Raw genomic sequence first — 56,013 nt, 5'->3', positions numbered from 1 at the left:
GGTTCGCCGCTGCCGCCGAGAAGCTGCGTGACAGCGACCGCGCCGAGTGGGCCACCACCCTGCAGCGCCTGGCCGAGCAGCGTGCCGGCTTCCGCCGCGAGATCGTCGGGATGGGCCACGAGTACGGCGACGACGTCGACGAGAGCGGCTCGGTCGCAGCGTCCCTGCACCGCGGGTGGATCTCGCTCAAGGACGCCCTGACCGGTGACGACGCGGGAAGCGTCCTCGGCGCTGCCGTGACGGGCGAGGACCACGCGGTCTCGGAGTACGAGAAGGCTGAGAAGCACGACCTCAGTGCCGGGTTCCGGGACGTCGTGAGCCGTCAGCGCGTGGCCGTAGTGGCCGCACGCGACGAGGTCAAGGCCCTCCAGCTCGCTGACTGACCAGCACCACGGTCTGTCATGACCCCGCCCAGGGACCACATCCCTCGGCGGGGTCATCCCGTGGCGGTTAGTGTGGCGGCGAAGGCCTGACCCAGGAGGTTTCCATGTCGTACGTCGTCGACTTCGCGGACGTGTCGACCGAGGGGCTCGAGTCGTCGCCGGTCGCAGCGGCGCTGGCGGGCCTGAGGGCCAACGAGGCCCGCTACTTCAGGAACAAGTACTCCCACGTCTTCACCGTCGAGCCCGCCAGTGAGGCGACCGAGGCCGTCGACTGGGTGCACCGCATCCTCAAGGAGGAGCGAGACCTCGTCATCGAGTCCCGACCCCTGGAGGCGACCGCCTTCGAGGTCGAGGGGATCAAGATGGCGTATGTCTTCTACGAGTCCGGCCTGTCGATCAACGTGATGTATGCCCTCGAAGCCGCGGGGAAGCGCGCCGTCGGGTTCAAGCTCTCCGACGGCATGGAGGTCCCCGAGGAGCTCGCGACGCAGTTCAAGTTCGCCCGGCAGAAGTCGAAGCTGGCCGGCACGATCCGCGGTTCCTACTTCGTCATCAAGGGCACCTACTGAGCCCGGCCGCTCGCAGCGGCGGGCAGGCGCACAGTGACGCGGAGCCCGCCGGCGGGCCTCGGCGTCAGGGTGAGGCTCCCGTCGTGCGCTCGGGTGATGCTGTCGACGATGGCCAGGCCGAGACCCACGCCTGCGTCGTGGGTGCGGGTGCGTCCGGCGCCCCGCAGGAAGGGCTCGGTGAGCGTGGCGACGAAGGGTGCGCTGAGGCGCTCGCCGGTGTTCTCGACGGTGAGCTGCACGCCGGCCGGGCCGGCGGTGGTCCTGACCCACACGGTGCCGCCCTCGGGCAGGTTGTGGACGATGGCGTTGTGCACGAGGTTCGTCGTGAGCTGCTGCAGGAGCGTCGCCGAGCCGAGGGTCGGGGCGGCATCGCCTGACGCCTCGATGGTGACCCCGCGCTCCTCCGCCAGGGGAAGGAGCGTCTCGGCGGCATCCTCCGCGCACAGCGACAGGTCGATGCGTTCGGGCGTGAACGAGCGCTGGTCGGCACGGCTCAGCAGGAGCAGGGCCTCGGTCACCCCGATCGCCCGGGAGTTGACGTCGTACAGGCGGGCGACGAGCTCTGCCTGGTCCCGGTCCGGGTCCTGACGCGCCACGTCGAGCAGGGTCTGGGTGATCGCGAGAGGGGTGCGCAGCTCGTGTGAGGCATTCGCTGCGAACCTCCGCTGCTCGGTGACGTGCGCCTCGAGACGCGCGAGCATCGCGTCGAACGCGTCGGCGAGCTCGCGGAACTCGTCGCTGCGGCCCTCGAGCTGGATCCGGTGCGAGAGCGAGCCGGCCGCGGCGGCGCGGGTGGCCTCGGTGATCCTCGAGAGCGGTGCGAGCATCCGTCCGGCGAGCAGCCATCCGCCGACGAGACCGACGGCGAGCAGGATCACCAGGGTCTGGAAGGCTCGGGGCGCGAAGGCGTCGAGGAGGTCGGAGCGGGTGGGGCTGAAAGGGCCGGGCAGCCCCGGCCCGACGCGGGTCCGGTCGGGCACGTAGCGCAGCAGGAACACCCACACGGTGGCGAGGAGCAGAGTGCCCGCGACCATGAGGAAGCTCGCGTAGCTGAGGGTGAGCTTGAGACGGACGCTCAGGCCCGGCTTCCTAGCCACCCTCGCCACCCCCGCCGCCGTCGCCGGCGTTGCCCGCGTCGCCGCCCTGACCGTCACCGGGCCCTGCGTCGATGCGGTAGCCGACGCCGGGGACGGTCGCGATGACCCACGGTTCGCCCAGTCGCTTGCGCAGGGCCGAGACCGTGATGCGGACGGCGTTGGTGAAGGGGTCGGCGTTCTCGTCCCACGCGCGGTGGAGGAGCTCCTCGGCGCTGACCACGCCCCCTTCGGCGGCGACGAGCACCTCGAGCACGGCGAACTGCTTGCGGGTCAGTGCGACGTACCTTCCGTCGCGGAAGACCTCGCGGCGGAACGGGTCGAGCCTCAGCCCCGCTATCTCGCGCACCGGGGGCCTGTTGTGGCCGCGCCTGCGGTCGAGCGCCCTGAGGCGCAGCACGAGCTCCCGCAGCTCGAAGGGCTTCGTGAGGTAGTCGTCGGCGCCGAGCTCGAACCCCGACGTCTTGTCCTCGATGCGGTCGGCGGCGGTCAGCATGAGGATCGGCATGCCCGAACCGGACGCCACGATCTGGCTGGCGATCTCGTCGCCGGAGGGCCCCGGGATGTCGCGGTCGAGGACGGCGATGTCGTACGCGTTGAGGCCCAACAGCTCCAGCGCGGTCTCGCCGTCTCCCGCGGTGTCGGCCGCGATCGCCTCCAGCCGCAGGCCGTCCCGGATGGCGCCCGCGAGCAGGGGCTCGTCCTCGACGACCAACACACGCATGAGCCAAGGATAGGGAGCGGACCCATATCGTCCGTGTAAGGAAAACGGCATACGTGCTCGCAACGCCGCCCTGTCTTGACTGGGCGACATGTTCTCTCGGCACCACCCACCGACCCGCCCGCACACCCGAGCGACCCCCGTGGCCGTGCTGGGTACCGTCATCGCGCTCATGGCCGTCCTCAGCGGCTGTTCGCCGGAGGAGGCCTCAGCAGGTGCACCACCGAGCGTCGCGAAGCCTCTCGCGCGCGCCTCGTCCGAGCGCACCCCTGACGCCGCTTCCATCCACCCGCCCGGCGAGCGCCCTGGTCGGCTTCCCGACGAACCTCCGGGCCCGGCGCACGGTGCGTCGGGCGTCGCCGACGGTCAGCTCCCCGACGGCGTCGAGCCCTTCGACGACACCTACCCCGCCGTGACGAGGCTCGACCCCGCACTGCTCAGCGCCCTGCGCGAGGCGGCCCGGGCCGCCGAGCGCGACGACGTCACCCTCTACGTCAACAGCGGCTGGCGCTCGTCGACCTACCAACAGCAGCTGCTCGACGAGGCCGACACGACGCACGGGACGAGCCACGAGGCTGCCCGCTGGGTCGCCAGCGTCGACGCGTCCCCCCACGTGTCGGGGGACGCGGTCGACGTCGGGGACGCGGACGCCACGACCTGGCTGTCGGAGCACGGGGCGGGCTACGGCCTGTGCCAGGTCTACGCCAACGAGCCCTGGCACTACGAGCTGCGCCCCCACGCGTCAGCGCGCGGCTGCCCGGCCATGTACGCCGACCCGTCGCGGGACCCGAGGATGCAGCAGTGACCCGCCCGCTCGCACGCGCGCGGCTCGCGCGGCCCGCGCGGCCCTTGGTCGCGCTGTTCGCGATCTACCTCGTGCTCCTCGTCTGGACGGTGCTGTGGAAGCTCGACGTCCCCTGGGTCGGCGGAGACACGATGGTCAAGCTCGTGCCGTTCGTGCGCACGGCCGAGGCCGGCCCCAGCGCACCCGTCGAGGTCGTCGTGAACCTCGCGCTCTTCGTCCCCTTCGGCGTCTACGTCGGTCTCGTCGCGCCGGCCCGTCCGTGGTGGCAGGCCGGGCTCGTGATGGCCGGGGCAAGCCTCGCCCTCGAGGTCGCCCAGTACGTCCTGGCCGTCGGGAGGTCGGACACCACCGACGTCATCGCCAACACGGCTGGAGGCCTGCTCGGCCTCGGCCTGTTGGCCCTCGCCCGGCACGGGCTCGCGGCCAGGACGGCCACGGTCATGCTCCGGGTCTGTGCGGTCGTGACGGCGCTCGCCCTGCTCGGCGGAGGGCTGTATGCCGTGTCGCCGTGGCAGCCCGTGCACGTGCGCGACGTCGGGCCGCTGTCCCGGGCCGACCCGCCCGGTGGCCTCTCGGACACCACCCTCCCCAGGGTTCAGCGCCGGTGACGGTCGCGGTTCACGCGAGCGGAAGCTCGACCCGGGAGCCGTCGCCGAGGAGGCAGGCACGCCCGAGCCGGGCGACGTAGAGGCGCGGCACCGCCGACCCGGCGTAGGAGTCGGGCTTGGCGCCCCCGGACGCCTGAACGCGGTGGATCCCCGGCGGCTGGCGCCAGCAGTCCACCGCGTTCCGTCGGTCGGGCCGGCCCCGACCGGTTGTCAGGCGTAGAAGTCGGGCTTGGCGATCATCTCGACCTTGACGACGCCCTCGTCGGTGAGCGCACGGACTCCGGCGTCACAGACGCACGCGGCGGCATACCCGTCCCACGACGTCGACCCCGTGTGCTCGCCGCGGGCCACCGCGCTGATCCACTCCTGCACCTCGGTGACGAACGCACCCCAGAAGCGGTCGTTGTGGTCGCGGGCGATCGCGTTGCGCACCCCGACGCCGTCGCGCACGACGATCGCGTTCTGGTCGCCGAGGCTCACCGTCCCCTTCTCGGCCACGGCCTCGCAGCGGATGTCGTAGCCGAACTGGCAGTTGACGAAGATCTCGTCGTCGACGCGCACGCCCGACTCGGTCTCGAGGACGAGCACGAGCGGGTCCTGCAGGTGCTCGAAGCGCAGCGACGTCTTCTTCGGCTTGTCGACGCGCGCCGAGACGAACTCCTCGCCGAGCAGCCAGCGCATCGTGTCGACCTCGTGGATCGCCGTGTCGTTGATGGCCATGTCCCACGTGTAGTGCTCGGGCACGGTCGGGTTGCGGTGGGCGCAGTGGACCATGAGCGTCTCGCCGAGCTCGCCCGAGTCGAGCAGTGCCTTCATCTCGCGGTAGCTCCGGTCGAAGCGCCGCATGAATCCCACTGTCACCAAACGCCGCCCACCCGCCTGCTCGGCCTCCATGATCCGCAGTGCAGCCTCCGCCGTCGGCGTCAGCGGCTTCTCGCAGAAGACGGGCTTCCCCGCCGCGATCGCGGCGAGCACGTCGACCTCGTGCGCCGGCCCGTAGCTGCAGATCATCACGGCGTCGACCTCGTCGGCGGCGATGAGCTCGGCCGACGACGCGTATGCCGTCCCGTCGATCCGCGACGCCACCTCGGCCGCGCGCGCCGGGTCGACGTCGGAGACGGCGACGACTCGCCCGTCCGCGATGACGGTGTGGATGCGGTCGATGTGCGCCTGGCCCATCCCGCCGGGGCCGATCATGCCGATGCGTACGGTCATTGGTGACTCCTTCGTCAACGAGTGCAGGGGCTCAGCGGAGGCCGAGGCCGATGGAGGCGAGGTACTCGCGGGTCTGGATGGCGTTGGGCAGCGGCACGGACGGTCGCACGGGTACATGTCCTGCTCGCACACGACATAGAGCTCCTTGTCGAGGTCGGCCAGGGCCTCGACGAAGGCCGGCATGTCCGGCGCCCCGGCGGGCGGCGCGACCGAGCAGCCCTTGGCGACGGCCAGCCCGAAGGGCCAGTCCTCGTCGTGGGCCTGCTTGACCAGACCCTCGTCCATCGCCTTGATGTGGACGTAGGAGATGCGCTCGGGGTACGTGCGGCACAGCTCCATCGGGTCTCCGCCGCCGTAGACGATGTGACCGGTGTCGAGGCAGAAGCCGACGTAGTCGGGGTCGGTCGCCTGGAAGACGCGGTCGATGTCGTCCGGGGTCTCGATGTGGCTGTCGCCGTGCGGGTGCAGCACCATCTGGAGCCCGTAGTCCTCCTTCATGATGCGACCGAGCTTGTCCGCGTTGGAGATGTAGGCGTTCCACGCCTCTGTCGACAGCACGCGGTCGTCCGTGTAGTCCCACGTCTTCTCGTCGCGGAACATCGGAGGCAGGTGCACGATGTACGTCGCCCCGACCGCAGCGTGGGTCTCGGCGATCTCGCGGAAGGTCTTCTCCGTGTCGGCCCAGGCCTCGGGCTTGTGCAGGATGCCCCAGCCGGTGCCGGCGACGACCGTGAATCCGCGCTTGTCCATCTCCTCCTGGAGCCGCTTCGGGTCCTTGGGGAAGTATCCGAACGGCCCGGTCTCCATCACGGAGAAGCCGGCCTCGGCCATCTCGTCGAGCGCGGTCTCCCAGTGGATCTGCTTCTCGTCCTCGGGGAACCAGACGCCCCACTGGTCAGGACAGACACCGATCGTCAGCTTGCTGTAGCGGTCGTCGGTGTTGCGGGCCTTGGACTCGGCCATGGTCAGTCGTTCCTCTCGAAAAGTGTTGCGGGTCAGTCGTTCTGGGGGAAGCCCAGGTTGAGGCCGCCGTGGCTCGGGTCGAGCCAGCGCGAGGTGACGACCTTGCCGCGGGTGAAGAAGTGGACGCCCTCCATGCCGTGGGCGTGGGTGTCGCCGAAGAGCGAGTTCTTCCACCCGCCGAAGGAGTAGTACGACACCGGCACCGGGATCGGCACGTTGACGCCGACCATGCCGACCTCGACGTTGCGCTGGAACTTGCGGGCCGCCCCGCCGTCGTTGGTGAAGATGGCCGTCCCGTTGCCGTAGGGGTTGCTGTTGATGAGCTTCAGGCCCTCGTCGTAGGACCCGACGCGCACGACCGACAGCACGGGGCCGAAGATCTCGTCGTCGTAGAGCGACATGCCGGGCTTGACGTGGTCGAAGAGGGTCGGCGCGAGGAAGTAGCCCTCGCCGTCGGAGTCGTAGGAGTCCTGCCGTCCGTCGACGACGAGCGTCGCGCCCTCCGACACCCCGGCGTCGAGGTAGGACGTCACCTTGTCGCGGTGCTGCGACGTGACGAGCGGACCCATGTCGCAGCCGCGCGTGCCGTCACCCGTGACGAGCTTGCCCATGCGGTCCTTGATCTTCGAGATCAGCTCGTCCGCGATGGGTTCGACCGCGACGAGCGCCGAGATCGCCATGCACCGCTCCCCCGCCGAGCCGAAGCCGGCGTTGACCGCGGCGTCCGCGGCGAGGTCGAGGTCTGCGTCCGGCAGCACGAGCATGTGGTTCTTGGCGCCGCCGAGGGCCTGGACGCGCTTGCCGTGCGCGGTGCCCGTCTCGTAGACGTACTTGGCGATCGGCGTCGAGCCGACGAACGACACCGACTTGACGTCGGGGTGGGTCAGCAGCGCGTCGACGGCCTCCTTGTCCCCGTTGACGACCTGCATGACGCCGTCGGGCAGCCCGGCCTCCTTCCAGAGCGCCGCGACCGCGATCGCGGCCGACGGGTCCTTCTCGGACGGCTTGAGGATGACGGCGTTGCCGCACGCGATGGCGATGGGGATGAACCACATCGGCACCATCGCCGGGAAGTTGAACGGCGAGATGACCGCGACGACCCCGAGCGGCTGGCGGATCGAGTAGACGTCGACGTTCGTCGAGGCGTTCTCCGAGAAGCCACCGCGCAGCAGGTGCGGGATGCCACAGGCGAACTCGGCGACCTCGAGGCCGCGCGTCACCTCGCCGAGGGCGTCGGAGAGCACCTTGCCGTGCTCGGCCGTGATGAGCGCCGCGACGTCCTCCTTGCGCTCGTTGAGCAGCTCGCGGAAGGCGAAGAGCACGCCCGATCGCTTGGCGAGCGAGGCGTCGGCCCACTCCTCCCAGGCGGACGCGGCGGACTTGACGACCTCGTCGACGAGTGAGGCAGAGGCCAGGTCGAGCACGCCCGACTGCTCTCCCGTCGCGGGGTTGAAGACGGGCGAGGTGCGCTCGGCGGTGCCGGTCCACGACTGGCCGTCGACGAGGTGGGTGATGCGGGTGGGCGTGCTCATGGCGGTGTCCTTCGGGTTCGGAGCAAGAGGCTGAGGGGGTGTATGCGTGTGGTCGGCTCGAGTGGGAACGGCTGGGATCCGCTGGGATCCGCTGGGATCCGCAGGGATCCGCTGGGCTCAGGGCGAGACGAGCGTGGGCGGCGTCGACCACTTGTCGAGGTAGGAGCGGATGGTGTCGCGCATGTAGGTGCTCGACTCGCGGGCGCGGTCCTCCCAGGCGAAGACGCACGAGGTGACGATGCCGTCGAAGCCGATGCGTTCGAGCCCGCTGAAGAACTGGCCGAAGTCGACCTCGCCCTGACCGATGTCGAGGTGCTGGTGCACCGTGACCTGCGAGCCGGGCGGGTTGACGATGTAGCGCAGCCCCGACGACGCGGTGTGGTCGTAGGCGTCGGCGACGTGGACCATCGTCAGCAGGTCACCCGCCTTGTCCATGATCCCGTCGCAGTCGTTGCCCTGGTGGAAGGTGTGCGGCGCGCAGTAGAGGAACGACACGTTCGGGCTGTTGATGCCGCGGATGACGTCGAGGGCGCGCTTGCCGTCCTCCTCCCAGTCGTCGGGGTGCGGCTCGAGCACGAGCCGGATCCCCTCCTGCTCGAAGACGGGCAGCAGCTCCTCCATCGACTGCCAGAACATCCGCTCGCAGACGGCCGCCTCGCGGGGGTTGCCGTTGAGCTCGGAGTTCATCGTGTCGACGCCGAGGTCGCTCGCGATCTGGATCGACCGCTTCCAGTAGCGCACCGCCGCCTGCCGATCCTCCTCGTCGGGTCCGCTCCACCTGAAGAGCGGCAGGAGCGACGAGACGCCGACCCCGGCCGAGGCCAGCGCCGTGCGGAAGGCAGCGAGCCCGGCGTCGTCGACGCGGGGATGGTTGAAGAACGGGATGAAGTCGTCGCGCGGCGAGAGCTCGATCCACTCGTAGCCGAGGTCGGCCACGAGAGAGGGCAGCTCGAGCAGCGGCGTCTCACGGAACATGTAGGGGTCGAGGGCGAGCTTCATGACGCGGACTCCGGGTCAGAGGGGTGGGTCGGGGTGATGAGCGGACGCTGGGTGGCCTTGTGGTCGACGTACTCGCCGTGGGCCCGCTGCGTCGAGTCGAGGTCGCTGACCGCGGAGACCGGCACGTCCCACCACGACGCGCTGTCGGGTGCGTGGACGAGCGGGTCGGTCTCGACGTGGATGACGACCGGGCCGCCGTCCGCGGGAGCGGCCTTGGCCTCCTTGATCGCCTGGTGCAGCTCGCCCAGCGAGTGCACCTCGATGACGTGCGCGCCGAGCGATCGTGCGTTGGCGGCGAGGTCGACGGGCAGCACGTCGCCGTCGAGCCGGCCCGACGACTCCCCGCGGAAGCGGTAGCTCGTGCCGAAGCGCTGTGAGCCGAGCGACTCCGACAGCGAGCCGATCGAGTGGAAGCCGTGGTTCTGGACGAGCACGACGATGACCTTGATGCGCTCCTGCACGGCCGTGACGAGCTCGGTCGGCATCATGAGGTAACCACCGTCGCCGACCATGGCGAAGACGTCACGCGACGCGTCGGCCAGACGGATGCCGAGCGATGCCGGCACCTCGTAGCCCATGCAGGAGTAGCCGTACTCGACGTGGTAGGCCTTGCGGTCGCGCACCCGCCACAGCTTGTGGATGTCGCCCGGCATGGAGCCGGCCGCGCAGAGCACGACGTCGCGGGGGTCGGTCAGCTCGTTGACGGCGCCGAGGACCTGGCCCTGGGTCAGCAGCCCGTCGGCGAGCCGGTCGGTGACCTCGGGGCCCGGGTGGAAGGCCGACTCGACCGAGGCGTCCCACTCGGACCACAGCGCGGCCTGGCGCGAGCGGTACGCGTCGTCGACGGCATACCCGTCCAGTGCCTCCGTCAGCGCGACGAGGGCCTCCCGGGCATCGGCCACGACGGACAGACCCGAGTGCTTGCCGGCGTCGAAGCGCGCGACGTTGATGTTGACGAAGCGGACTCCCTTGTCCTGGAAGGCCGTCCGCGAGGCGGTGGTGAAGTCGCTCCAGCGGGTGCCGATGCCGATGACGACGTCTGCCTCGGCGGCAAGCGCGTTGGCAGCGGTCGTCCCCGTCGAGCCGACGGCGCCCATCTCCTGCGGGTGGCCGTGCGGCAGCGAGCCCTTGCCGGCCTGCGACTCCCCGACCGGGATGCCCGTGGCCTCGCAGAACGCCTGCAACGCGGACTCGGCGCCGCTGTAGTGCACGCCGCCACCGGCGACGACGAGCGGCCGCTCCGCCGAGCGGATGACCGCGGCTGCGTCGGCGACGTCGACGGCCTCGGGCAGCGGGCGGGCCACTCGCCACACGCGCGTCGCGAAGAGCTCGACCGGCCAGTCGTGCGCCTCGGCCTGCACGTCCTGCGGCAGCGAGATCGTCACGGCGCCCGTCTCGACAGGGTCGGTGAGCACCCGCATCGCGCCGAGCAGGGCCGACGGCAGCTGCTCGGGACGGCTGACCCGGTCGAAGAACTTCGACAGCGGGCGGAAGGCGTCGTTGACCGTCACGTCGGCGGCATACGGCAGCTCGAGCTCCTGGAGCACCGGGGAGGACACGCGCGTCGCGAAGGTGCCGGACGGCAGCAGCAGCACGGGGATCCGGTTGATCGTCGCCAGCGCGGCACCGGTCAGCATGTTCGTCGATCCGGGCCCGACGGACGCCGTGCAGACCCATGTCTGGAGGCGGTCCTTCTGGCGCGCGTAGGCGACGGACGTGTGGACCATCGCCTGCTCGTTGCGGGCCAGCACGTAGGGAAGGTGCTCCTCGCCGTCCGCGAGCTCGTTCTGCAGCAGCGCCTGCCCCATGCCGGCGACGTTGCCGTGGCCGAAGATGCCGAAGCAGCCGGCGAAGAGCTTCTGCCGCTCGCCGTCGCGCTCGCTCCACTGGTTGGCGAGGAAGCGCACCACGGCCTGGGCCACGGTGAGGCGCACGGTGGTGCCGCCCACCACGGTCTGGGTGTCGCTCGTCATCGAGGGCCTCCAAGCGGGAGTCGGGGGTCGACCGGCTGGTCGGACCACGTGTCGCGGACCCAGCCGTGTGCGGGGTCGTCGCAGATGAGCCAGGCCCGCTCGGCGCCGGGGCCGGCCATGACGTTGAGGTAGTAGAGGTCGTAGCCGGGCGCGGCCATCGCGGGGCCGTGCCAGCCGTGCGGCACGAGGACGACATCACCCGAGCCGACCTCGGCGAGCACGTCGATGGGACGGTCGTCGGTGCCGTAGACCCGCTGGTAGCCGACGGGGCTCGCGCCCGCGGCCTCGGGCGCGCCGGCGGAGGGAGCGACCTCGAAGTAGTAGATCTCCTCGAGCTCGGTCTCGACGCCCGGGCGCTCCTGATCGTGCTTGTGCGGCGGGTAGGAGCTCCAGTTGCCGCCCGGCGTGACGACCTCGCACGCGATGATCGAGTCGGCGTCGAGCACGCCGGGGATCCCGAAGTTGCGGACCTCCCGCGACGCGACGCCGGCGCCGCGCAGCTCGACCGGCACGGCCGCGACGTCCACGTGGCGGAACGGCGGCGCGTGCTGCTCCGCCGCGCGGGCGCCGCACACCGCGACGCGGGCCGGGCCGCCCTCGGCGGTCACCGTGAGCTCGCAGTCGCGCGAGGCGTAGGCCACGTCGGTCGGGCCCGCGAAGACGGACTCCCGTCCCGCCAGGTGCGCCTCGTGCGTCCCGCCGTCGGCGTCGACCGCCGTCACGGTGACCGAGCCGGCCAGCGGCACGACGACGTGCTCCCACTCGTCCGCCGCGACGGTGCGGCTCTGACCCGGGACGAGGTCGGCGGCATACAGCCGGGTGTGTGACCACCCGTCGACGGCGTCGTCGATCGCGACCGACCACTCCGTCGTGCGGGCGCTCCCGAGGGGGCGCACCCAGCGCTCGTTGTCGCTCACGCCGAGACCCCGCTCCCGTGGACGAGCCCCGCGGCGATGTCGACGGCGGCCGCGACGTCGCCGTCGGGCGGGAAGAGCAGGGCGCGTCCGACGACGAGACCGCGCACGGCGGGCAGGTCGAGCGCGTGGCCCCATGACGCATACGTGTCCTGCGGGTCGCCCTGGGGGTCGCCGCCGAGCAGCAGCGTCGGCAGGGTCGTCGCGTCCATGACGCGGTCGAGCTCGTCGACGACGGGCAGCTTGAGCCACGTGTAGGCGCTCGAGGCACCGAGGCCCGCGGCGATGTGGATCGACTTGATCGTCGAGTCGGGGTCGAGCTGGTTGACGACCCGGCCCCCCTCACGGGTCGAGAGGAACGGCTCGACCATCGCCATGACGCGGTGCTCGGCGAGCGCGGTGACGGCGTCGGCGCTCGCCTCGAGCGTCGCGACGGTGCCGGGGTCGTCGAGGCAGATGCGCGTGAGCATCTTGCCGCCGTCGATGCCGCGCGCGGCGATCTCGTCCGCCGTGTAGGCGGTGAAGCGGTCGTCGAGCTCGAAGCTGGCGCCCTGGAGGCCGCCGCGGTTCATCGAGCCGATCGCGACCTTGTCGTCGAGGGCGCCGAGCAGGAGCAGGTCGTCGAGGACGTCGGGCGTGCCGAGCACGCCGTCGACGCCGGGTCGCTGGAGGGCGGTGACGAGGCGCTCGAGCAGGTCGCTGCGGCTCGCCATCGCGGCACCGGCGCCGCGGACGCCGAGGGCGCCGCGTGCCGGGTGGTCGGCGGCGACGAGGAGCATCCGGCCGTCCTCGCGGACGAGCGGGCGGCGGCGGCGCGCGGCCCACGCGGCGGCGATGCGCCCGGGCTCGCGCACCCGGATCTCGGTCAGGTCGGCGACGCGAACGGACGCGGTGGACGCGGTGGACGCGGTGGGCGCGGCGGGCTCGTGCTGGGTGGTGGTCATCGTGCCTCCTCGGCGACGGTGGCGAACGGTGCGGCGGGCCGGTCGAAGGAGGACAGGCGCTCCTCGACCTCGGCGGAGGTCGGCATCGCGGTGGAGCACTCGAGCTTGCTCGCGACGATCGCACCGGCGACGTTGGCGAACTCGAGGACGCGCCGCAGGTCCCAGCCCTCGAGCAGGCCGTGGCAGAGCGCGCCGCCGAAGGCGTCGCCCGCCCCGAGGCCGTTGACGACGTCGACGGGGTAGGGCGGCACCTCGACGCGCTCGTCGCGGGTCGCGGCGAGCACCCCCTTCGGGCCCTGCTTGACGACGGCGAGCTCGACGCCGCGCTCGAGCAGCGCGTCGGCCGCCCGCTGGGGGTCGGTCTCGCCGACGGCGACCTCGCACTCCTCGCGGTTGCCGACGGCCACGGTCACGTGGGCCAGGGCGCGGCCGACCTGCTCGCTCGCCTCGGCCGGGTCGGCCCAGAACATGGGGCGGTAGTCGAGGTCGAGCACGGTGTGGGTGCGGCGGCCGCGTGCCTGCCAGGCCCGGAAGTGGGCGGCCCGGCTCGGCTCCTGGGACAGCCCGGTGACGGTGGCCCAGTAGACGCCCGCGTCGCGGATCGCGTCGAGCGGCAGCTCGTCGGCCTCGATCAAGAGGTCGGGCGCGATCGGGTAGCGGTAGAAGTAGAGCGGGAAGTCGTCGGGCGGGAAGACCTCGCAGAAGGTGACCGGCGTCGGCGGACCGGGGACGGCGGAGACGAAGGCGTCGTCGACGCCGAAGTCGCGCAGCGCCTCGTGGATGTAGCGGCCGAACGCGTCCTGACCCGTCCGCGTCACGAGCGCGGTCCGGTGCCCGTGGCGGGAGGCCGCGACGGCGACGTTGGTCGCGCTGCCGCCGAGGAACTTCTCGAACGTCCGCACCTTCTCGAGCCCGACCCCGTGCTGGAGCGGGTAGATGTCGACGCCGGTGCGCCCGATCGCGACGACGTCGTATGCCGTGTCGCCGGCTGCGGGGGTCGTGGTGCCCATCGCGTCCACGTCCTTCACAGGCTCGGGATCTCGTCGAGCGTGACGACGCGGCCCTCGCGGCGGGAGAGCTCGCAGGCGTCGGCGACCCGGAAGGCCTGGAGGGCGTCGTCGACGGTGCACGGCGAGGCGAGCGACCCGCGGGCGACGGCGGCGAAGGCCGTCAGCTCGGCGCGGTAGGCGGGCAGGAAGCGCTCCATGAACGACCAGTGGCGCGGCCCGGACGGGTAGGTGGCACCGGGCTCGGCCGAGGTGACGGCGAGCGAGTCGTCGTAGCCGACACCGATCGTCCCGTCGCTGCCGAGGACCTCCATGCGCACATCGTGGCCCGCGCCGTTGTAGCGCGTCGCGGAGAGGTTGACGAGCGTGCCGTCGTCGAGCGTCAGGACGGCGGCGGCCGTGTCGACGTCGCCGGCCTCGGAGAAGAACGCGGCACCCTTGTTGGCGCCGGTCGCGTAGACGGACGCGACCTCGCGGCCGGTGACGAAGCGGATGATGTCGAAGTCGTGGATCGAGCAGTCGCGGAAGAGGCCGCCGCTCGTCGGGATGTAGGCGGCATGGGGCGGCGCCTGGTCGTGCGTCTGCGCCCGGATGCTGTGGAGGAAACCGAGCTCGCCGCCGGCCACGGCCTGCTGCGCCCGCTGGTAGCCGCGGTCGAAGCGTCGCTGGAAGCCGACGTGGACCGGCGTGCTCGTCGTCCGGACGAGCCGGGCGAGGTACAGCGTCTCGTCGAGCGTGGCGGCCACGGGCTTCTCGCAGAAGGTCGGCACGCCGGCCTCGAGGCCGAGGCGGATGAGGGGCGCATGGCCCGGCGTCGCGGTGGCGATGACGAAGCCGTCGACGCCCTGGGCGAGCAGCTCGGCCGGCGACGGGGCGAAGCCGACGTCGAGCTTGTCGGCGACGGCACGAGCGGCGTCGGCATCCAGGTCGGCGACGACGACCTCGTCGACGTCTGACAGGTCGCGGAGGGTCTCGGCGTGGAACGCCCCGATGCGGCCGACTCCGGCCAGTCCGATGCGCATGGACACACTCCCTTGGGTTCGCGGTGGGCGGCGAGCCGTGGGGTGGTCGCCGCGGGGTCCGGTCGGCGAGCCTCTCGACGTCGTCGTCCCTTCGAGAACGATGGTCGTGCCGTGGGCCTCGTCGTGTCAAGCAAATGTAAGGACATTCTGATGTTTGATCAATCTCTTGACAGCACTGCAGGAAGAGGAGCATCCTCCAATCGCTGGCACCGACGCCGGGACCGGCAGACATCGACCACGATGTCCGCCCGCGACGGAGGAGCCAGTGCGAGCACGGTGACCCACGACGTCGCCGGAGCCCGCCGAGACCCCCGCACACCTTCCGGGCGACGACCTCGCCCCACACCGTCCGCACCGGACGCGACGCAGCCAGACCGCTCAGCCCACGCGCACCACACGCGCACCGCCCGGGTCGACCTCGACCCGACACCCCTCCAGCCCGCACCTCACGTGCCAGGCGGCACACGGCACACGGGCTCCACCCTGATCGACGGATCCACCGTCACAGAACGTCGCGCCACTCCGGCGACCGGGCCACCGCGACGCAACGAAAGGAATCAACGATGACTCCGACTCGGACTCGCAAGAGCCTGACCGTCGCAGCCGGCATGGCCACGGCCGCCGCCCTCGCCCTCGCGGCGTGCAGCAGCGGCGGCGCCCCCGCCAGCACCGCGGACGCCGGGAGCGGCAGCGGCGCCGGCGACAACTCCGGCTACACGTTCGCCATGGTCACCCACGAGACCCCCGGAGACACCTTCTGGGACAAGATCAAGGCCGGTGCCACCCAGGCCGCCAAGAACAGCGGCATCACGCTCAAGTACTCCAACGACCCCGACCCGGCCAAGCAGGCGACCCTGATCCAGAATGCCGTCGACTCGAAGGTCGACGGCATCGCCACGACACTCGCCACGCCCGACGCCCTCGCCGGTGCGGTCAAGTCGGCCAACGACGCCGGCATCCCCGTCGTCGCCTTCAACTCCGGCATCGACCAGTACCAGGAGGTCGGCGCCAAGATGTACTTCGGCTCGGACGAGAACCTCGCCGGTGAGGCGACCGGCAAGCGCATCGCCGCCGCCGGTGGCAAGAAGGTCCTCTGCGTCATCCAGGCCGCCGGCTCGGTGGCCCTCGAGGCCCGGTGCGCCGGGGTCAAGAAGGGCATCCCGGCCACGGAGAACATCCAGGTCAACGGCGCCGACGACCCGTCGGTCGTCTCGGCCCTGCAGGCCAAGCTCGCGCAGGACAGCTCGATCGACTGGATCGTCACGCTCGGCGCCCCGATCGCCCTCGACGCCCTCAAGGCGATGGACGCGGCCAGCAGCACGGCCAAGCTCGCCACCTTCGACCTCAACGTCGACGCAGCGCAGGCGATCCAGGACGGCAAGATCCAGTTCTCGGTCGACCAGCAGCCCTACGTGCAGGGCTACCTCGCCATCCAGTCGCTCTACCTCAACAAGAAGAACGGCAACGACATCGGCGGCGGCCTCGCCGTCCTGACCGGACCGTCGTTCGTCGACTCGAAGAACATCGGCGTCATCCTCCCGTTCGCCAAGAACAACACGCGCTGACCCACCGGGGCGGCCGGCCCGGGCAACCAGGGGCCGGCCGCCTTCTCGCACTTCACTCCTCGCACGTCAAAACGGATCGGAGAGGTCCATGAGTCAAACCACCAAGACTCCACCCTCGGCGCCAGCCGAGGCGTCGAACCGGGTCACGCTCGGCTGGTCGAACCGCCTGCTCGCCCGCCCCGAGGTCGGGGCGCTCGTCGCGGCGATCGTCATCTTCGTCTTCTTCCTCATCGTCGCCCCGGCCTTCCGGTCACCCGCGTCGTTCTTCACCGTGCTCTACCAGTCCTCCACCATCGGCATCGTCGCGGTCGCCGTGGGAATGCTCATGATCGGCGGCGAGTTCGACCTCTCCGCCGGCGTCATCGTCACCACGGCGGGGCTCGTCAACGCGATGTTCTGCTACCAGCTCGGCATCAACCTCATCGTCGGCGCCGTGCTCTCGCTCGTCTTCTGCCTCGCCATCGGCTTCCTCAACGGCTACCTGGTGGTGAGGACCGGCATACCGAGCTTCCTCATCACCCTGGGCACGTTCTTCGTGCTGCAGGGCGCCAACCTCGGGGTCACGAAGCTCGTCACCGGCTCGGTCTCGACGCCCAACATCAACCAGATGGACGGCTACAAGATCCTCGACGCGATCTTCGCCTCGAGCTTCAAGATCGGCAGCGTCACCGTCGAGATCACCGTCCTCTGGTGGTTCCTCTTCGTCGCCCTGTCGGCCTTCATCCTCCAGCGCACCAAGATCGGGAACTGGATCTACGCCGTCGGCGGCAACGCCGACTCCGCCCGTGCCGTGGGCGTCCCGGTCAAGGCCGTCAAGATCGGCCTGTTCATGAGCGTGTCGTTCCTCGGCTGGTTCGTCGGCATGCACACGCTCTACAAGTTCGACACGCTCCAGGCCGGCAACGGCATCGGCAACGAGTTCCTCTACATCATCGCCGCGGTCGTGGGCGGCACGCTGCTCACCGGCGGCTACGGCAACGCCATCGGCGTCGCCATCGGCGCGTTCATCTTCGGCATGACGAGCCTCTGCATCGTCTACGCCGGCTGGGACCCCAACTGGTTCCGCGCCTTCCTCGGCGTCATGCTCCTGCTCGCCGTGATGGTCAACCTCTACGTCAAGAAGCTCTCGACCGCCCGAAAGGTGGGCTGACATGACTGACACCCTGTCCGAGCACGCGGACCCGGAGCTCCACTCGGGTGAGCCGCTCATCGAGATGAAGGACGTCGGCAAGACCTACGGCGCCATCCGCGCCCTCAAGGGCATCAACCTCACGGTGCGTGCCGGCGAGGTGACGTGCGTCCTCGGCGACAACGGCGCCGGCAAGTCGACCCTGATCAAGATCATGGCCGGCCTCCACCCGCACAACGAGGGCACGATGAAGGTCGACGGCAAGGAGGTCAGCTTCTCCTCGCCGCGCGAGTCCCTCGACCACGGCATCGCGACGGTCTACCAGGACCTCGCCGTCGTCTCGCTCATGGAGGTGTGGCGCAACTTCTTCCTCGGCTCCGAGCTGACGAGCGGGCGGGGCCCGTTCGCCACCCTGCGGATCGCCGACATGAAGCGCATCGCCGACGAGGAGCTGCGCAAGATGGGCGTCGTCGTCAAGGACATCAACCAGCCCATCGGCACCCTCTCGGGTGGCCAGCGCCAGTGCGTCGCGATCGCCCGAGCCGTCTACTTCGGCGCCCGGGTGCTCATCCTCGACGAGCCGACCGCGGCCCTCGGCGTCAAGCAGTCCGGCGTCGTGCTGAAGTACACGGCTGCGGCCCGCGACGCCGGCCTCGGCGTCGTCTTCATCACCCACAACCCGCACCACGCGTACCTCGTCGGCAACCACTTCGTCATCCTCAAGCTCGGCCAGGCCGTGCTCGACAAGAAGCGCGCCGACGTGGGTCTCGACGAGCTGACCCGCCAGATGGCCGGCGGCGACGAGCTCACCGAGCTCTCGCACGAGCTGCAGAAGTGAGCGGGGTGGCGTCATGAGCGTCGCCGTCGCCCACCACACCCGCAGCTCGAGCGCGCTCGCGCTCCAGGAGGGAGCCCGCGAGGCGGCATACCGCGGGACCCACCTCCTCGTCATCCACGTCGTCGAGTCGCTCGACAACGACATCGCGGAGGCCAACAAGGCGGGCATCTCCGATGCCGTCGAGAACGCCCTCGAGGCCGCGTGCCTGCCCGATCTCCAGTGGGACGTGCGCCTCGTCCCCGGCGGCCAGGACATCGCGGACGTGTCGGAGGCGATCCTCGCCACCGTGCGCGAGCTCGGTCCCGACCTGCTCGTCATCGGGGCCCGGCGCCGCTCGCCCATGGGCAAGGCCTTCCTCGGCAGCGTGGCCCAGAACATCATCCTCGACGCGGACGTGCCGATCCTCGTCGTCAAGAGTCCGAGGTGATGACACGAGGGTGTGCTGACATGAACACATCGCGGCATGACCGTTCCGTCTCGTTAGTCTGCGGCCATGCCCAAGCCCGTTGACGTCCGCATCGACCGCGAGACGCCGGTCCCGCTCTACCACCAGCTGGCCGAGCAGCTGAGCGCGGCGATCGCGAACGGTGAGCTCCAGCCGGGTGACCCGTTCGAGAACGAGGTCGCCATGGCCGACCGGCTCGGCCTCTCGCGGCCGACGGTGCGACGGGCGATCCAGGAGCTCGTCGGGCAGGGCCTCCTGCTCCGGCGGCGTGGTCTCGGCACGACGGTCGCGGGCCGCCAGATCCACCGGCGGGCCGAGCTGACGAGCCTGTACGACGACCTGCGGCGCGAGGGCTCGGGGGACCCTCGCACCGAGGTGCTGACGCACGAGATCACGACCGACGAGGTCGCGGCGACGGCGCTGGGCCTTCCGGCCGAGACGCCGTTGCTGCGCCTCGTCCGGCTCCGGCTCGACGGCGACCGGCCGCTCGCGATCCTGCGCAACTGGCTGCCGCCGGCCTACTCCGACATCAGCCGCGAGGACCTCGAGCGCGACGGGCTCTACGCCCTGCTCCGCGCGCGCGGCGGCAAGCCGGTCGTCGCGCACCAGCGCATCGGCGCCCGACAGCCCTCGACGGCCGAGCGCAAGCACCTGGGCCTGACGCCCTCCCAGCCGGTCCTGACGATGTCGCGCACCGCGTTCGACGCCGTCGGCGGCCCGGTCGAGTACGGCGACCACTGCTACCGCGCCCAGGACTACTCCATCGAGGTCATGCTCGACGAGCGCTGACCGCGCTGTCGCTCCGGCGGCGCCCCACCACCGAGAAGGTATGCCGTGTCGTCCCCTTCGCTGCCCGCCGCCCTCCCGGAGCCGCGCCGGCCGTTGCCCGAGAGCGTGCCGAGCCTGCGCTGGGGGGTGCTCGGCACCGGCTGGATCGCGTTGCGTTTCGTCGCGTCACTGCAGGCCTCGACGACGCAGCGGGTCGTGGCCGTCGGATCCCGGTCGCAGACCTCGGCCGACGCGTTCGCGGCCGCGGCGGGGATCGGTCGAGGCCACGGCTCGGCCGAGGCGCTCGTCGCCGACCCGGACGTCGACGTCGTCTACGTCGCGACACCGCACCACCTGCACCGCGCGGGCGCCCTGCTCGCGGTCGGCGCGGGCAAGCACGTGCTCGTCGAGAAGCCGCTGGGCCTGGATGCCGTTGAAGCGCAAGAGATCTCGGACGCGGCTGTCCGCGCTGGCGTCTTCTGCATGGAGGCGATGTGGTCGCTCTTCCTGCCGCGCCTCGACGTCGTGCGGCAGGTGCTCGACGCCGGCCTTCTCGGCGACGTGCGCACCGTGATCGCCGACCACGGCGAGCACTTCGACCCGCCGCACCGCATCCTCGACCCGGCGATGGCGGGTGGCTCGCTGCTCGACCTCGGCACCTACGTCACGACGCTGGCGACGTGGGTCCTCGGGCCGGCCCGTCGGGTCCTGGCCACCGGCGAGATGACAGCGTCCGGCGTCAACGGCCAGGCCGCGATGCTCTTGACCCACGCCGGCGACGCGACGAGCGTGCTGCACTCGACGCTGCTCACGCGTACGCCCACGTCGGCGACCATCGCCGGCACGGCGGCCACGCTGAGCCTGCCCGGGCCGTTCTTCATGCCCGGCGACGTCGTCGTGACGTCGGCCGACAGCTCACGCTCGGTGACGTGGACCGATCCCGAGCCGATCGGCCACGGCGCCCTCTTCCACTCGGCACTCGAGGTGGCCCGCTGCATCGGCGAGGGCCTGCTCGAGTCTCCCCTCCACCCGGCGACGTCGGTCCGAGCCAACATGGCCGCGCTCGACGAGGTCACCCGCCAGCTCGGCGTCACCTACGCGACGGTTTGAGGTGTGCGCGCGCACGTTTCCGCGGCGCGCATACCTCAAACCCGGGAGGTGAGCTGCTGGGGCTCAGCTCGACAGACGCACCCACGTACCGCAGTCGGCGCTGTCGAACCCGACGAAGCCAGACTCGATCTGGACGTACTGCGCGCCGCCGAACGAGATGTCGTTGTCGATGATCTCGTCCAGCGTCCCGCCGAAACCGGACAGCGTGGCCCAGTAGCAGCCGTCGCCACCAGGAGCCTTGTAGAGGCCCGGCTGGATGTGGATGTTCACGCGCTGTGCCCCCTGACCGAAGCTCGTGGACGGTGTGCCGAGCTTGGCCAGTCGAGTCCACGAACCGCAGTCCTCGGTCACGAAGTACGCGTCGCTGGAGCTGATCGTCACGATGCGCCGTCCACCGAACGACAGGTCGTTGGCGATGATGCCGTCGAGGTCAGAGCCCGCATAGCTGCGCCGCTCCCAGTAGCAGCCGTCGCCGCCGGGCGCGACGTAGGTGCCGGCCCCGAGCGAGACACCGACGCGGTACATGCCATCGCCACTGAGCGTCGCCGCCGGCCCGAGGATCGTCGCCGAGGCGGCACTGGTCCTCGTCACCGGCGTGTAGCCCGTGCGTCGAGCCGTGATGGTGACCGTGACGCGCTTGCCGTAGTCGGCCTCGACCATGCGGTAGGTGCTGCTCGTCGCGCCGGTGATGATCGCTCCGTTGCGCTTCCACTGATAGCCGAACGACGGCGCCGGGTACCAGTAGCCGGGCTTGGCGGTGAGGGTGGAGAAGACACGGGTGGTGCCGGAGATCGTCGGGGTGGCGATCGTCGTGAACGGCTTGGTGACCGGGATCGTCGCTGCGCTCGTGCGCACGCCGTTGGTGTAGCCAGGACGCTTGGCCGTCACGGTGACCGTGATCCGCTTGGCGAAGTCGGCGGAGACCGGCTTGTACGTGCTGGCCGTGGCGCCCTTGATGACGACCCCGTTGGCCTTCCACTGGTAGCTGAGCGATGCCCAGGGTGCCCAGGTGCCCGCGGTGGCCGTGAGGGTCCAGCCGATCTGCGGGTACCCCGTGATGCGCGGAGTCGGGGCCGTCGTGAAGACGCCGTACGCCACCGTCGCAGTTGCCGCAGAGGTGCGTGTCGCGGTCGTGAACCCGTCACGTCGGGCCGTGACGGTCACGGTGATGCGCTTGGCGCGCTGGGCGGCCTGCACCGTGAACCACGAGTTCGTTGCGCCGGTGACCGCCGCGCCGTCGGCTCGCCACTGGTAGCTCAGGGTGGCTCCCGGGGACCAGGCGCCGGGAACCGCCTTGAGCGTCACCCCGACCCGCGCCGTGCCGCTGATGGTGGGGGTGGGAGCCGCAGTGAAGACGCCGTACGCGACCGCAGCCGTCTGCGCCGAGGTCCGGGCGGTCGTCGGGTAGCCCGAGAGGGTGCTCGTGACGCTGACCGAGAGGCGCTTGCCCCGATGCGCTGCCTGTGGCGTGAACCACGAGTTCGTCGCCCCGGTGACGGCCACGCCATCGGCGTACCACTGGTACGAGAAGGCCGGGGTCGGGGCCCAGGGGCCCGTGGCCGCTGTCAGCGTGGTGCCCACACGAGCGGTCCCGCTGATGGTGGGAACCGGGGTGGAGCTGTAGGCGCCGGCGCCGATGACGACCGGCGCGGTGGTCGCACCACGCGATTCGTAGCCTGCCAGCGTCCCGGCGACCTCGAACGTCACGGCCTTGCCCTGGTGCGCGGACTGGGGCACGAAGGTCGTCCCGGTCGCGTCCGAGATCGGCGTGCCATCGACGAACCACTGGTAGGTGAAGCCGGGGACCGGAGACCACGTGCCCGTCTGCCCGACAAGGGTCTGGCCGACGCGGGCCGTCCCCGTGATCGTCGGAACACCCTCGACCAGGTCTCCGAGCGCGACGGCGGACGTCGGGGTGCTGCTCTTCGTCACGGACGCGTAGCCGGTCAGCGCGCCGGTCACCTCGACCGTGATCGTCGATCCACGGTGCGCGGCGTGCGGCGTGAACGTGGACGCGGTCGCGTCCGGGATCGGCGAGGCGTCTGCGAGCCACTGATAGCTGACGGTGACACCCTGGTCCCAGGTGCCGGTCTCGGCCACCAGCGGACTGCCCACCTGGGCCACTCCGGTGACGGTCGGGACCGGCGTGCTGCCGAGCGTGCCGGCAGCAACCGTGACCGGGTCCGAGTCCTTGCTGGCCGGCGCGTAGCCGTCGGCCGAGCCGGTGACGCGGACCGTGAGCGCCCTGCCGAGCAGGTCGGGCGCGAGCGCGAGCTCCGGCTCCGTCTGCCCGTCGACGGGCACATCGTCCGCGAACCAGGTGTAGGCGAGGGTCACGCCGTCGGGGCCCCAGGTCCCCGGCTCGGCCGTGACGGTCTGACCGACACTGGCGTCACCGGAGATGGAGACGGTGGCGGCCGGGACCACTGGCGGCAGCTCGTCCGCGAGCGCCGGGCTGGCACCGAGGAAGAGTGAGGCGACGAGAGCGACGAGGAGGGCGACGACGACGGATGACTGTCGCCGCCCCGCGGCGGGACGTGACACCCCCGCCGGCGGTCGCAGGGCAGGCTTTGATGACACGGGCAGTCCCCTGTGGTCATGGCGCGTGGGCAGCCCGGAGCGGCCGGCGCCGAAGGTGGTTGGGTGGCTGGTCGGCGGGTGCTTGGTCATCACCTGCAGCCGACAGCCGGGCGAACGCTAGCACGGCCTCAGACAGCTCACAGCACAACGCCGAACAACCCCGTTGACCTGCGTAGATGCCACGGCCACGCGCAACAGAGCCCCGGTTTGAGGTGATCTGCGTGCGAAAGGTCGCAGCGGATCACCTCACACGGGCCGGAGGACCTCGAGTCCGAGGAAGGGGCGCAGGGCCTCGGGGACGCGGACCGAGCCGTCGGGCTGCTGGTGGTTCTCGAGGATCGCGACGAGCCAGCGCGTCGTGCCGAGGGTGCCGTTGAGGGTTGCGACGGCTCGGGTGCCCGAGCCGTTCGGGTCGCGCTCACGCGTGTTCAGCCGGCGCGCCTGGAACGTCGTGCAGTTCGACGTCGACGTCAGCTCGCGGTACTTGCCCTGCGTCGGGACCCAGGCCTCGCAGTCGAACTTGCGCGCCGCGGGGCCACCGAGGTCACCGGCCGCCGTGTCGATGATGCGGTAGGGCACCTCGATCTTGGCGAGCATCTCGCGCTCCCAGGCGAGCAGGCGCTGGTGCTCGGCCTCGGCGTCCTCGGGACGGCAGTAGCTGAACATCTCGACCTTGTGGAACTGGTGCACGCGGATGATGCCGCGGGTGTCCTTGCCGTGCGACCCGGCCTCGCGGCGGTAGCAGGCCGACCACCCGGCATACCTCTTCGGGCCGTTCGTCAGGTCGATGATCTCGTCGGAGTGGTAGCCGGCGAGGGCGACCTCGGAGGTGCCGGTGAGGTAGAGGTCGTCGGCCTCGAGGCGGTAGACCTCCTCGGCGTGCGCATCCATGAAGCCGGCGCCGACCATGACCTCGGGGCGCGCGAGCGTCGGCGTGATCATCGGCGTGAAGCCGGCCGCGGTCGCCTGCGCCATCGCCATGTTGAGCAGCGCCAGCTCGAGGAGCGCACCGACGCCGGTGAGGTAGTAGAAACGAGCGCCGCCGACCTTGGCGCCGCGCTCCATGTCGATGGCGCCGAGCTTCTCGCCGAGCGCCAGGTGGTCGAGCGGCTCGAAGCCCTCGGCCGCGAAGTTCCTGGGCGCACCGACGGTCTCGAGCACGACGTAGTCGTCCTCGCCGCCGACGGGGACACCGTCGATGATGACGTTGCCGACCCGGCGGAGCAGGCGCTCGAGGTCGGCCCCGGCCTCGTCGGCGTCACTCTCGAGCGACTTGACCTGCTCGCTCAGCGTGCCGGCGTGCGCCCGCGCCTCGTGTGCCACCTTCTCGAGGTGGTCGGCGTCGCCGGCGCCCGACTTCTTCGCCTTCTGGAAGGCGCCCATGGCAGCGCCCACCGACTTGCTGACGGTCTTCTGCTCGGCGCGGAGCTTCTCGAAGTCACCGAGGGACGATCGACGACGCTCGTCGGCGGCGAGGATCGCGTCCACGATCCCCGGGTCCTCTCCACGGGCCTGTTGCGAGGCGCGGACCCGGTCGGGTTCGTCGCGCACGAGCTTGATGTCGATCACGCGGGCCAGCCTATCCGCGCGCCACGCGGCCCCACGACCGAGATCCCGTGGGCACCCCCACCCGCAGCCCCGCGGTCCCCCACCCTCCCCCAGCTCGAGTGGGCGGGGCGATGGCTCGACTACTCGGGGCGGATGAGGGCGTATGCCGTCACGGCGTCCGCGGGGAGGCCGCGGACGTCGATCTGGACCCGTCCGGCCGGCAGGCCGAGGTGCACGGTGCGCTGGACCGCGCCGTCGCAGACGAACGGCCGGGAGTACAGCGGCTCACCGTGGCCCCACGTGCCGGGCGCGGCGTCGTAGACCGCATAGCTCGACCCTTCCGTCGCCCGACCGGCGGCACACGCCACCTCGACCGTGTAGGTGCGGCCCTCGGCCACCGGCTCGCCGGGCACGTTGCGGAACGCCTTGCCCGAGCCCTGCCTCGTCACGACGACCCGCGCCACCTCGCCCGACACCGGCGGCGGCACCGTCACCACGGGCGGCGGCCCGGGGTCGACCGGCGTCAACGACACCTCGGGCGTCGTGCGCCCCACCGAGACCTCACCCGTCGGCGACCCGCGTGCCACTCCGCCGGTCGTGCACCCGGCCGCCAGCACCACCGAGGCCACCCCGAGCAGCACCGGCGCTGCCTCGACGACACGGCTCAGCCTCATGTCCCGACTCTAGGACCGCCGGTGCCGACTGGGTATGGCCCCTGTACAGACGTCGAAGGAGCAGACATGAGTGAGAGCACGAAGTCCCGCGAGTCCATCGAGACGGCACCGAGCGACGAGGCGCGACTCGGGTCGCACACCGACAACGGAGCGCCGGCGCCGAGCGACCGCAACTCGCTCACGGTCGGCCCGGACGGCCCGATCCTGCTGCACGACCACCACTTCCTCAACCAGATGGCGCACTTCAACCGTGAGCGCATCCCGGAGCGCAACGTGCACGCCAAGGGCTCCGGCGCCTTCGGCACGTTCGAGACGACCGAGGACGTGTCGGCCTACACGAAGGCCGCCCTCTTCCAGCCGGGCGTGACGACCGAGATGCTCGCGCGCTTCTCGACGGTCGCCGGCGAGCAGGGCAGCCCGGACACGTGGCGCGACCCCCGCGGCTTCGCGCTGAAGTTCTACACGACCGAGGGCAACTACGACCTCGTCGGCAACAACACCCCGGTCTTCTTCATCCGCGACACGATGAAGTTCCCGCACTTCATCCGCAGCCAGAAGCGTCGCGGCGGCTCGGGCCTGCGCGACAACCACATGCAGTGGGACTTCTGGAGCCTCAACCCCGAGTCGGCCCACCAGGTCACCTACCTCATGGGTGACCGCGGCATCCCGAAGACGTTCCGCCACATGAACGGCTACGGCAGCCACACCTTCCTCTGGGTCAACGAGGCCGGCGAGAAGCACTGGGTCAAGTACCACTTCCACAGCAACCAGGGCGTGGAGGGACTCACCGGCGCCGAGGCGGAGCGCATCGCCGGGCAGGACGCCGACCACCACCGCCGCGACCTCCACGACGCGATCGAGGCCGGCGACTTCCCGAGCTGGACGCTGTCGATCCAGGCGATGCCCTACGAGGACGCGAAGACCTACCACCTCAACCCGTTCGACCTGACGAAGGTGTGGCCGCACGGCGACTACCCGCTCATCACGGTCGGCACGATGACCCTGAACCGCAACCCCGACAACTTCTTCGCACAGATCGAGCAGGCGGCGTTCGAGCCGTCGGCGGTCGTGCCCGGCATCGGTTTCTCGCCGGACAAGATGCTGCTCGGCCGCGTCTTCGCCTACGGCGACACCCACCGCTACCGGATCGGCCCGAACTACCTCCAGCTGCCGGTCAACCGGCCCCGTGTCGACGACCTCAACACCTACCAGCAGGACGGACCGATGGCCTACGACCACCACGGCGACGCCCCGGTCTACGCGCCGAACAGCGAGGGTCGCGGCTACGCCGACCACGTCGGCGAGGTCGAGGAGGGCTGGGAGACCGACGGCGCCATGGTGCGCCAGGCCTACACGCTGCGCGAGGACGACGACGACTTCGGCCAGCCGGGCATGCTCGTCCGCGAGGTGTGGGACGACGCCCAGCGCGAGGCGTTCACCGAGACGGTGGCCGGCCACCTCCTCGGCGGCGTGAGGTCACCGGTGCTCGAGCGCGCCTTCGACTACTGGAAGAGCGTCGACGCCGAGACCGGCAAGCAGATCGAGGAGCTCGTCCGGGCCGGGCTCGGTGGCGCGAACCCGGGCGGCGACGCCGACGACGCCAAGGTCGTCGACGACCCGATCGTCGAGACGAAGACGAACGCCGCCCACTGACAGCGCGTTTCACCCCAGCTACAGGCAGAGGTATGCCGTGTGCCCCCGTCAGGCACACGGCATACCTCTTGTTCGTGGTGAGGTGCTACTTCACCTCGGCGCGGGTCAGGCGCCAGATGCCGACGGCGAGGGGCGCAACGACCCAGACGGCGACCGAGGTGGCGAGGTGGGCCCACTGGGCGCTCGTCAGCGATCCCTCGAAGAGCGGCTGCATCGTCTGGTTCATGTCGAGCCACGTCGCGGCATCGCCGAGCCACGACACCATCGAGCCGAGGATCGACCACGCGGTCGGCAGGACGAAGAAGACGACGACGGCGGCCGGCGTGTTCTTGAAGAGCATGCCGAAGCCGACGCCCTGGGCGATGCCGAGCAGCACGTAGCCGCCGGCGCCGAGGAGCACGAGGGCGTCCATCGACCAGTCGCCGGTGATGCCGCGGAAGGTGATGGCGGCCTGGTGCGCGAGCGCGGCGAGCACCAGCGACAGCGCGAAGGCGCACACGCCGACGAGGAGCGCCGACAGGAGCTTGGCCCAGGCGATGCGGATGCGGCGCGGCTCGAGGCCGAAGGTGACGAGGCCTGTGCGCTGGCTCCACTCGGACGTCACGGCGAGGATGCCGACGACCGGGAGGATGAGAGCCATCGGCATCGTCGTGGCCTGGAGGTACTCGCCGAAGGCGTGCTGGCCGCCCTCGTTGAAGAACATGATCGTCAGGGCGACCGCGATGATCGCGCCGATGCCGATGAGGAGCCAGCGGCCGGCACGGGTGTCGAGCATCTTGCGCAGCTCGACGTGGACGAGGCGGCCGAACGGGACCCCGGTCGTCGGCCGCGGACCGGCGATGCGGCTCGGGATCGTGGCGTGCGTCGGCAGCGCCGACTCGGCGTTCTTGGAGACGGGAGCCGCGGTGGGCGTCGTCGTGGTCGTGCTCGTGGTCGCGGTCATGCCGCCACCTCCTCTCGGGCGGCGTCGGCCGTGAGGTCGAGGAACATCTCCTCGAGACCCCGGCTGTCGGCGCCGCGCAGCTCGGTCAGGACGATCTGGTGGGCGACGGCGACGCGGCCGACGGCGATCGGCTCGGCCTCGACCTGCAGGCCACCCGTCGGGGTGCGCTCTGCGACGATCGAGGCCTCGGCGAGCGCGGCCATGAGGGCGTCGTCGTCGGTGGAGCGGGTGTAGGTGCCGGCACCGGCGAGCAGCTCGTCCTTGGTGCCCTGGGCGACGATCTTGCCGTGGCCGATGACGATGATCTCGTCGGCGACGCGCTCGATCTCGTTGAGCAGGTGCGAGCTGAGCAGCACCGTGCCGCCCTCGTTGGCGTAGCCGCGGAGCAGGTCGCGCATCCAGCGGATGCCGGCGGGGTCGAGACCGTTGGCCGGCTCGTCGAGGATGAGCACCTCGGGGTCGCCGAGCAGGGCGTGCGCGATGCCGAGGCGCTGGCGCATGCCGAGGGAGTAGTTGCGGACCCGGCGGTTCGCCTCCTTCTCGGTGAGGCCCACGAGCTCGACCATCTCGTCGACGCGGTCCTTGCCGACGCCCATGAGGATCGCACCGAGGGTCAGCACCTCACGGCCGGTGCGGCCGGCGTGCTGGGCGGAGGCGTCGAGCAGGAGGCCGACGTGGCGGCCCGGGTTGGGCAGGGCGGCATACGGCTTGCCGAGCACCGTGGCCCGCCCCGAGGTGGCAGGGGTCAGGCCGGCCATGACGCGCATCGCGGTCGTCTTGCCGGCACCGTTGGGGCCGAGGAAGCCGGTGACGAGGCCCGGCTTGACGTCGAACGAGACGTCGTCGACGGCCGTGAACGGGCCGTAGCGCTTGGTGAGTCGTTCCACTGTGATCATGGGCTCCACCCTCCCGAACGAGGAGGGGGTCGCACATCCGTCACAAGCCTGATTCCGACCCCTACCAAGGTCGCATCCGACCCTGACCGGAGTCAGGGTCGGCGCTCAGGGTCGGGGCCCGTCGGCGGTCGCGGACGAGACCTTGGTCGGATGCCGTCGTGCCCGCTCCGCGCCTACGCTGGCCGGGTGCCGCTGCCCCGGATCGCCCGCACCCGACGCGGCCACGTGTGGGGTGAGACGTGGCGGCTCGGGGTCGCCTTCCTCTTCGGGCTCGCGATCTGGGGCGCCGTCCAGGCCCAGCTCGACTCCCGGCACGCCGAGCCGACGTTCGGCAAGGACTGGCTCCTCGTCGACCTCGCGATCGGGCTCGGCGCGACGGTGCTGCTGCTGTGGCGGCGCCGGTGGCCGCTGGGCGTCGCCCTCGTGACGGCCGTGCTCTCCGGCGTCTCCTCGGTCGCGGTCGGGGCGTCGGTCGTGGCGCTCGTGTCCCTCTCGACCCGGCGGCGGTGGCGCGAGATCGCGGTCGTCCTCGTGCCGTGGATGGTGGCGGGTTGGTCGCACTCCCTGATCTACCCGACCGAGGACCAGGTCGTCACGCTGCCGAACGTCATCATCGGCCTGCTGAGCTATGCCGTCAGCGTCGCCATCGGGTGGGCCGTGGGCGAGCGCCGGGCGTTCGTCGCGTCGCTCCACGAACGGGCCCTCACGGCCGAGCGCGAGCAGGCGATGCGGGTGGTCCAGGCACAGGTGGCCGAGCGCGCGCGGATCGCCCGCGAGATGCACGACGTCCTCGCCCACCGGATCTCCTTGGTCGCCATGCACTCCGGGGCGCTCGCCTACCGCACCGACCTGACGCCCGAGCAGGTCTCCGAGACGGCCGAGGTCGTCCGCGAGAGCGCCAACCGGGCCCTGACCGAGCTGCGGGCGGTGCTCGGGGTGCTCCGCGACGTACCCGGCTCGGGAGCGCCGGCCGACGGCTCGCCGCAGCCGCCGCAGCCGACCCTCGGCGACCTCGACGCCCTCGTCACCGAGGCCCGGTCGGGTGGGGCGACGGTGCTGCTCGACCGCTCCGGCGTCCTCGAGGATGTGCCCGAGCAGGTGTCGCGCGGCGCCTACCGGATCGTCCAGGAGGCCCTGACGAACGCCCGCAAGCACGCCCCCGGCTCGGCGGTCCGCGTCACCGTGTCGACGGCCCCCGAGCGCGGCCTCGACGACGAGGCGGTCCGGGTGACGGTGCGCAACACCGTCCCCCGCACGGCAACGCCCGCAACACGGGGCCCAGGCGCTGACGCGCCGGACGGCATACGCAAGGACGTCACCGTGGGGGCCGGGCTGGGACTGCTCGGGCTCACCGAGCGCGCCGTCCTCGCCGGGGGCGAGCTGACCTACGGCCCCGACCGGGCGGGCGACTTCGTCCTCACCGCCCGGCTACCGTGGTCCCGATGACCGGGGACCAGGGGCGTACGCGTGTCGTGATCGTCGACGACGACGCGCTCGTGCGCGCGGGGCTGAGGATGATCCTCGGGGGCGCGCCCGACCTCGACGTCGTGGCCGAGGCCGGCGACGGGCTCGAGGCCGAGACCGTCGTCGAGCAGCACCGCCCCGACGTCGTGCTCATGGACATCCGGATGCCGCGTCGCGACGGGCTCGAGACGACGAGGACGCTTCTCTCCGAACCGGCGCGGGCGGCGCGGGCCGCTCGGGGCGACGACCTCAAGGTCATCGTGCTGACGACGTTCGACGCCGACGACATGGTCGTGCAGGCGCTCCGCGCCGGCGCGCACGGCTTCCTGCTCAAGGACACCGAGCCGCGACGGCTCGTCGAGGCCGTGCACCTCGTCGCCGCGGGCGAGCCGATCCTCTCCCCCAGCGTCACGGCGACCCTCATTGCGCACGTCGCGACCGGCGGTGGCACCGACACGGGTGACCGCCGACGCTCGGACGCGGAGGCCCGCCTGGCGACGCTCACCGACCGCGAGCGCGAGGTGGCGCTCGCCATCGGCCGCGGGCTGTCCAACGCCGACATCTCGCGCGAGCTCTACCTGTCGGTGCCGACCGTCAAGGCGCACGTGTCCCGGGTGCTCGACAAGCTCGGCGCCGACAACCGCGTCCAGATCGCCATCGTCGTCCACGACGCCGCCCTCCCCTGACCCGAGCCCCACCGAACGCAGCGCTCGGTGCCGAACTCACGGTTGGAACACCGCTTTCGAGCCCGAACGCGGCGTTCGGTGGGGAAGGAGGGTCGAAATGAGGTGGACGGGCGCCGCTGGCGGCCCGTATCTTCCTTCCCGTGTGGATCTCCTGATGCCTCGAGCCCGCCCGCCGCTGACCTGTCGACGACCGTCCGACGTCACCCGCGGGGCCCTGCCGACCATCAAGGACCCCCCATGTCTTCCACCCTCACCATCTCCGGACTCGACGTCGCCTTCGGGGCGCGCACCCTCTTCTCCGGTCTCGACCTGACGCTCGCCGACGGCGACGTGACCGCCGTCGTCGGCCCCAACGGGTCGGGCAAGTCGACGCTCATGCGCACCGTCGTCGGCGAGCTGCCGATCGAGGCCGGCTCGATCCGCCTCGCCCCGCGCGACGCGACGATCGGCTGGCTCCCGCAGGTCGTGCCGGACCCGTCGGAGACGCTGCTGACGTATGCCCGTCGGCGCACCGGCGTCACCGCCGCGGACACCGAGCTCGAGATGGCGGCCGCCGCCATCGCGGCCGGCGACGAGGGCAGCGAGGACCGCTACGCGGTCGCGCTCGAACGGTGGCTCGCTCTCGGTGCCGCCGACCTCGACGAGCGGCTGCCGGAGGCCGCCGCCCGGGTCGGGCTCGACGTCGCGTCGGACCGCCCGCTCGGCACCCTCTCGGGCGGTCAGGCCGCTCGCGCGTGCCTCGTCGCCGTGCTGCTCAGCCAGTACGACGTGCTCCTGCTCGACGAGCCGACCAACGACCTCGACGCCCGCGGCCTGGCCCTGATGGCCGACTTCGTGCGCAGCCACACGGGGCCGATCCTCGTGGCGAGCCACGACCGCACCTTCCTCGACGCGGTGACGACGAGCGTCGTCGAGCTCGACGTGAAGCAGCAGCGCATCGGGCACTTCACCGGCAGCTGGAGCGACTACGTGGCCCAGCGCGAGCTGGCCCGCGCGCACGCCTGGTCCGCCTACGAGGGGTATGCCGCTGAGCGGGACTCGCTGCTCGCGCAGTCCCGGCAGCGCCAGGACTGGGCCGAGAAGGGGCGCCGCAACGTGGCCACGGGCAAGGAGCCCGACAAGCACATCCGCGAGAAGCACAAGGCCCGTGCCGACCGGCAGGGTGCCAAGGGTGCCCGCCTCGAGCGGGCGGCCGAGCGCCTCGACGCGGTGGAGCAGCCGCGCAAGGAGTGGCAGCTGCGCTACGCCATCACCGAGGGGCGGCCGTCGGCCGACGTCGTGGCGACCCTCGCCGACGCCGTCGTCGAGCGGCACGGCTTCCGGCTCGGCCCGGTCAACCTCGTCGTGGGCCGCGGTGACCGCATCGCCGTCGTCGGCGACAACGGCTCGGGCAAGACGACCCTGCTCGGCGCCCTCCTCGGCGACCTGCCGCTCGCCTCAGGCCGCCAGTCCCTCGGCACGCGTGTCGCCGTCGGGGTCATCGACCAGCGCCGGCAGCTGCTCGACGACGACGCCACGGTCCTCGACGTGGTGCGCCGGGAGCTCGGGACCCACCCGAGGTCGGGGAGCGAGTGGCCAATCGCCGAGGTCCGGACCCTGCTCGCGAAGTTCGGCCTCGGCTCCGAGCACGTGTCACGCCCGGCGCGGAGCCTGTCGATGGGTGAGCGGACGCGGGTCCTCATGGCGCTCTTCCAGGGCCGCGAGGTCAACGTCCTCGTGCTCGACGAGCCGACCAACCACCTCGACGTCGACGCGATCGAGCAGCTCGAGGCCGCCGTGGCGGCCTTCGGGGGGACCGTGCTCGTCGTCAGTCACGACGAGAGCCTCCTCGAGGGCATACGCCTGACCCACCGGTGGGTCGTGACGCGAGGGCGCGTCCGCGTCGAGACGCTGTGAGGGGGCGGTTCAGCGGGTGACGCTGCGGGTGCGGCTCCAGCGCCACACGGCCGTGACGACGACGGCACCGACGATCGAGCCGATGATGCCGCTGGGCCGCAGGGCGAGGCCGTCGCCTGCGACGAGGCTCGCGAGGAGACCACCGACGAACGAGCCGACGAGGCCCGCGACGATGGCCATCGTCCAGTCGATGCTCTTGCCCTCGCGGCCCAGGATGAGCTGGGCGGCGGCGCCGACGAGCATGCCGAAGAGGATCATGCCGATGATGAGCATGGGCCGAGCATAGGGGCACGGACCCGCCTCAGGCCGTGGTGTCGCCCGAATCCTGTGATTTCTCGCTGCCTCGTTCGGCGACCCGACGGATGGCCGGCTCCATCGACATGTCGAACGACGCCTCGAAGTCGGTGTCGAAGGTCGGGTCCTGGTGGCGCAGCCACACCCGGTTGAGGATGGCGCAGACCACGATGAGCTGCCCGGCGACGAGCAGCCACACGAGCACGGCTCCGGCGACGCCGAGCGAGCCGTAGAGCGCCGACGAGTGCTCGATCCGGGCCGGGAGGTAGACGCGGCTGATGACGTGGAGCGTCGCGAGCCCCACACCGAAGAGCAGACCACCGGGCACGAGGTCCACCCAGGTCCGGCGCCGGTCGGGCAGGTGGAGCGTGATGAGCACCCAGCCGGCCCCGGAGATCGCTGCCTGGCAGACGAAGGACAGCAGGATGCCGCCGGGCAGGAGGTTGTCGAGGCTCGTGACGAGCGCGGCACCGAGGAAGATGCCCAGCCAGGCCGCGCCGAAGACGAGCGTCGCCTTCAGCACCTCACGCTGCGAGCGGCGCGGCACCCGGGCATCCCACACGTGCGCGTTGACGATGACGAGGTTGCGCATCAGGGTTCGCGTCGTCCACAGGGAGAGGACGAGCCCGACGAGGACGGCCACCCACCACGATCGGGTGGACTCCTCGAGGGCCACCGTGATCTGTTGGCGCAGGGTGCTCGTCACCCCCGTGACGGCGACTGCGTCGTCGGCCGCACCGGGGATCGCACGGCTGAGGCCCGCCACCAGGCCGGATACGAGCAGGGCGAGCGGGAGCAGCCACAGGAAGGTCCGGAACGCGACGGCGCTGGCCAGCAGCATGCCCTGGCGTGCGACGTAGAGCGCCGCCATCTCCAGCGGGACCTTCGCCGCCGGGATGCGGCGCGACAGCTCCATGTACTTCCGGGCATACCGGGTGGCCGTGTCCTCGCCGCGCAACCGCAGACGCGCGAGACGCCCCGATGCGGGCTCCACCGCGCCCCTGTCAGCCGGCAGGTCTGCGTCGTGCCCGGCCTGGTGTGCCATGGCTGAGGTTCCCACGGCTGACGCCTCCGTGGTGGGGCTTCGTGCGTCGGGATCGAACCGCACCTCCCGCTGGCGCCCGATCTGCGCCACGCTGGACCCATGCCAGCCACCACGGTCGTCCTCTTCGGCGCCACCGGAGACCTCGCCAGGCGCAAGCTGCTCCCGGGCATGCTGCACCTGCACGAGTCCCAGCTCCTCGAGGGCCTGCGCGTCGTCGCGACCTCGCTCGACGAGCTGACCCGCGACGAGTTCCTCGAGCTCGTCCTCGCGTCGGTGCGTGAGCACAGCAGCCACAACGTGAGCGACGACGACCTGCGCGACTTCGCCGAGCGGATCCACTGGGTCCCGGGCAGTGCCGGGCCAGAAGGGATCCGGGCCGCCGTCGACGAGTCCGAGGCGATCCTCGGACCCGACGCGCGCCGGCTGCACTACCTCTCGGTGCCGCCCAAGGCCGCCCTCGCGGTCGTGCACCAGCTCGCCGAGGCCGGCCTCGTGGAGCGCAGCCGGATCATCATGGAGAAGCCGTTCGGCACCGACCTCGAGAGCGCCCGGGCGCTCAACGCCGAGCTCCACCAGGTCTTCGACGAGGAGCAGATCTTCCGCATCGACCACTTCCTCGGCAAGGAGGCGGCCCAGAACATCCTCGCCTTCCGCTTCGCCAACGGCCTGTTCGAGCCGATCTGGCACCGCAACCACATCGACCACATCCAGATCGACGTCCCCGAGACGCTGGGCCTCGCGCAGCGGGCCGACTTCTACGAGAGCACCGGCGCCTACCGCGACATGGTCGTCACGCACCTCTTCCAGGTGCTCGCCTTCACCGCGATGGAGCCGCCGACGGCGCTCGAGCCGCACGCCATCAGCGAGGAGAAGAACAAGGTCTTCCGGTCGATGTCGCCGATCGAGCCGCATGACGTCGTGCGTGGGCAGTACGTCGGCTATCGCGACGTCCCGGGCGTCAAGCACGACAGCCAGACCGAGACGTTCGTCGCGCTCAAGTGCTTCGTCGACAACTGGCGCTGGGCGGGCGTGCCCTTCTACCTGCGCACCGGCAAGCGGCTGGCCGAAGGCGCGCGCATCATCTCGATCGCCTTCAAGGAGCCGCCGCGCTCGATGTTCCCGGCCGGCTCGGGCGTCGGGGACAACGGCCCCGACCACCTGACCTTCGACCTCGCCGACCGGTCACGGATGTCGCTGTCCTTCTACGGCAAGCGCCCCGGGCCGGGCATGAAGCTCGACAAGCTCTCGATGCAGTTCTCCATGGGCGAGACCGACTGGGCGGGCGCCGTGCTCGAGGCCTACGAGCGGCTCATCTACGACGCCGCCCGCGGCGACCGCACGCTCTTCACGTCGGCCGACGGCATCGAGCGCCTCTGGGAGATCAGCCAGCCGCTGCTCGACAACCCGCCGATCGTGCGCCCGTACGACCCCGGCACGTGGGGCCCGAACCAGATCCACCAGCTCGTCGCGCCCTTCACGTGGCGGCTCCCCTTCGAGCGACGCTGGCGCGACCCCAACATCACCGGGGCCTGAGCCACACCGCGAGGTCACGGTTTCCCTGCGTGGGCAGGGCTCTCACGAGCACACTGGGGTGGCCCGCTAACGATGGAGCCGTCATGGTGCGCATGCGTCCGGCCAGGGTCTCGTCCGTCACGACCGGCGTCGCCGCCCTCGTCGCCACCGTCCTGGCCGCCCTCCTCGCGGCGTGCGGGGGATCACCCGGCACGCCGAACCCGGACCCCGCACCGGGACCGGCTACTCCCGCCGTCAGCGGGGTCACCGACCCGGGGGCGCCCACAGGCTCGTCCGACGCGGTGGGCTCGAATGCCTCTGGAGCACGCAGGGTCACCGACATGACGTACCTGCCGGGCGCTCCCGTGTGGTGGTCCGGATTCGAGATCGAGCTCGTCGCCGCGCGACTCGACGAGGCGACGCGGCTCGTCGAGGTGCGGGCGCGGCTGACGAACACGTCCACCGTCGACACGAGCCTCGGAGCGACGAGAGGCGAGATCTCGGTGGGCTCCCCCGACCACGTGACGGCGTGGGACAGCATCTCGGACACCATTCCGCACGGGACCACGCTGCCCAGCACCCTTCGCTTCACCTCGGTGCCGGACGACTTCGACCTCTCGACGGCCCAGCTCGTCCTCGGCGGCGAGGGTGACCACCAGGCGGTGTTCGCCCTCGGAGACCGCAATGCCAACTCGACCGCTGTGGCGACGCGTCCGCTCCCGGTCGCGGCCACTGTGGTCATCAGCAACGCCCACACGGGCGCCAGGTTCGAGTCGCGCGACAACAGCCTCGTCCCGGCCGCGTGCACTGGCCCCAACCCCGTCGACGTGACGTACGTGCCCCTGCCCTCCGACCAGCTCGTCCTCGAGCTGGTCGGGACGATCCAGTCCCCGTCCCGGTCGGTCGGGGGCGTCGCCGCCCAGCGGGCGATGGCGACGCCCGTCGGCGGCCCGGCGGTGATCGCGGAGCCGGGTCTGAGCGCCGTCCTCGGCATCGACGCCGCACCGGTGCGGAGGCTGCACCTGTGCTTCCCCCTCCAGGCCGACACCCACGGCCGGGTGGACCTGACCTTCGACACCCGTCTGGTCGGCGAGGACTTCGTCACCGCGACCGGTTCCGTGCAGCTGCCGTGAGGCACCGGACCTGCGTCAGGTGGCTGTGCGGGCCGCCCGGGCCCGCCCGGTGAAGATGGAACGCTCGGCCTCGCTGCGCGTCAGGCTCGCCGCGCGCTCGAACGCGTCCGCCGCCTCCGTATGCCGTCCGGCGCGCTCGAGCAGGTCGCCGCGGACCGCGTGCAGGTGGGGGTAGCCCGCCAGACGTCCGGAGGCGACGACCCGGTCGACGACCACGAGCCCCGCGTCGGGACCACGCGAGAAGCCCACGGCCACCGCACGGTTCACCTCGACGACGGGTGAGGGCCAGATGGTCCGGAGCACGTCGTACAGCTCGGCGACGAGATACCAGTCGGTGTCCTCCGGGCGCAGGGCGCGGGCGTGGCAGGCCGCGATCGCCGCCTGCACGGCATACGGCCCGAGCGGTCGGCCGGAGGCCTCGGCGCGGGCCAGCGACTCGAGACCGCGGCGCACGAGAAGCCGGTCCCAGCGCCGACGGTCCTGGTCGGGGAGCAGCACCGGTCGACCGTCGGCACCGAGGCGGGCGGGCAGCCGCGAGGCCTGCAGCTCCATGAGCGAGAGCAGGCCGAGGGCCTCCGGCTCGTCGGGCACGAGGCCGGCGAGCACGCGGCCGAGCCGCATGGCCTCCTGGCACAGGGCCGGGCGCACCCAGTCCTGCCCCGACGTCGCGGCATACCCCTCGTTGAAGATCAGGTAGACGACCTCGAGCACGGGACCAAGCCGGTCGGACAGCTCGTCGGCGGTCGGCAGCTCGAAGCGAACTCCCTTGTCGGTCAACGTCTTCTTCGCCCTCACGATGCGCTGCGCCATGGTCGGCTCGGGCACCAGGAAGGCGCGGGCGATCTCGTCGGTCGACAGGCCACCGAGGCACCTGAGGGTGAGCGCCACCCGTGACTCGAGGGAGAGCACCGGGTGGCAGGCCGTGAGGACGAGACGGAGGAGGTCGTCGCCCACGTGGTCGTCGAGCGAGTCGACCCGGCTGTCGGTGTCGACGCCCGGCTCGTCGGCGACGGCCTCGCGGGCGAGGACGGCCGCCTTGCGCTCGAAGGTCACCGTCCGCCGGTGGGCGTCGATCCCGCGACGCTTCGCCGTCGTCATCAGCCAGCCGCCGGGGTTGGGTGGGATGCCCGACACGGGCCACTGCTCGAGAGCCGCGACGAGAGCCTCCTGGGCGAGGTCCTCGGCCAGACCGAGGTCGCCCGTCACCCGCGCCAGCCCGGCGACGAGGCGCCCGGACTCGATGTGCCAGACGGCCTCGACGGCTCGCCGCGCCGCGACGGCTCGCTCGTCGGTCACCTCCGTCACCCCACCGACCATAGGGCCGACCCCGTGCGGCTCGAGGTGATCGCGGCACCGACGTCGGTGTCGCGATCACCTCGAACGAGCAGGGTCGGGGTCACTGCGGCGGGCCGAAGTCCTCCGGGCCCATGACCTTGACGACGTCGCACTCGCCCTGCCAGCCCGGCCAGAGGTCGGCGTGCAGCTGCATGAACCGCCTGGTCCACTCCACGGCCTCCTCCTTCGAGCGCACCTCGTAGACGGCGTACGAGATGAACTCCTTGGCCTCGGCGAACGGACCGTCCATGACCGAGAGCTCGCCCCCGGTGACGGCGACCCTGGCTCCCGAGGCACTCGGGGAGAGCCCGGCGTTGTCGAGCAGCTCACCCGAGGCGGTGGCCTCGGCGCCGAGGGTCATGATGGCCTCCATGAGGCCTGCCGGCGGCGGGCCGGCGGGCTGCGTGCCCTTGAGGATCGTGATGTAGCGCATCGGAGTCTCCTGGTCGGTGTGGGCGCTCAGTCGGCGAGCGAGCCGTAGACGTGGACGGCGACGACGGCGAGCCAGGCGAAGACGAGCACGACGGCGCCGGTGAAGACGAGGTTGGCCGCGACGCTACCCGCGCCGGAGGCCACACAGAGGAAACCCCCGAGGAACACGACGCCGGTCAGCCGCGAGAACCGCGCGAGACGGCGCGACCCTTCGCCGGAGAAGCGCCGCGCCAGCACGAAGCACGAGGCCGCGATGGCGACGAAGCCGACCCCTGCGGCGGCGAAGTGGAGGATCCCGTGCGTCGAGACCTGGCCCGGGCCGTCCGGCGTCCCCACGGGGAAGCCGAGCGCCGGGTCGGCCCGCAAGACCGCCGCCGCGACGAGGCAGCCGCCGAACGCAGCGGTGAGGACCGGCGCCCAGCGACCGCCCGGGCCGCCGGCGAGCGCGCGACCCAGGCCCACGGCATACGCCACGACCATGAGGCCGGTGAGGACGAAGTTCGCGACCTGCACCCAGCCCAGGTCGCCGTTCTCCAGCAGGCTCCACTGGTGTCGGGTCAGGTCGAAGCCGTCCCGCGTGAGCGCCTGCGCCAGCGAGACGACGACGTAGAAGGGGCCCGCGACGATGCCCCAGCCGAGGAGCGATCGCGTGACGTGCGTCGGCGTCCAGCCGTCGTCACACGTGGCGGGGGTGGTGTTCGTGGAGCGGTGGTCCGTGGTGGTCATGGTGCTCTCCCGGTGTGGGGGCGCCGGCCTCGTGCCGTGCGCCGTCACCCCCTCCACGAACGAGAGGACGGCCGATCGACATCGACGGGGCAGGACGTTTGCCGTCCCCGGTCGGCGTGCTCACGCGACTCCGTCGAGCGTCTAGGTACGCGATACCAGATCGGCCGGCCGTCGTATCACGGCGTCGGGCTCGGCCCCTGACCGTCGGTGCCGGATGAAGGAGTCCGGCCGATCCACGAAGGGAAAGCATCATGAAGCAGCTCGCACCGATGGCGGCACGGTTCACGCGCAGCCACAAGGGTTACCAGCACCCGGCCAAGCTCGACGCCTGGGAGAAGGCCGTCATGGGGCCGGAGCTCGAGGCCATGCGTTGGCCCGGTGGCTCGATCTCCGGCTCGGACGACGGCTGGGACGACTGCGACGAGTGACTGGGACCCCCGGCGACCGACAGACGACAAGGAGAAGCACCATGAGCACCGTTGCGATCGTCACCCTCGCGGGTGACCTGCACGCACGCGTCATCCGCAGGCAGCTGCAGGACGTGCACGACGTCGACGTGGCCGTCGTGGCCTCCGACACCCTGTCGGGCGCCGGGGGACTCACCTGGAGCAACGTGGCGGGGCCCGACCTGACGCTGCCGACCGAGGACGGCGGCACCGTGTCGGTGGCCGACCTCGACCTCGTCTGGTGGCGGCGGTGCCACGGACGACCCACCGTGCCGGACCGCGTGACCGACCCGCAGATGCGCAAGCTCGTCGTCAAGGACAACCGCGCCGGCCTGCGTGGCCTGCTCATGGCGGGCTTCACCGGCACGTGGATCAGCGACCCCTACGCGACCGAACGCGCGCAGAACAAGATCCTCCAGCTGAACGTGGCCCGCAGCGTCGGCCTGACGGTGCCCCGGACCCTCGTCAGCACGGACCCGACCGCCGTGCGCGAGTTCACCCGGGCGCACGGCGGCACCGTGATCGCCAAGACCCTGACGGGCCTGCTCGGGACCTCCCTCGAGGCCGGGCGCGTGACTCTGGAGTCGCTCGACGACGACGCCGAGATCACGGTCTCGGCCACCGTCTACCAGGAGGAGGTCCCCGGCACGGACCACCTGCGGGTCATGGTCTTCGGCGACACGGTCCACACGGCCCGCATCCGCAGCGGCGAGCTCGACTGGCGCCTGGCCAACGACATGGAGGTCGAGCCGGTCGCCATCGACCAGCGACTCGGGGACCAGCTGCGCGAGGTGACCGACCGGCTGGCGCTGCGCATGGGCGTCTTCGACGTCAAGCTGCGACCCGACGGGGAGCCGGTCTTCCTCGAGGTCAACCCGCAGGGCCAGTTCCTCTTCGTCGAGGGCATGTCGGACATGCCTCTCGGCGAGGCCTTCGCCGACTTCGTCGTCGGCGAGCTGGCGTCGGCACGCGGGCGCGTCCTCGCCTGAGCCCTTGCTCACCGGCCCGACGGTGTATGCCGTCGGGCCCGGTCAGCGGGCGTCCTTCTTGGCCTGTCGGCGGGCCCCTTGCGACTGCGACGACGCGTCACGCTTGAGCCCGCCGGTCGTCTTCGTCGCGCGCCGCTTCCCGGAGGGCACCGACGCGGCGGCGGTCGACGAACCCGCCGATCCGGGGCCCGTGCCGGCCTTCACCTCGCGGGCGGCCGCGAGGCGCTCGGCCTTGAGGTCGGCTGCGGCAGCGCGGGCGACGACGCCGAGCCGCGCGCTGACTCGCGCCAGCGCCAGCTCGAAGACCTCGGCCCGGTCGGCGTTGAGCCGGTTGGCCGGCCTGGCGGCGCCGCGGGCCCCCTTGGCCGGCACGCGGGCGCTCGCCTGGCGGCGGTAGAGGCCGACGTGCTTGGTCCGGGCCCGACGCACCCTCTGGTGCAGCTCGATGAGCTCGTCCTCGGTGAGGAGCGCCAGCCGGGCGGGCTCGGTCTCGCGGACGAGGTCGGCCTGCGCTGCCGTGAGGGATGTCGTCGTCGTCATGACACTCGATCATCGTCACGCCGTCCCCGACGGGCATCACCTGTTGGGGGTGATGCCCGCCCTCACCTCACTCGCCGGGGTAGACGACCCCGACCTGACGGCGTACGGCGTCCATCGTCTCCATGACCCGCAGGGTCGTGGCGTGCGGCATGAGCGGCGACTCGGTCCCGCCGGCGACGAGGCATCGGGCGAACTCGGCCGCCTCGTAGGAGAAGCCGCGCACGTCCTCGGTGAGGCCGCCGGGCCGCTCGTCGATGACCTCGTTGTCGGGGCCGACGAGCCGGATCGTCGAACCCGGGCCGTAGAAGGCACCGGAGAGCTCGAGGCGGGCCTGGGTGCCGGCGACGACGGCGGTGACCGGTGTGACGGCGGCCATCGTGCACGACAGCACGCCGTGCGCGCCCCCGGCGCCGGTCACGGTGATCGTCGTCGTCGCGTCGACGCCGAGGTCGGTCAGGGTGCCCCTGGCCGTCACGGAAGCGGGTGCGCCGAGCACGAGGTCGGCGAACGACACGGGGTAGACGCCGAGGTCGAGCAGCGCGCCGCCGGCGAGCTCGGGCTGCGACAGACGAGCGGGGCCGCCCGGGTAGAGGCGCTGGCCGTGGTCGGCGAAGACGGCGACGAGCTCGCCGATGAGGCCCGTCTCGACGACGTGGCGCACGACGTCGTAGTGCGGCAGGAAGCGGCTCCACATCGCCTCGACGGCGAGCAGCCCCTGGCGCTCGGCGACCCCGAGCACCTCGCGGGCCTCGGCGGCACTGCGGGTGAAGGCCTTCTCGACGAGCACGGGCTTGCCGGCCTCGAGGGCCAGCAGCGCGTGGTCGCGGTGCTCCGAGTGCGGCGACGCGACGTAGACGGCGTCGACCTCGGTGTCGGCGACGAGCTCCTCGTAGGAGCCGTAGGCGCGCGGTACCGAGAACTCGTCGGCGAAGTCCTGCGCTCGCTCGCGGCTGCGCGAGCCGACGGCGACGACCGACGACGACGTCCCGACCGCGACGGCGTCGGCGAAGGCGTGCGCGATGCCGCCCGGGGCGAGGACGCCCCAGCGGATCGCGGGCGCGTCGTGCGGGTCCGGCGTGCGCGGCTCGGGCAGCTGGAGGGGCACGGTGATGGGCAGGGTCATGCAGTCACATCCCAGAGGTGGTGGTGGATGTCGTGGACGAAGTAGAGCGAGAGTGTGCGGGCGGTGAACTCGGAGCCGTTGCTGCGCAGGGCCGGCCACTCCCACTGCGGACCCGACGGGAGTGCGTATGCCGTCGCCGCGTCCTCGAACGCCGCCGTGACCTCGCGCGCCACGACGTCCGGGTCGGAGCGCCAGTACTGCCGCTCGACGGCGGTCTCGTCCTGGTCCCAGTTGGCGAAGCGGACGACCTCGCCACCGCCCGCGAGGATCTGCTCGAGCCTTCCGCGCATGACGTCGCAGACGTCGCGGACGTGGCAGGCGTACTCGAGCGGCGACCAGACGCCCTCGGCCGGGCGGGTGCGGACGCCATCGCGACCCAGCGCGGCGGCATACCGCTGCCCGGCGTCACGGAGGATCGCCGGTACGTCGACAGGCTCCATGGTCGCGGCGTCGAAGCCGCAGTCGGGGCACGGGCGCGTCAGCACCCACGTCCAGTCCGCGTCGTCCGGCGTCGACGGCCCGGGGTCGGTGAGGGGCTCGCTCATGCCCACAGCCTAGGGGCGGGAGAACCGGCGGTTCGGGGAGTCCGGCAGGCGGGGGGTCAGGCGAGGGATACCGTATGTCTTCGTGCTCAAGGACTACCTGCCGTGGATCATCGCCGGCCTCGTCGTGCTGGCGCTGGTCATCGGGGGTTTCGTCCTGACCCGCGTCGCGCCCGAGGCGACCGCGACCCTCCGTCGCCGCCCGCGCCCACCGCGTGACCACTTCCGCAGCGGCGACGAAGCCCCCACGCCCGTCAAGCGGGCCGGCATCGTCATCAACCCGACGAAGTTCGCCGACCTGCCGGCCGTGCGCGGACGCATCACCGCGACCTGCCTCGCGAACGGCTGGGGTGAGCCGCTCTTCTACGAGACGACCATCGAGGACCCGGGCAAGGGGCAGGCCGCGCAGGCCGTCCGCGACGGCGCCGACATCGTGTGCACGCTCGGCGGCGACGGCACCGTGCGCAACGTCGCGAGCGCCCTCGTCGGCACCGAGACCGCCCTCGGCATCCTTCCTGCCGGCACCGGCAACCTGCTGGCGCGCAACCTCGACCTGCCCGTCGCCCTCGAGGCGGCCGTGGCGGTGGCGCTGACGGGCCGCAACCGGCGCATCGACGTCGGCGAGCTCGTCCTGGGCGCCGCCCCGACCGGCGCGACCCCGACCGGCGCGACCCCGACCGACGCGACCGCGACGGGGGCCACGGACGGCGACGACACGGACGCACCGGTCGACCCCGAGACGCACTACTTCCTCGTCATGAGCGGCGTCGGCATGGACGCGCAGATCATGGCCGGCACCAACGAGAACCTCAAGGCCAAGGTCGGCTGGCCCGCCTACATGGTCTCCGGCATGAAGCACCTCATCTCGCCGGAGTTCCGCATCGCCGTCAAGGTCGACGACGAGCTCGAGTTCCGCCGCCGCGCGCGCATGGTCGTCATCGGCAACTGCGGTCGCCTCCTCGGCGGTCTGGTGCTCATGCCGAACGCCCGCGTCGACGACGCGCAGCTCGACGCCGTCATCGCGTCGCCGCGCGGGGTCGTCGGCTGGGTGCCCGTCGCGACACGCGTGGCCACGCGGCAGCGCAAGGGTCACCCGACCCTGGACCACAAGGCGTGCAAGGAGATCCGCGTGCGCACCGACCGGCCCGTGCCCGTCCAGATCGACGGCGACGTCATCGGCGAGGCCACCGAGGTCAGCGCGGTCGTGCGCCCCGCCTGCCTCACGGTCCGCGTCAGCCAGTAGCCCGAGGAGTCAGGCGAAAAGCGCCTGGCCCCAGTGCTGCCCGTCCTCCAGGCCGGGCGGGCACGCGAAGACGGCCGACCCGTTGTGCTCGATGTACTCGTTGAGCAGGTCGGCCTTGGCGAGGGCCCGCTGCATGGGCACGAACTGCTTCTGCGGGTCGCGCATGTAGGCGAGGAAGAAGAGGCCGGCGTCGAGGTGGCCGACGCCGTCGGAGCCGTCCGTGAAGTTGTAGCCCCGCCGCAGGATGCGTATGCCGCCGAGGTGGCTCTGGTGGGCGAGGCGGACGTGGGCGTTGACGGGGATCGCCGGCCCGCCGTCCGGCCCCTTCCTGGCGAAGTCGAGCGCGTCGTGCTCCTTGGCCTGGCCGAGCGGCGCACCCTCCTTCTTGTCGCGGCCGATGATGTCCTCCTGCTCCTGCAGGCTCGTCCGGTCCCAGACCTCGATGTGCATCCGGATGCGGCGCGCGACGAGGTAGGAGCCGCCGGCCATCCAGGCGCCGCCGCCGGTCTCGTCGTCCGGTGCCACCCACACGTGCTGCGCGAGGCCCTCGGGCTCCTCGGCCTTGACGTTGTTGGTGCCGTCCTTGAAGCCGAACATGTTGCGCGGCGTGGCCTGCGCGGTCGACGTCGACGACGTGCGGCCGAAGCCGAGCTGCGACCAGCGCACCGCGACGACCCCGAAGCCGAGGCGCACGAGGTTGCGCACCGCGTGGACCGCGACCTGCGGGTCGTTCGCGCACGCCTGGATGCAGAGGTCGCCGCCCGTACGGCGCGGGTCGAGCTGGTCGCCGATGAAGGCGGGGAGGTCCTGCAGCGCGGCCGGCTTCTTCGACGCGAGGCCGAAGCGGTCGTCGAAGAGGGAGGGGCCGTAGCCGATCGTGATCGTCAGCCCGGACGCCGGCAGGCCGTATGCCTCGCCGGTGTCCTCGGGTGCCCGGTTGGGGCCACCGCCGACGAGACCACCCGGGGCGGCCTCGGCTCCGGCCGTCATGCGTTCGGCGGCCCGGGTCCAGTCCTTCAGGAGCTGACGCAGCTGCGCGCGGTCCTTCGTCACGACGTCGAGAGCGACGAAGTGGAGGCGGTCCTGCGCGGGCGTGACGATGCCTGCCTGGTGCTCGCCGCGGAACGGGATGGCGGCGTCGAGCGCGAGGGCGGGTGCCGCGGTGGACGCCGGGGCACCCGCCGCGGTGGCGTCGGTACCGCGCGACACGGCATACGCACTCGTCGCGCCCGCGACCACGCCGGCGACCGCGGCGGACCCGGAGACGCCGAGGAGACGGCGGCGGCTCACGCCTCCACGGGCCTCGGTCCCGGGGACCGTCGCGTCGGCGCGCTCGGGGACGCCGGGCTCGTCAGGGAAGGGGCTCACGTGGCCTCCACGACGCCGGGCACCTTCGACACCTGCTCGGAGAGGGCGTCGAGCGAGACGGTCAGCTCCTTGATGTCGGCGTCCGTCAGCGCGGTGTAGCTCTGGTAGTCGGCGCCGGTCTTGTGCTGGGCGAGCAGGCTCGAGAGCTCGGTGAAGTCGGCGTCGAGCGCCTTCTGCAGGGCCGGGTCGCGCTCGGCGATGACGGGGCGCAGCACGGCGAGAGCCTGGCGTGAACCCTCGAGGTTGCCGTCGAAGTCCCAGAGGTCGGTGTGCGAGTAGCGCTCCTCCTCGCCGGTGATCTTGCCGGTCGCGACCTCGTCGAGCAGCGCCTTGGCGCCGTTGGCGATCGACAGGGCCGTCGGCTCGACGGTCTTGCTCTTGGCGGCGATCTCGGTGACGTCGGCGAGGAGCTGGTCGGCGATGGCGCCCGAGTCCTTCTGCAGGCCATCCCTCCAGAGGTCCTTCTCGAGACGGTGGTAGCCGGTGAAGGCCATGCCGTCGGCGATGACGTCCTCGCGGCCGTCGATCTTCGGGTCGAGGTCGCCGAAGCTCTCGGCGACGGGTTCGATGGCCTCCCACGGGTGGCGCGCCTGGGCGTAGAGCGACTTGGCCCTCGCGACGTCGCCGGCCTTGACCGCGGCGACGAACTCCTTGGTGCCGTCGACGAACTCATCGGCCTCGGAGGCGACGAACGCCTTGTAGTCGGTGATCGCCTTGGCGACCTTGGAGTCGGCGCTGCCCTTGACGGCGGTGCCCGTCACGGTAAAGGGGGCGCGGATGCCGTCGCCGACCATGCCGGGCTTGCACGAGGTCGTGAAGGTGCCGGGCTCGGTGATCTCGACCTTGAGCTCGCGACTCAGGCCCGGCGTGATGTTCTCGACCTCGGAGACGATGCGGTCGCCCTCGGCGTAGAGGTAGAACTCGTTGACCTTGCTGCCCGAGTTCGTGACCTGGAAGGTCACGGTGCCGGCCTTGGCCGTGCTGGTGCTCAGCTCGCACGCCGTGTCGGTGGCGTTGACCGTGATCGGTCCGCCGGCACCGCCGGCCGCGGTGGACCCGGCCGTGGCCGTCGGCTTGTCGGCGCAGCCGGTGAGGGCGAGGGCCGCGGCGAGCGACAGCGCGGCCGGCACGACGACGCGCACGGCGGGGCGCAGGGCAGGGCGGGGCATGGTGGATCTCCTGGGGCTTCGGTGTCAGTGCGGAGGGGTGACGCGGGTCGCTCAGGCGGCGACCGACGGGCGGGTGGTGCTGGTCGGGGTGACGGCGGGGGCCTGGGGCGTCGTGCGAGCCGGGCGCAGGAAGAGGGTCAGGACGATGCCCACGTAGAGCACCCACGCGATGGCCTGCAGCACGGTGGTGGCCGGCGTGAAGTTGAAGATGCCCTTGAGGAGCGTGGCGTACCAGCTGCTCGGGTCGACCGTGGCGCTGACGTCGAAGGCGAGCGTCGTCAGGCCGGGCAGGAAGCCGGCCTCCTGGAGGTCGTGGATGCCGTAGGCGAGGATGCCGGCCGCGACGAGGACGAGCAGGATCCCGGTGTAGCGGAAGAACTTTGCGAGGTTGATCTTCACGGCACCGCGGTAGATGAGCCAGCCGAGCACGACGGCGCCGGCGAGGCCGATGACCCAGCCGACAAGCGGCTGGTTGTTGCCCTGGCCGGCCGCCTCGGTCGTGGCGTAGAAGAAGATCGCCGTCTCGAGTCCCTCTCGCCCGACACCGAGGAAGGCGACGAGGGCGATCGCGAAGGGGCCCATGTCGAGTGCCTGGTCGAGCTTGCCCTTGAGCTCGCCCGAGATGGTGCGCGAGGCCGACTTCATCCAGAAGACCATGAAGGTCACGAAGACCACGGCGATGATCGAGGCGCTGCCGCCGATGAGCTCCTGGGCCTCGAAGGTCAGCTGCTTCGTGCCGTAGGTGAGCAGCGCGCCGAGGGCGACCGACAGGGCGACGGCGACGCCGACCCCCGTCCACACGTGGCGCAGGGCCCAGCGGCGATCGGTCTTGACGAGGAAGGCCACGAGGATGACCACCACGAGGGCGGCCTCGAGTCCTTCTCGGAGTCCTATGAGCGCGTTGCTCGCGAGCACGGGTGCCTTCTCTCAGGTAGTTCTCGACAATTACGCCACGATGACGTGACGGAAATCAGGAAAGCACAGGTAAGCCTTGCCTAACAACCCGGTCGCGGTGTCAGAGTCGCCACATGAGCACGCCCGAGCCCTCACCGACCTTCTCCGGCTTCCCTCCGGGGGCCCTGTCCTTCTACGCCGAGCTCGAGGACGTGAACTCGCGTGACTGGTGGCTCGCGCACAAGGACGTCTACGAGCGGGACGTCCGCGAGCCGATGCTGGCCCTGCTCGACGCCCTCGAGGACGAGTTCGGGGCGGCGAAGCTCTTCCGGCCCAACCGTGACGTCCGCTTCAGCGCCGACAAGTCGCCCTACAAGACGCACCAGGGCGCGCTCGTCGGCGCCGGCACCGTGCAGGCCTACTACGTGCAGGTCAGCGCGGACGGCCTGAGGGCGGGTGGCGGCTTCCGCGCGGAGGGCCCCGCCCGCACCGCCCGGTTCCGGGCGGCCGTCGACGCGCCCGCGAGCGGACTCGCGCTCGAGGCCGTCCTGGCGTCCTTGCGCGACCAGGACTTCGACCTCTTCGGGGAACAGGTCAGGACGACACCGAGGGGGTATGCCGCCGACCACCCACGCATCGAGACGCTCCAGCACAAGGAGCTGATGGTCGTGCGCGACTTCGGTGCGCCCGCGTGGCTGTCGACCGGGCGGACGCTCACGGAGGTGCGCGACGCCTGGCGGGCCGTGCGACCGCTCAACGCGTGGCTCGAGGAGCACGTCGGCGCCGACGCGTGAGGTCAGTCGGGCTTGCGCCCGATGACGCCGAACATCGTCACCGAGAAGAAGGCCGTGCCGGCCCGGGCCGCGGCCATCGCGTTGGCGAGCAGCCGGTCGGCCTCCTCACGAGTCAGGGCGCCCTCCTCGACGGCGGCGTCGGCGTTGCGGTGGACCACACCGCTGCCGAGCAGGGCGCGCGGCGGCATGATCAGCGCGGCCGAGCCGATGTCGTGGTCGACGAGCAGCCCTGCGGCCCGCAGCTGGTTCGGCAGGTGTCGCGCCGCGAACGGGTTGGGCATGCGTCGCCAGTTGGCCTCGGCGTAGCGCCGCACGAGGTCGGGCTCGCCGGGGTGGCTGATGACGGTGCCCCAGTCGCTGTCGAGCACCGCGACACGTCCGCCCGGTGCGAGCACCCGGGCGAACTCGTGCGCGGCTCCCTGCGGGTCGGCGAGGTGCTGGAAGACGCGTTCGCAGCGCAGCACGTGCACCGCACCGTCCGCGAAGGGCAGGTCGGCCGCGTCGCCGTCGATGAAGGTCGCGGCGGACCCGAGCAGCGCCGCGCGCCGTGACGCCTCCTCGCGCAGACCGGGGTTGGGCTCGATGCCGACCGCACGCCCGTTCGGGGCCACCGCCTCGGCGAGCCGCCGCAGCTCGGTGCCGGTGCCCGCGCCGACGTCGACCACCGACTCCCCCGGCTGCGGTGCGAGCGCCTCGAACGCCCACGCGCGCAGGCGCCGGACGGCCGGCTGCTGCTCCTGCGCGTCGAGGAGTGCGACGAGGGTGGCGACGCGAGCCGCGCCGCCCTCACCGATCCGCTCCCGCATGAACATGTTCGGAGCGGCGCCCGACTCCTCGGGAGGAGTCGGGCCCGACTGAGGGGTCACCGCTCCAGCATGCTGCCCACCACTCGGATCGGTGCGGGGTTTGCCGAGAACTGTCGAGGGTGGGCGGCTACGTTGGCCCGGTGACCCAGCGCAGCGTCCCGGTCGACGCGTACATCATCGGTGCCGGCCCCGGCGGGCTGGCTACGGCCGCCGCCCTCGAGGCCCGCGGCCTGCACGGCGTCGTCCTCGAGCGGAGCAACGGCGTCGGCACGTCGTGGCGTAGCCACTACGACCGACTGCACCTGCACACGCCGCGCGAGCTGTCCGGCCTCCCGGGCTTCCCGATCCCGAAGGAGATGGGCCGCTGGGTCGCGCGCGACGACGTCGTGCGCTACCTCGAGCTGTATGCCGCCCACCACCGTCTCGACGTGCGCCTCGGCACCGAGGTGAGCCGCCTCGACCGCTCCGCGGACGGCGAGTCGTGGACCCTCACGCTCGCCGACGGGACCGCGCTCACGGCGCCCTACGCCGTCGTCGCCACGGGCTTCAACCACACGCCGCGTGAGCCCGACGTGCCCGGCCTCGAAGGGTATGCGGGCGAGGTCGTGCTGGCGTGCGACTACCGCAACGGGTCGGCGCACGGCGGCAAGGACGTGCTCGTCGTGGGCACGGGCAACACCGGCACCGAGCTGGCCGTCGACCTCGTCGAGCACGGCGCCGCCCGCGTGCGCCTCGCCGTCCGCACCGTGCCGCACATCCTGCGCCGCAACACCGGGCCGTATGCCGCGCAGTACACCGGGATCGCGGTGCGGCGCCTGCCGACGGCCTTCGTCGACCGGGTCGCGCCCATCGTGGGACGGCTCCAGACCCCCGACCTGACGGCGCAGGGGATGCCGCGCCCCGACACCGGGCTGCTGACTCGGGTCGAGCGCGACAACGCGATCCCCGTCCAGGACGTCGGCATCATCGACGCGATCCGGTCGGGGGCCGTCGAGCCCGTGGCTGCCCTCCGGGAGTTCGACGGTGACGAGGTCCTGCTCGCCGACGGCTCGCGCCTGCGCCCCGACCTCGTCGTGCTCGCGACCGGCTACAGCCAGGGTCTCGAGCCGCTCATCGGCCACCTCGGCGTCCTCGACGAGAAGGGCCGCCCCGTCGAGCGCGGCGGACGCACGGCGCGGGGCGCGAAGGGGCTGTGGTTCACCGGCTACACGAACCCGATCTCCGGCATGCTCCGCGAGCTGTCGATCGACGCACGCAAGATCGCCCTGGCCATGGCGCTGCGCAAGCGCCGCGAGATCAAGGCCCGTCGCAAGGCCGCCTGACCAGGCCCGTTCCGGCCCCGTCGTCGCAACCTGCTCCGTTTTCATGAGCAGGATCCGAGTCCCCGCCGGATCGGTGCGGGAGCCTCCCTATCGGAAGCTGCTCCGTTTTCGGGAGCAGGATCCGAGTCCTCGGACCCGACCGGACACGGCGGGCGCGCTCGTCAGGGGTGGTGCTGGCCGCCGAGGTTGAGGAAGGCGGCGGCGACGTCGTCCGTCTCGGCGACCGCGCGCGCCAGCGCCTCGTCGCTGGGGAGCCCGGAGGCGAGCAGCTCGTGGTGACGCGTCATGGTCGTCGCGGCGACGTCGTCGGGCACGGGCGACACGGCCGCGACGACCGACCGGGCACCGAGCGAGAGCAGGGACAGCGCGAGGCCGAGGGACTCGTGCCCCGGCCTGGGCGTCGTGAGCCCGACCTCGCAGGCCGAGAGCACGACGTGGTCGGCGCCCACACCCGTGGGCTGGAGCTCGTGCGCGAAGACGGGTCCGTCGTGGAGCACGAGCGAGGAGAACAGGGGTGACTCCACCTGGTGCGTGCCGTGCGCGGCGACGTGGACGACACCGGGTCGGGCGAGTGCCCCGACGAGCTCGGCCCGTCGGGACGGCTCCGCGAGGCGGGCACGCTCCCCCCAGGTGCTGACGATGGTGCGCGCCTCGCTCGACGCGCGGGGCACCGACGGGCCGACGCTGACGTGGACGCTCGCAGGGCGGGAAGCCTCGTCACGGACGGATGCCCGGCGGGTGAACGACGTCAGCGAGAGCGCGACCGTGAAGGGCCGTCCCGCCATCGAGGGCAGGAGGGCCCACGGCAGCGCGGACAGCTCGGGGCACGTCACGACGACGAGGCCCCGGCCCGTGCGCCACGGCCGCAGCAGCCCGTCGTCGAGCTCGGTCGCGCTGGCTCGCAGCGAGGACCAGACGGCGCCGGCGAGCGGGCCGAGGTGGTGGGTCGCCGCGGCCCGCAGGTCGACGCGTATGCGCTGGGCGAGCTCCGCGGCCCGGTCGGCCGGCATGAGGTCGCGCATCGTCGCCCGTCCGCCGACGACTCCCACGGCGCCGATGCGGCCGCGGTGCCGGAAGAACCACACGAGGTCGCGATCGACCCGGCCGAGGTGCTCGCGGGCTTCGCGGACCCGGACGGGCACGGCACGGGAGGCCCCGCCGCTGCGGCTCAGGGCCCAGTCGCGGTCGCGGATCTGCCGCTCGAGGCGCGAGGCGTGGTCGTGCAGCTCCCGCACCTGCGCCGGGTCGCCCTCGCCGCGCAGGTGGCCGCGGACGGCCCGCAGCTGCTCGGTGAGCTGGGCGAGCTGCTCGTCGTCGGGCCGGCCGAGCGAGGGCAGACGGTCGGTCGCGCTGCGCCACCGCTCCAGGGCCTCGAGCACCGAGGCGCTGCCCCGCGGCACGGCGAGGTCGAGGTCGAGCTCGGAGAGCCGGGCGCCGTGGACCGCACGGGCGGTGCGCAGGTCGAGGCTCGCGCTGCCCTCCTGGCCGGCCGCGAGGCGGCGCGAGGCCCGCACGAGGATGCGTCGGGCCGGCGCCAGGTCGCCGGTGGCGACGAGCGTCATGGCGGTGACGACTGCCGCGTCGAGCTCGTCGGAGAGCGAGCCGGTGGAGACCCGCTCGAGGCTGAGCAGCCTCGTGTTGGCCCCGCCCGGGTCACCGGCGAGCAGCAGCGCCTGCGCTGCGACGACGCGCGCGCTGTCGGCGAGCTCTGAGTCGCCCAGCTCGGTCGCCGTGTCGGTCAGCTCGTCGGCGGTCGCCGCCGCCGCGAGCGCCACGGTGGCGTCCCCGACACCGACCACCTGCCGGACGAGGTCGGCGGCGGGATGCGTGCCCTCAGCACACTGCCCACCGTCCCGCTCCCGACCGCGACGGGTGCGCCGCTGCCGGTCGAGGTCGACGAGCAGCCCGACGAGCATCGCCTTGGCCGCCCAGGCGGTCGCCCCGATGCGGGAGTAGGTCTCCCGCGCCGACGCCGCTGCCGACGCCGCGAGGTCGAGGTGCCCGAGCAGTCGGTGGGCGCGCGCCAGGGCGAGCTCGAACTCGGCCCGCATCTGGTCGTGGCCCTCGCCCTCGAGGGCCTCGAGGCCCCCGTGCAGGGCCTCGACGGCCTCCTTGACGAGCCCCGCCTCGAGCAGGACCTGGGCGCGGTCGAGACGAGCCGGGCCGGTGAAGACGTCGGACTCGAGCTCCTCGGCCCGAGCCATGCCGGCGAGGGAGCGCGGGATGTCACCGAGGAGGTATGCGGCATACCCTTCGTTGTGCCGCGCCATGAACTCCTGGGGCGCCCCGCCGAGGTCGTGCGCGAGGCGCGCCGCCTCGGCGAAGGACTCGAGGGCCTCCTGCGGTCGCAGCAGCTCGAAGGCGAGCATCCCGCGGCTGAGGTGCACCGAGCACTGCTCGCTCTCGGTGAAGGCGTCGAGGCGGCGGACCGCCCCCTCGAGCCCGTCCCACGCCGAGGCGAGGTCACCGACGCGGCCGTGGATGTTGGCGCGCTGGTAGTCGAGCCGAGCCCGGAGCGCCTCGTCGCCGAGGTCGTCGACGAGCGCCTCGGCCTCCACGAGCCGGGCCAGGGCGGGCTCCACGCCGGAGAGCATGAACTCGGTCAGGGCGAGCGTGATGAGGGTCTTGCACCGCAGCTCGAGGCGATCCCGCGAGGGAGCCGACCCGGCGGCCCGGTCGATCTCGTCGAGGGCCGCCGTCAGCGAGCGCGCCGCATCGACCGGCCGCCCGGCCATGTTGTCCGCGGCACCCTGCTCGCGCAGGGTGCGTGCACTCTCGAGCAGATCGATGGCTCCCGCCCGGCCTCTCGCTCAGGGGCCGGTCACCACGTCAGGTCGGGATCGTCAGATCTGGATCGTGGGGGTGATGACCGGTCGCATGTCCTCGTTGCCCGGGTCGGTGACGACGAAGTGCACCGGCCCATGGGGTAGATCATCCAGAACAAAGCGCCCGTTCGCATCCGAAATGACCGTCGAGCTGCCCTCGGTCGTCACCGCCTCGATCTGTGCGCCGGGCGCCGTGACCCAGCCGTCGACGCGCACACGGTCGTCCGCGTCGTCGTCGTCGGAGTCCGCGGGCCCGGCCGAGACCATGAGGCTCACCGAGGCGGCCGTGAACGTCACCGAGTCGGTGGGCGTCGGCTCGACCTTGGCCTCCGCGCCGCGCGTCGTCAGCAGGGCCGAGTCCATGAGCTCGGCGACCTCGGCGTGCAGCGCGTGCACGGTGATCGCGAACTTGACCCGCTCGGCGAGGTCGCTCGGCACCGGGTCGGCGTGGCCGAAGAGGTCGCGCACGTGGCTGAGGTTGGCGATGTCGCGGGCATCGATGGCGTCAGTGTGAGATGTCATGTCAGACCGCCCATCCGGGGTCGGTGCCGAGGGTGGTCCTCAGCTTCTGGAGGCAGCGGCCGCGGGTCGGGCCGATGCTGCCGACGGGCATCCCCAGGGACTCCGCGATGGCGGCGTAGTCGGGGCGGTCGGCGAACGCGATGACCCGGAGCAGCTCCTGGCACCGCGGGGACAGGGTCGAGACGTGCTTCCACAGCACGCGCTGACGCTCGGAGAGGATCGACTGCGCCTCGGGGTCGAGCTGCTGTGCCGGGGCCTCCGGCACCTCCTCGACCCCGAACTCGCGCCGGGCCCCGCGGGCCAGGCGCCAGACCTCGCGCTTGACGACGACGACGAGCCAGCCGAGCACCGCCGCCGGCTCGTTGATCGAGTCGGCCCGGTCGACGAGCTGGAGGAACGCCGTCTGGATGGCGTCCTCGCACGTCGCCGGTGCACCACCCTGGGAGCGCGCGGCGTTCCAGAGCACCGGGGTCACGAGGTCGACGAGCTCGGAGAGCCGCTCGCGCTCGCCCGCGCGGTAGGCCGCGAACGCCTTGCCCGCGAGCGTCCCGAGGCCGTCGGGAGCGGTGGGGGTCGGGGTCATGGTCGCGCCCTTCCGATGCAGGTGCGCAGCGCGCGGATGGCGCGCTTGCGCATGGCGGACGGCGCGACGTCGGTCAGGCCGCCCTCGCCGATGAGGGCCGCCGCGAGCTCTGCCGCGAAGACCGGGGTGGAGAACGACGTGCCGCTCCAGACGCCGAAGCCTCCGGTGTAGTCGTCGGGGTCGACCGTGCAGCGCACCGTGCCGTCGGTCGAGACCTCGGACGACGGCTGCCCCATGCCGTTGGTGAGCGGCAGGGTGCTGACGACCGAGACGCCCGACCGCACGGCGCTGACGACGGTGAGGTTGTTGGAGAAGAGGGCGACGGTGACCCCGTCGGGGTTGCTCGCGCCGACACTCGCGAGCGGTGGCACCGACTTCGCGGTGACCCGCTGCGGCGGCGCGGCCGCGAGGGCAGCGGGAACGAAGGGCGAGTCAGTGCCGTCGTTGCCGACACCGGCCACGACGACGACGCCGCGCTCGGCGAACCGGTCGAGCAGGTCCGCGACGGGCCCCGAGGTGTAGGTGCGGTCCTCCGCGTAGTAGCCGAGCGAGAGGGACAGGACGTCGACGACCTCGGACGTGTCGTCGTGCTCCTGCCCGTGGACGTGCCGGTCGAGCAGGGCCTGGAGGACGTCGAGCATGACGCTCTCGTCGACGACGCCGTCGTCGCCCATGACGGGGATCGAGAGGATCGTGGCCTCCGGGCAGCCCTGGCGGACGAGCCCGGCGATGAACGTCGCGTGACCCTGGAGCAGGCCGACCGGCTCGGTCGGCGCCGGCACCGAGATCGGCGGGTCGACGGGCTTGGGGGTCTTGACGGGCACGAGCCGGCCGTCCTTCAGCTCCAGCCGCACGAGGCCCTCGCCGTCCGTGAACCACGGGTGCGCCGCGATCGCCGTGTCGGGCACGACGACGACGGGGTTGCGGTCGACGGGCCGGGCGCGCAGCCGCGGGTCGGGCAGGGCCAGGGCCACCGGCATACGGCCGCCGCGTCCGGGCACGGAGTACTCCTGCAGCGCGGACCCCCCGACGCCACCCCAGTACCCGCCGACGCCACCCCAGTAGCCGCCCACGCCACCCCAGTAGCCACCGACGCCACCCCAGTAGCCGCCCACGCCGCCCCAGTAGCCGTCGGCCGGGCGCAGGACGTGCTCGAGGCTCAGCTGCTCGGCGATCGGCTCACCGGCCTCGCGCAGGTGCTGGAGCACGCTCCACGCGTCGACGGGGTCGATCGAGCGGGTCGGCTGGAGCGTGATGCTCGTGCCCCAGGTGGGCTGGTCGAGGTCGCGCGGGCCCCCGTCGGGACGCGGCGTCACCCGGAAGTCGAGATCGAGCTTGCCGAGCGCCGTCCGCAGGTCGTCGAGACCACGGGGCCGGCCCCCGCCCGTCGCGCTGCGCACGAGCAGGCGGTCGGAGAGGTAGAGCG

Annotated in this window: 53 protein-coding genes (2 of these 53 running past the window's edge); 21 read left to right on the top strand and 32 right to left on the bottom strand. The window is 71.9% G+C overall.

Annotated features, from left to right (window positions below):
* Positions 1-383 carry the 3' portion of a PA2169 family four-helix-bundle protein gene (locus ASG96_RS05675; protein ID WP_056755542.1) on the top strand. It extends 61 nt beyond the left edge of the window, so the window shows 383 of its 444 coding nt (coding positions 62-444); the start codon falls outside the window, past its left edge; the stop codon is at positions 381-383.
* A gap of 104 nt (positions 384-487) precedes the next feature.
* Complete coding sequence (locus ASG96_RS05670; protein ID WP_057587211.1) at positions 488-952, top strand: hypothetical protein; 465 nt, start codon at positions 488-490, stop codon at positions 950-952.
* On the opposite strand, the gene ASG96_RS05665 is transcribed toward ASG96_RS05670, so the two are convergent.
* Together ASG96_RS05665 and ASG96_RS05660 are read right to left on the bottom strand one after the other, a co-directional pair.
* The gene (locus ASG96_RS05665; protein WP_057587256.1) at positions 946-2,049 is read right to left on the bottom strand and encodes a HAMP domain-containing sensor histidine kinase; all 1,104 of its coding nucleotides are present in this window, start codon (positions 2,047-2,049) and stop codon (positions 946-948) included. The two genes, ASG96_RS05670 and ASG96_RS05665, sit on opposite strands and share 7 nt — an antisense overlap.
* Entirely contained in the window at positions 2,042-2,770 is a 729-nt protein-coding gene (locus ASG96_RS05660; protein ID WP_056755537.1) for a response regulator transcription factor, read from the bottom strand. The genes ASG96_RS05665 and ASG96_RS05660 overlap by 8 nt, the downstream gene beginning before the upstream one ends.
* A gap of 88 nt (positions 2,771-2,858) precedes the next feature.
* Between ASG96_RS05660 and ASG96_RS05655 the strand changes: the two genes are divergently transcribed.
* Together ASG96_RS05655 and ASG96_RS05650 are read left to right on the top strand one after the other, a co-directional pair.
* The gene (locus ASG96_RS05655) at positions 2,859-3,572 is read left to right on the top strand and encodes a M15 family metallopeptidase (protein WP_057587209.1); all 714 of its coding nucleotides are present in this window, start codon (positions 2,859-2,861) and stop codon (positions 3,570-3,572) included.
* Positions 3,569-4,180: a VanZ family protein gene (locus tag ASG96_RS05650; RefSeq protein WP_157610670.1), complete on the top strand. Its 612-nt coding sequence runs from the start codon at positions 3,569-3,571 to the stop codon at positions 4,178-4,180. The genes ASG96_RS05655 and ASG96_RS05650 overlap by 4 nt, the downstream gene beginning before the upstream one ends.
* A 10-nt stretch (positions 4,181-4,190) precedes the next feature.
* Here the strand turns inward: ASG96_RS05650 and ASG96_RS23130 are convergent, their stop codons facing one another.
* The 9 genes from ASG96_RS23130 to ASG96_RS05605 all read right to left on the bottom strand — a co-directional run bounded on the left by ASG96_RS23130 (position 4,191) and on the right by ASG96_RS05605 (position 14,749).
* Positions 4,191-4,355, bottom strand: coding sequence for a hypothetical protein (locus ASG96_RS23130; RefSeq protein ID WP_157610668.1), 165 nt, complete (start codon positions 4,353-4,355; stop codon positions 4,191-4,193).
* A 35-nt stretch (positions 4,356-4,390) separates the two neighbouring features.
* Positions 4,391-6,358: a TIM barrel protein gene (locus ASG96_RS24615; RefSeq protein ID WP_369813564.1), complete on the bottom strand. Its 1,968-nt coding sequence runs from the start codon at positions 6,356-6,358 to the stop codon at positions 4,391-4,393.
* Positions 6,359-6,390: 32 nt separating this feature from the next.
* The gene (locus ASG96_RS05635) at positions 6,391-7,890 is read right to left on the bottom strand and encodes a CoA-acylating methylmalonate-semialdehyde dehydrogenase (protein ID WP_057587208.1); all 1,500 of its coding nucleotides are present in this window, start codon (positions 7,888-7,890) and stop codon (positions 6,391-6,393) included.
* A 117-nt stretch (positions 7,891-8,007) separates the two neighbouring features.
* On the bottom strand, positions 8,008-8,889 hold the full coding sequence (locus ASG96_RS05630; protein WP_057587207.1) for a sugar phosphate isomerase/epimerase: 882 nt from the start codon (positions 8,887-8,889) through the stop codon (positions 8,008-8,010).
* Positions 8,886-10,862 carry a 3D-(3,5/4)-trihydroxycyclohexane-1,2-dione acylhydrolase (decyclizing) gene (gene iolD, locus ASG96_RS05625; RefSeq protein WP_056755520.1) on the bottom strand — a complete coding sequence of 659 codons (1,977 nt, stop codon included), beginning with the start codon at positions 10,860-10,862 and terminating at the stop codon, positions 8,886-8,888. Before iolD ends, ASG96_RS05630 begins: the two co-directional genes overlap by 4 nt.
* Entirely contained in the window at positions 10,859-11,779 is a 921-nt protein-coding gene (iolB, locus tag ASG96_RS05620; protein ID WP_056755516.1) for a 5-deoxy-glucuronate isomerase, read from the bottom strand. The genes iolD and iolB overlap by 4 nt, the downstream gene beginning before the upstream one ends.
* Complete coding sequence (locus ASG96_RS05615) at positions 11,776-12,720, bottom strand: deoxyribose-phosphate aldolase (protein WP_200962654.1); 945 nt, start codon at positions 12,718-12,720, stop codon at positions 11,776-11,778. Before ASG96_RS05615 ends, iolB begins: the two co-directional genes overlap by 4 nt.
* The gene (iolC, locus tag ASG96_RS05610; protein ID WP_057587254.1) at positions 12,717-13,730 is read right to left on the bottom strand and encodes a 5-dehydro-2-deoxygluconokinase; all 1,014 of its coding nucleotides are present in this window, start codon (positions 13,728-13,730) and stop codon (positions 12,717-12,719) included. The genes ASG96_RS05615 and iolC overlap by 4 nt, the downstream gene beginning before the upstream one ends.
* Positions 13,731-13,744: 14 nt before the next feature.
* Positions 13,745-14,749, bottom strand: coding sequence for a Gfo/Idh/MocA family oxidoreductase (locus tag ASG96_RS05605; protein WP_057587206.1), 1,005 nt, complete (start codon positions 14,747-14,749; stop codon positions 13,745-13,747).
* 563 nt (positions 14,750-15,312) lie between these two features.
* Between ASG96_RS05605 and ASG96_RS05600 the strand changes: the two genes are divergently transcribed.
* The 6 genes from ASG96_RS05600 (at position 15,313) to ASG96_RS05575 (ending at position 20,604) form a co-directional block, all read left to right on the top strand.
* On the top strand, positions 15,313-16,314 hold the full coding sequence (locus ASG96_RS05600) for a substrate-binding domain-containing protein (protein WP_057587205.1): 1,002 nt from the start codon (positions 15,313-15,315) through the stop codon (positions 16,312-16,314).
* A gap of 88 nt (positions 16,315-16,402) precedes the next feature.
* Positions 16,403-17,464 (top strand): ABC transporter permease, encoded by a 1,062-nt coding sequence (locus tag ASG96_RS05595; RefSeq protein WP_056755507.1) that lies wholly within the window; start codon positions 16,403-16,405, stop codon positions 17,462-17,464.
* Between the two features lies 1 nt (position 17,465).
* Positions 17,466-18,281 carry an ATP-binding cassette domain-containing protein gene (locus ASG96_RS05590; RefSeq protein WP_020143647.1) on the top strand — a complete coding sequence of 272 codons (816 nt, stop codon included), beginning with the start codon at positions 17,466-17,468 and terminating at the stop codon, positions 18,279-18,281.
* A 13-nt stretch (positions 18,282-18,294) separates the two neighbouring features.
* Positions 18,295-18,708, top strand: a complete 414-nt coding sequence (locus tag ASG96_RS05585; protein WP_056755505.1) for a universal stress protein — start codon at positions 18,295-18,297, stop codon at positions 18,706-18,708.
* Between the two features lie 66 nt (positions 18,709-18,774).
* Positions 18,775-19,515 (top strand): GntR family transcriptional regulator, encoded by a 741-nt coding sequence (locus ASG96_RS05580; protein WP_056755502.1) that lies wholly within the window; start codon positions 18,775-18,777, stop codon positions 19,513-19,515.
* A 45-nt stretch (positions 19,516-19,560) separates the two neighbouring features.
* Positions 19,561-20,604, top strand: coding sequence for a Gfo/Idh/MocA family protein (locus ASG96_RS05575; RefSeq protein ID WP_235509075.1), 1,044 nt, complete (start codon positions 19,561-19,563; stop codon positions 20,602-20,604).
* A 63-nt stretch (positions 20,605-20,667) separates the two neighbouring features.
* Here the strand turns inward: ASG96_RS05575 and ASG96_RS05570 are convergent, their stop codons facing one another.
* The 3 genes from ASG96_RS05570 to ASG96_RS23125 form a co-directional block, all read right to left on the bottom strand.
* Positions 20,668-23,184: a hypothetical protein gene (locus ASG96_RS05570; protein WP_157610666.1), complete on the bottom strand. Its 2,517-nt coding sequence runs from the start codon at positions 23,182-23,184 to the stop codon at positions 20,668-20,670.
* A 246-nt stretch (positions 23,185-23,430) separates the two neighbouring features.
* A complete protein-coding gene (gene serS / locus ASG96_RS05565) occupies positions 23,431-24,753 on the bottom strand; it encodes a serine--tRNA ligase (protein ID WP_057587202.1) in 1,323 nt (440 codons plus the stop codon).
* Positions 24,754-24,872: 119 nt separating this feature from the next.
* On the bottom strand, positions 24,873-25,406 hold the full coding sequence (locus ASG96_RS23125) for a hypothetical protein (protein WP_157610664.1): 534 nt from the start codon (positions 25,404-25,406) through the stop codon (positions 24,873-24,875).
* Positions 25,407-25,472: 66 nt separating this feature from the next.
* Here ASG96_RS23125 and ASG96_RS05550 point away from each other — a divergent pair, with 66 nt between their 5' ends.
* Positions 25,473-27,059, top strand: coding sequence for a catalase (locus tag ASG96_RS05550; RefSeq protein WP_200962653.1), 1,587 nt, complete (start codon positions 25,473-25,475; stop codon positions 27,057-27,059).
* Positions 27,060-27,144: 85 nt separating this feature from the next.
* Here the strand turns inward: ASG96_RS05550 and ASG96_RS05545 are convergent, their stop codons facing one another.
* Together ASG96_RS05545 and ASG96_RS05540 are read right to left on the bottom strand one after the other, a co-directional pair.
* Positions 27,145-28,002, bottom strand: a complete 858-nt coding sequence (locus ASG96_RS05545; RefSeq protein WP_056755491.1) for an ABC transporter permease — start codon at positions 28,000-28,002, stop codon at positions 27,145-27,147.
* Positions 27,999-28,898 carry an ABC transporter ATP-binding protein gene (locus ASG96_RS05540; protein WP_057587191.1) on the bottom strand — a complete coding sequence of 300 codons (900 nt, stop codon included), beginning with the start codon at positions 28,896-28,898 and terminating at the stop codon, positions 27,999-28,001. The genes ASG96_RS05545 and ASG96_RS05540 overlap by 4 nt, the downstream gene beginning before the upstream one ends.
* Positions 28,899-29,084: 186 nt before the next feature.
* Between ASG96_RS05540 and ASG96_RS05535 the strand changes: the two genes are divergently transcribed.
* The 3 genes from ASG96_RS05535 (at position 29,085) to ASG96_RS05525 (ending at position 32,944) form a co-directional block, all read left to right on the top strand.
* On the top strand, positions 29,085-30,344 hold the full coding sequence (locus tag ASG96_RS05535) for a sensor histidine kinase (protein WP_200958596.1): 1,260 nt from the start codon (positions 29,085-29,087) through the stop codon (positions 30,342-30,344).
* Positions 30,341-31,048 (top strand): response regulator transcription factor, encoded by a 708-nt coding sequence (locus ASG96_RS05530; RefSeq protein ID WP_057587247.1) that lies wholly within the window; start codon positions 30,341-30,343, stop codon positions 31,046-31,048. Before ASG96_RS05535 ends, ASG96_RS05530 begins: the two co-directional genes overlap by 4 nt.
* 237 nt (positions 31,049-31,285) lie before the next feature.
* Positions 31,286-32,944: an ABC-F family ATP-binding cassette domain-containing protein gene (locus ASG96_RS05525; RefSeq protein ID WP_057587190.1), complete on the top strand. Its 1,659-nt coding sequence runs from the start codon at positions 31,286-31,288 to the stop codon at positions 32,942-32,944.
* 9 nt (positions 32,945-32,953) lie between these two features.
* Here the strand turns inward: ASG96_RS05525 and ASG96_RS05520 are convergent, their stop codons facing one another.
* On the bottom strand, positions 32,954-33,217 hold the full coding sequence (locus ASG96_RS05520; RefSeq protein ID WP_056755479.1) for a GlsB/YeaQ/YmgE family stress response membrane protein: 264 nt from the start codon (positions 33,215-33,217) through the stop codon (positions 32,954-32,956).
* Between the two features lie 28 nt (positions 33,218-33,245).
* Positions 33,246-34,298, bottom strand: a complete 1,053-nt coding sequence (locus ASG96_RS05515) for a YihY/virulence factor BrkB family protein (protein ID WP_157623147.1) — start codon at positions 34,296-34,298, stop codon at positions 33,246-33,248.
* An 84-nt stretch (positions 34,299-34,382) separates the two neighbouring features.
* Between ASG96_RS05515 and zwf the strand changes: the two genes are divergently transcribed.
* Entirely contained in the window at positions 34,383-35,816 is a 1,434-nt protein-coding gene (gene zwf / locus ASG96_RS05510; protein ID WP_056755471.1) for a glucose-6-phosphate dehydrogenase, read from the top strand.
* An 83-nt stretch (positions 35,817-35,899) separates the two neighbouring features.
* Positions 35,900-36,928 carry a hypothetical protein gene (locus tag ASG96_RS05505; protein WP_057587189.1) on the top strand — a complete coding sequence of 343 codons (1,029 nt, stop codon included), beginning with the start codon at positions 35,900-35,902 and terminating at the stop codon, positions 36,926-36,928.
* A gap of 15 nt (positions 36,929-36,943) precedes the next feature.
* On the opposite strand, the gene ASG96_RS05500 is transcribed toward ASG96_RS05505, so the two are convergent.
* The 3 genes from ASG96_RS05500 to ASG96_RS05490 form a co-directional block, all read right to left on the bottom strand.
* On the bottom strand, positions 36,944-38,224 hold the full coding sequence (locus ASG96_RS05500) for an RNA polymerase sigma factor (protein WP_369813565.1): 1,281 nt from the start codon (positions 38,222-38,224) through the stop codon (positions 36,944-36,946).
* Between the two features lie 100 nt (positions 38,225-38,324).
* Positions 38,325-38,696: a YciI family protein gene (locus ASG96_RS05495; protein WP_057587186.1), complete on the bottom strand. Its 372-nt coding sequence runs from the start codon at positions 38,694-38,696 to the stop codon at positions 38,325-38,327.
* Positions 38,697-38,722: 26 nt separating this feature from the next.
* Positions 38,723-39,421, bottom strand: coding sequence for a DUF998 domain-containing protein (locus ASG96_RS05490; protein WP_057587182.1), 699 nt, complete (start codon positions 39,419-39,421; stop codon positions 38,723-38,725).
* 251 nt (positions 39,422-39,672) lie between these two features.
* On the opposite strand from ASG96_RS05490, the gene ASG96_RS23120 reads away from it, so the two are divergent.
* Together ASG96_RS23120 and ASG96_RS05485 are read left to right on the top strand one after the other, a co-directional pair.
* Positions 39,673-39,849 (top strand): hypothetical protein, encoded by a 177-nt coding sequence (locus ASG96_RS23120; RefSeq protein ID WP_157610662.1) that lies wholly within the window; start codon positions 39,673-39,675, stop codon positions 39,847-39,849.
* Between the two features lie 41 nt (positions 39,850-39,890).
* Entirely contained in the window at positions 39,891-40,856 is a 966-nt protein-coding gene (locus ASG96_RS05485; protein ID WP_057587177.1) for a RimK family alpha-L-glutamate ligase, read from the top strand.
* Positions 40,857-40,898: 42 nt separating this feature from the next.
* Here ASG96_RS05485 and ASG96_RS05480 read toward each other — a convergent pair whose 3' ends face one another.
* The 3 genes from ASG96_RS05480 to ASG96_RS05470 all read right to left on the bottom strand — a co-directional run bounded on the left by ASG96_RS05480 (position 40,899) and on the right by ASG96_RS05470 (position 43,064).
* Complete coding sequence (locus ASG96_RS05480) at positions 40,899-41,396, bottom strand: hypothetical protein (protein WP_057587176.1); 498 nt, start codon at positions 41,394-41,396, stop codon at positions 40,899-40,901.
* A 67-nt stretch (positions 41,397-41,463) separates the two neighbouring features.
* The gene (locus ASG96_RS05475) at positions 41,464-42,519 is read right to left on the bottom strand and encodes a Gfo/Idh/MocA family protein (RefSeq protein ID WP_057587174.1); all 1,056 of its coding nucleotides are present in this window, start codon (positions 42,517-42,519) and stop codon (positions 41,464-41,466) included.
* The gene (locus tag ASG96_RS05470; RefSeq protein ID WP_057587245.1) at positions 42,516-43,064 is read right to left on the bottom strand and encodes a DinB family protein; all 549 of its coding nucleotides are present in this window, start codon (positions 43,062-43,064) and stop codon (positions 42,516-42,518) included. Before ASG96_RS05470 ends, ASG96_RS05475 begins: the two co-directional genes overlap by 4 nt.
* Before the next feature lie 82 nt (positions 43,065-43,146).
* Here ASG96_RS05470 and ASG96_RS05465 point away from each other — a divergent pair, with 82 nt between their 5' ends.
* Entirely contained in the window at positions 43,147-44,304 is a 1,158-nt protein-coding gene (locus tag ASG96_RS05465) for a diacylglycerol kinase family protein (protein WP_057587169.1), read from the top strand.
* Positions 44,305-44,313: 9 nt separating this feature from the next.
* Here the strand turns inward: ASG96_RS05465 and efeB are convergent, their stop codons facing one another.
* From efeB to efeU, 3 genes are read right to left on the bottom strand one after another with little or no spacing between them, the layout of a single operon-like run.
* On the bottom strand, positions 44,314-45,672 hold the full coding sequence (efeB, locus tag ASG96_RS05460) for an iron uptake transporter deferrochelatase/peroxidase subunit (protein ID WP_369813563.1): 1,359 nt from the start codon (positions 45,670-45,672) through the stop codon (positions 44,314-44,316).
* Positions 45,669-46,841: an iron uptake system protein EfeO gene (gene efeO, locus ASG96_RS05455; protein WP_057587168.1), complete on the bottom strand. Its 1,173-nt coding sequence runs from the start codon at positions 46,839-46,841 to the stop codon at positions 45,669-45,671. The genes efeB and efeO overlap by 4 nt, the downstream gene beginning before the upstream one ends.
* A gap of 51 nt (positions 46,842-46,892) precedes the next feature.
* On the bottom strand, positions 46,893-47,756 hold the full coding sequence (gene efeU, locus ASG96_RS05450) for an iron uptake transporter permease EfeU (RefSeq protein ID WP_057587167.1): 864 nt from the start codon (positions 47,754-47,756) through the stop codon (positions 46,893-46,895).
* A gap of 113 nt (positions 47,757-47,869) precedes the next feature.
* Between efeU and ASG96_RS05445 the strand changes: the two genes are divergently transcribed.
* Complete coding sequence (locus tag ASG96_RS05445; protein ID WP_057587166.1) at positions 47,870-48,529, top strand: DUF2461 domain-containing protein; 660 nt, start codon at positions 47,870-47,872, stop codon at positions 48,527-48,529.
* Positions 48,530-48,531: 2 nt separating this feature from the next.
* On the opposite strand, the gene ASG96_RS05440 is transcribed toward ASG96_RS05445, so the two are convergent.
* Positions 48,532-49,395 (bottom strand): methyltransferase domain-containing protein, encoded by an 864-nt coding sequence (locus tag ASG96_RS05440; protein ID WP_157610660.1) that lies wholly within the window; start codon positions 49,393-49,395, stop codon positions 48,532-48,534.
* Between the two features lie 80 nt (positions 49,396-49,475).
* On the opposite strand from ASG96_RS05440, the gene ASG96_RS05435 reads away from it, so the two are divergent.
* Positions 49,476-50,657: an NAD(P)/FAD-dependent oxidoreductase gene (locus ASG96_RS05435; protein WP_082591647.1), complete on the top strand. Its 1,182-nt coding sequence runs from the start codon at positions 49,476-49,478 to the stop codon at positions 50,655-50,657.
* A 161-nt stretch (positions 50,658-50,818) separates the two neighbouring features.
* Here the strand turns inward: ASG96_RS05435 and ASG96_RS05430 are convergent, their stop codons facing one another.
* The 4 genes from ASG96_RS05430 to ASG96_RS05415 form a co-directional block, all read right to left on the bottom strand.
* The gene (locus ASG96_RS05430) at positions 50,819-53,392 is read right to left on the bottom strand and encodes a CHAT domain-containing protein (RefSeq protein WP_057587158.1); all 2,574 of its coding nucleotides are present in this window, start codon (positions 53,390-53,392) and stop codon (positions 50,819-50,821) included.
* A 108-nt stretch (positions 53,393-53,500) separates the two neighbouring features.
* Complete coding sequence (locus ASG96_RS05425; RefSeq protein ID WP_056755439.1) at positions 53,501-54,004, bottom strand: carboxypeptidase-like regulatory domain-containing protein; 504 nt, start codon at positions 54,002-54,004, stop codon at positions 53,501-53,503.
* A gap of 1 nt (position 54,005) precedes the next feature.
* Positions 54,006-54,587 (bottom strand): RNA polymerase sigma factor, encoded by a 582-nt coding sequence (locus ASG96_RS05420; RefSeq protein WP_020143616.1) that lies wholly within the window; start codon positions 54,585-54,587, stop codon positions 54,006-54,008.
* Positions 54,584-56,013 carry the 3' portion of a S8/S53 family peptidase gene (locus ASG96_RS05415; RefSeq protein ID WP_057587156.1) on the bottom strand. Its footprint extends 145 nt past the window's final position, so only the last 1,430 of its 1,575 coding nucleotides appear in the window; the start codon falls outside the window, past its right edge; the stop codon is at positions 54,584-54,586. Before ASG96_RS05415 ends, ASG96_RS05420 begins: the two co-directional genes overlap by 4 nt.

This window comes from Terrabacter sp. Soil810 (assembly GCF_001429645.1).
Classification (GTDB): Bacteria; Actinomycetota; Actinomycetes; order Actinomycetales; family Dermatophilaceae; genus Terrabacter.
Note: the sequence above shows the minus strand (reverse complement) of the source record. Positions and strands in the feature narration are given on the sequence as shown.

Excerpts from the sequence above, each read along its gene's own strand:
- ASG96_RS05670 (WP_057587211.1), top strand. The coding sequence starts at position 488 with ATGTCGTACGTCGTCGACTTCGCGGACGTGTCGACCGAGGGGCTCGAG.
- ASG96_RS05660 (WP_056755537.1), bottom strand. The coding sequence starts at position 2,770 with ATGCGTGTGTTGGTCGTCGAGGACGAGCCCCTGCTCGCGGGCGCCATC.
- ASG96_RS05655 (WP_057587209.1), top strand. The coding sequence starts at position 2,859 with ATGTTCTCTCGGCACCACCCACCGACCCGCCCGCACACCCGAGCGACC.
- ASG96_RS24615 (WP_369813564.1), bottom strand. The coding sequence starts at position 6,358 with ATGGCCGAGTCCAAGGCCCGCAACACCGACGACCGCTACAGCAAGCTG.
- ASG96_RS05635 (WP_057587208.1), bottom strand. The coding sequence starts at position 7,890 with ATGAGCACGCCCACCCGCATCACCCACCTCGTCGACGGCCAGTCGTGG.
- ASG96_RS05630 (WP_057587207.1), bottom strand. The coding sequence starts at position 8,889 with ATGAAGCTCGCCCTCGACCCCTACATGTTCCGTGAGACGCCGCTGCTC.
- iolD (WP_056755520.1), bottom strand. The coding sequence starts at position 10,862 with ATGACGAGCGACACCCAGACCGTGGTGGGCGGCACCACCGTGCGCCTC.
- ASG96_RS05615 (WP_200962654.1), bottom strand. The coding sequence starts at position 12,720 with ATGACCACCACCCAGCACGAGCCCGCCGCGCCCACCGCGTCCACCGCG.
- iolC (WP_057587254.1), bottom strand. The coding sequence starts at position 13,730 with ATGGGCACCACGACCCCCGCAGCCGGCGACACGGCATACGACGTCGTC.
- ASG96_RS05605 (WP_057587206.1), bottom strand. The coding sequence starts at position 14,749 with ATGCGCATCGGACTGGCCGGAGTCGGCCGCATCGGGGCGTTCCACGCC.
- ASG96_RS05600 (WP_057587205.1), top strand. The coding sequence starts at position 15,313 with ATGACTCCGACTCGGACTCGCAAGAGCCTGACCGTCGCAGCCGGCATG.
- ASG96_RS05595 (WP_056755507.1), top strand. The coding sequence starts at position 16,403 with ATGAGTCAAACCACCAAGACTCCACCCTCGGCGCCAGCCGAGGCGTCG.
- ASG96_RS05590 (WP_020143647.1), top strand. The coding sequence starts at position 17,466 with ATGACTGACACCCTGTCCGAGCACGCGGACCCGGAGCTCCACTCGGGT.
- ASG96_RS05585 (WP_056755505.1), top strand. The coding sequence starts at position 18,295 with ATGAGCGTCGCCGTCGCCCACCACACCCGCAGCTCGAGCGCGCTCGCG.
- ASG96_RS05580 (WP_056755502.1), top strand. The coding sequence starts at position 18,775 with ATGCCCAAGCCCGTTGACGTCCGCATCGACCGCGAGACGCCGGTCCCG.
- ASG96_RS23125 (WP_157610664.1), bottom strand. The coding sequence starts at position 25,406 with ATGAGGCTGAGCCGTGTCGTCGAGGCAGCGCCGGTGCTGCTCGGGGTG.
- ASG96_RS05550 (WP_200962653.1), top strand. The coding sequence starts at position 25,473 with ATGAGTGAGAGCACGAAGTCCCGCGAGTCCATCGAGACGGCACCGAGC.
- ASG96_RS05545 (WP_056755491.1), bottom strand. The coding sequence starts at position 28,002 with ATGACCGCGACCACGAGCACGACCACGACGACGCCCACCGCGGCTCCC.
- ASG96_RS05540 (WP_057587191.1), bottom strand. The coding sequence starts at position 28,898 with ATGATCACAGTGGAACGACTCACCAAGCGCTACGGCCCGTTCACGGCC.
- ASG96_RS05530 (WP_057587247.1), top strand. The coding sequence starts at position 30,341 with ATGACCGGGGACCAGGGGCGTACGCGTGTCGTGATCGTCGACGACGAC.
- ASG96_RS05525 (WP_057587190.1), top strand. The coding sequence starts at position 31,286 with ATGTCTTCCACCCTCACCATCTCCGGACTCGACGTCGCCTTCGGGGCG.
- ASG96_RS05520 (WP_056755479.1), bottom strand. The coding sequence starts at position 33,217 with ATGCTCATCATCGGCATGATCCTCTTCGGCATGCTCGTCGGCGCCGCC.
- zwf (WP_056755471.1), top strand. The coding sequence starts at position 34,383 with ATGCCAGCCACCACGGTCGTCCTCTTCGGCGCCACCGGAGACCTCGCC.
- ASG96_RS05505 (WP_057587189.1), top strand. The coding sequence starts at position 35,900 with ATGGTGCGCATGCGTCCGGCCAGGGTCTCGTCCGTCACGACCGGCGTC.
- ASG96_RS05495 (WP_057587186.1), bottom strand. The coding sequence starts at position 38,696 with ATGCGCTACATCACGATCCTCAAGGGCACGCAGCCCGCCGGCCCGCCG.
- ASG96_RS05490 (WP_057587182.1), bottom strand. The coding sequence starts at position 39,421 with ATGACCACCACGGACCACCGCTCCACGAACACCACCCCCGCCACGTGT.
- ASG96_RS23120 (WP_157610662.1), top strand. The coding sequence starts at position 39,673 with ATGAAGCAGCTCGCACCGATGGCGGCACGGTTCACGCGCAGCCACAAG.
- ASG96_RS05485 (WP_057587177.1), top strand. The coding sequence starts at position 39,891 with ATGAGCACCGTTGCGATCGTCACCCTCGCGGGTGACCTGCACGCACGC.
- ASG96_RS05480 (WP_057587176.1), bottom strand. The coding sequence starts at position 41,396 with ATGACGACGACGACATCCCTCACGGCAGCGCAGGCCGACCTCGTCCGC.
- ASG96_RS05475 (WP_057587174.1), bottom strand. The coding sequence starts at position 42,519 with ATGACCCTGCCCATCACCGTGCCCCTCCAGCTGCCCGAGCCGCGCACG.
- ASG96_RS05470 (WP_057587245.1), bottom strand. The coding sequence starts at position 43,064 with ATGAGCGAGCCCCTCACCGACCCCGGGCCGTCGACGCCGGACGACGCG.
- efeO (WP_057587168.1), bottom strand. The coding sequence starts at position 46,841 with ATGCCCCGCCCTGCCCTGCGCCCCGCCGTGCGCGTCGTCGTGCCGGCC.
- ASG96_RS05445 (WP_057587166.1), top strand. The coding sequence starts at position 47,870 with ATGAGCACGCCCGAGCCCTCACCGACCTTCTCCGGCTTCCCTCCGGGG.
- ASG96_RS05430 (WP_057587158.1), bottom strand. The coding sequence starts at position 53,392 with ATGGCCGGGCGGCCGGTCGATGCGGCGCGCTCGCTGACGGCGGCCCTC.
- ASG96_RS05425 (WP_056755439.1), bottom strand. The coding sequence starts at position 54,004 with ATGACATCTCACACTGACGCCATCGATGCCCGCGACATCGCCAACCTC.
- ASG96_RS05420 (WP_020143616.1), bottom strand. The coding sequence starts at position 54,587 with ATGACCCCGACCCCCACCGCTCCCGACGGCCTCGGGACGCTCGCGGGC.